Raw genomic sequence first — 48,280 nt, 5'->3', positions numbered from 1 at the left:
TGGCATGTTTGAACAAACCCTAATTGTTTAGTTAATCCACTAGTAAAAACCTGCCTTAATCCATGCGGATTTATGGCAAGGCGCGAAATTTTAGTCCTTTCGCTTGTTTAAGTAAAGCAAAGAATAGGTCCACTTGGTATTTTCTGTGCACCCGGTTGGTATGGAATGTATAATGCCGCCAGATATTCAGTTTTGGTGAGCAAGAAATGCGTGTACTTGGGATTGAGACCTCCTGTGATGAAACGGGCGTGGCAATATATGACAGTGAAAAAGGCTTATTAGGTGATGCCTTATACAGTCAGGTAAAGATGCACGCAGAGTATGGAGGCGTGGTACCTGAGCTGGCGTCTCGTGATCATGTTCGAAAGTTGTTGCCACTGCTGGATGAAACTTTTGCGAAAGCTGGCTTGGAAAAAGGTGATGTAGACGCTGTCGCTTATACATCCGGGCCTGGGTTAATCGGGGCGTTAATGGTTGGTGCTTCTACTGGGCGCTCAATGGCAATGGCCTGGGGTAAGCCCGCAATTGGAGTCCACCACATGGAAGGGCATCTGCTGGCACCCATGTTAGAAGAGAATCCTCCTGAGTTTCCGTTTGTTGCATTGTTGGTTTCGGGTGGTCACACCCAGTTAGTACAAGTTGACGGTATTGGGCATTATACCTTGTTGGGCGAATCCTTAGATGATGCCGCGGGCGAAGCGTTTGATAAAGCGGCTAAAATGATGGGGCTGGACTACCCCGGAGGGCCATTGATTGCTAAACATGCAGCGATGGGTGACCGGACCCGTTTCCGCTTCCCAAGGCCGATGACGGATCGCCCGGGTATGGATTTTAGCTTTTCAGGCCTAAAGACCTTTACTTTGAATACGGCTAACTCACACCGGGACGAAGCGGGCACGCTTGATAAGCAGACTATTTGTGATATAGCGGCAGCATTTGAAGAGGCTGTGGTTGATACGCTTGCCATTAAATGTCGAAGAGCGCTACAGCATACCGGGTTTAAACAGTTGGTGATCGCGGGTGGGGTGAGCGCCAATCAACGCCTTAGAGAGCGCCTGGATGTAATGGTGCAAAAAGAGCGAGCAGAGCTGTTTTATGCCAGGCCTGAATTTTGTACCGATAATGGAGCGATGATTGCCTTTGCTGGATGTCAGCGTTTAAAGGCTGGTTTACATGATGACCTGACGATTGTCACAAAGCCGCGCTGGCCACTTGATACTCTGGAGGCAATCTAAATCCTTGGCTCGGTTCCTGACAGGAGATTACTGATATTGCTCCTGTGACGGGTTATGAGCAGGAGAGAGATAACCAGCATAATGGCTATGTATTGAGGGGCGCTTAGCCAGATGAAAATGGGTGAAACTAGAGCTGTGCCAACGGAAGCGAGGGACGATCTTCTGCTTATCCCAGCCAGTATGCTCCAAACTAGTAACTGCACTATCGCCAGGGGCCAGAATAATCCGAAGCAGGCGCCAAAAGTCGTTGCAACCCCTTTGCCTCCTTTAAAAGAAGAGAAGATGGGCAGCATGTGGCCAGCTATTGCAGCGAAAGCACATAGTGCGCGGATTTCTGAACCAAGATCTAACAATACGCATGGCAGTAGCGCGAGATAGCCTTTGCCGGCATCGCCAAGCAGGGTGACGAGTGCTGCTTTTCTTGTTCCAATGCGTAGTACGTTTGTGGTGCCTGGATTGCCTGACCCTTTTTTCCGTGGGTCGGGAATATCGAATGCATGACAGACGAGTACGGCTGTGGGGATTGAGCCCCACAGATAAGCTAATAAAACCAGTCCGAAGGTTAATAAAGCCGGTTCGGTCATAGGCTATCCAAAGGTTGATTGATGGATATAGTGTACATACGTGAATTAGAGGTGGAAACGGTTATAGGCATCTATGACTGGGAAAGAGAGATTCGACAGCGAGTTAATCTTGATCTCGAAATGGGCACGGATATTCGTCAGGCGGCTAATACCGAGGATGTTGAGAATACCCTTAACTACAAAACTGTATCTGATCGATTGATCGATTTTATTAGTCAGAGCGAATTCTTACTCGTTGAAACCATGGCTGAGCAGATAGCGGAACTGGTTAAAGAGGAGTTTTCTGTTAAGTGGCTTCGTTTACGCTTGGGTAAACCAGGCGCTGTGCCTGCAGCTCAGGATGTGGGCGTAATCATTGAGCGTGGAGAACGCTGGTAATGGCGGTCGTATTTGTCAGTATCGGTAGCAATGTTGATCGGAACATCTATGTAGCTAATGCCATTGATGCGCTTCATAACTATTTTGGTAAAGTGGTTTTGTCATCGGTATTTGAAAGTGAAGCGGTTGGCTTTGACGGTGATAACTTCTACAACCTTGTGGCTAGATTCGATACTGAATTACCTTTAGCGGAACTTTCGTCAATCTTAAAAGGGATTGAAGATGAGAATGGTCGTTGTAGAAAGGGCCCTAAATTCAGTGGTCGAACGCTGGATATCGATATTCTGACCTATGATCAGCTTTCTGGTGTTATTGAAGGGATAGAGCTGCCACGAGGTGAGATTGAAACCAATGCATTTGTATTAAAGCCGCTCGCAGAAATTGCTCCTGTTGATAGTCACCCTGTAACAGGGCAGAGTTATTCAGCTATGTGGCAAGCGTATGACAAGACTAAGCAAAAACTTTGGGAGGTAGAGTTTGTCTGGAACGGGCATTCTTTGCCTTGTGTGGTTAGTGGCTAAATAGGGACTTTCCTCCATCAACAGCCAGAATTTGCCCGGTAATATATTCTGCTTGGCTCAAGTAAATCGCTGCTTGAGCCAAATCCTCTTCAACACCCAGTCGGCCTAGCAAAACTTTATCCAGAATATTGGCTTTTTCCGTACTTGATACTTCTTGTTCCGGCCAGAGAATAGCGCCTGGTGATATGCCATTGACTCGAACCTGAGGGGCCAGTTCTTTTGCCAGGCTTTTGGTCAGCATTTCTAATCCCGCTTTAGCGATAGAATAGATAGGATAACCGGGTAGGCCTCGTTGAGCGTGGATATCGATCATGTTGATAATGCAGCCATTACTTTCTCGTAGTGTTTTGCTTAGCGTGGCGCAGAGAAAGTAGGGTGCACGCAGGTTTGAGTTGATAAGTTCATCCCATTGATGAAGAGAGGTTTCCTCTATCGGGGTGGGATAAAACGTGGAGGCATTGTTTATTAGTAGGTTTAGCTGGCCAAAGTGCCTCAGAATATCCTCGGCCAGTTGGTTTAATTGCTCAAGGTTATTCAGATCTGCAGAGAATGTTTTGGCACTGTTTGGGCGTTTCTGATTGAGTCTGTCAGCAAGCTCTTGCGCTTCTGTAGCAGCGCTGCGGTAGTGGATTGCGACATCATAACCGGACTGATGTAAGGCCTCGGTTAATTTGGCGCCTATGCGCTTTGCTGCGCCTGTAATCAGTGCGGTTTTATTGTTAGATCCCATCGTGGCTACTCGAGCTGAATTTTTCACAGATGATCAATTTGCGCTGAGTTAATTCCTTGCCAAGGGCAGCCCCTTTATAGCCTTCTTTGATGAGTTGCTTGGGGTCTATCTTGCTAATTTCATCGAGAATGGGTTGCAGGCTTTGGGTGCTATGCTCTCTGTATAGTGCTTTAACGCAGCTAAGAATTTTCTCTAGCCTCTGCGGGCGCCTGAATAGATCCAGGCCTTGCAGTATTTCAAGTTTAGTTTCGGCCGGCTGAGAGTCAAAGGTGCTAAGTAAAGCGCTATGATCGGCGCATTGCATAGTTAGTTCTTTGGTGGCTTTCTGTGTTCTAAGTCTGTCACAAAAGGCTGGAACGTTTTTTAAGTCAGCCAGGGTGCTAAGGCAAGCAAAGCGAATGTCTGCCTCTTTGCTTACCTCGCAGCAGTTTCGAAAAATGGATTGCCAATTATCTGTATCGAGCCAACTTTCAAGTTCGGGTAATACTTTTTTCGACGCTTTGGTTTGATGGAGTATGCTGAGAAATACCCAGGGGGATTTTTCAGTTAAGGCCCTTTCAAACTCCTTCCAGACCCGTTCGGTAGTCAAATGCTCAAGCTCATCGGTTAGTGCTAGTTCTTGCATGAGGTTAAGCGTTTCTTGAGCAACTCGAAAGCCTAGATGGTTGTACCTTGATGCAAAACGGGCGACACGTAAGACGCGTAATGGGTCTTCGGAAAAGGCAGGGGATACATGACGTAGTATTCTATCTGCTAGATCCTTTTGGCCATCATAGGGATCAACGAGGCTGCCCTGCTCGTCCATAGCCATTGCATTAATGGTCAGGTCGCGTCGGACTAAATCCTCTTCCAGAGTGACATTTTTATCGGCAAAGTAATTAAATCCGGTATAACCCTTGCCTGATTTCATTTCTGTTCTTGCAAGCGCGTACTCTTCCCCTGTCTCTGGATGAATGAAGACAGGGAAGTCCTGGCCTACAGGCTGGTAGCCTGACTCGATCATCTCTTCTGGGCTAGAGCCGACCACGACCCAATCTTTGTCATAAACAGGGTAGTTCAGAAGTTTATCGCGGACTGCGCCGCCAACGAGGTAAATCTTCATGGTTTATGATTCGCAATGATCGGGCTGTTCAACTCGCCAGCCTTCAAAACCATTGTTGATGCTATAAACCTCGTCAAAGCCTTGCTCTATCAGAAATTGCCCTGCTGATTGGCTGCTGATGCCATGGTAGCAACAGACCAGCAAGGGCTTATCCATATCGGCTTCATTTAGAAAGGCGTGGATGTTTTCATTGCTAAGGTTGAACGCGCCTTTGATTCTGCCTTGGGCAAAGCTTTGAGGGTCACGGATGTCGACAATGGTTGCTCCGTTTTCTAGTAGCTCAACAGCTTGATTGGAATTGATGCATTGAAGTTGAGTCATAATATTACCTGTTAAAAATGTATCTACTAGTCGGTGGTGGAGCCGGTTTTGTGCCTAGCGCATCAACGCTAAAAACCTGCTGATCTTCGAGTCGTAAGGCGGTTAATTTGTTCCCCCAAACGCAACCTGTATCCAGGGCATAGACATGTTCTGCATCTGCTTCTCCTTCCAGTGCAGCCCAGTGACCGAACAGTATACGGGTTTCATTATCCTGTGGATCTTTACGCGGGAGCTTGAACCATGGCAGATAGCCCGGAGGCTGAGATTCCAGTGTGCCTTTGGCTGTGAAGTCCAGCTTCCCTTCCGGGTTGCAGAAGCGCATGCGGGTTAGATAGTTTGTGATAATTCTCAAGCGGTCCCAGCCTTCGTGCTTACCTGACCATATATCCGGTTTGTTGCCGTACATATGGTTGAAAAATTCGCGGGCCAGTGTGCTCTTCAGAACTTGTTCAACTTCCTTGGCGCGTTTGCGGGCTTTGTTGATTGTCCAGCAGGGAGGGATGCCTGCATGAACCATTGCATAATTCTGTTCTTTGTCGATATGGAGTAATTTCTGGCGACGCAGCCAGTTCATTAATTCGTAGCGGTCAGGTGCTTCCAGGATAGGGGTAAGTGTGTCGCTTCTCTTGCTGCTGACTGCCCCGTAATGCACTGCTAAAAGGTGGAGGTCATGGTTGCCCAGAATGCATATCGCTTGATCCCCAAGTTGTTTGAGGAATCGTAGGGTCTCTAAAGATTTGGGGCCACGGTTAACAAGGTCTCCAGCGATCCAGATGCGGTCATCATTGGAGAAATTAACTTTCTCCAAAAGGGCTGTTAGTTCATCAAAACAGCCCTGTATGTCGCCAATTGCATAGGTGGCCATGAAGCAAGGCCCTTAGTGAATTGCATTGGGTTGTGCAAGCGTGAAAGCTTGAATAGGGGCTTTAAACGTCTCGCCATCTTCAGTAGACATCTCATAATGGCCTTGCATGCTGCCTACGCTGGTCGCGAGTACAGCGCCGCTTGTGTAAGTATAGCTGTCCTGGGGTTTGATAACGGGCTGCTCTCCGACCACGCCTTCACCATTGACTTCCTGGATGTGCTGGTTGCCATCAGTAATTAGCCAATGACGATTAAGAAGCTGCACGGGTGTCTCGTTGTGGTTGGTAATCGTAATTCGATAAGAGAACACAAAGCGTTTACTCTCAGGATCGGACTGCTTAGCCTGATATGAGGTTTCCACATTGATATCTACATTGTTACCAAGCTGAAGGTTTTCCATTAAGTCTAGCTCTTCTTTTTCGATAGATAGTTGCTGATAGCGACAAAGTCAGAAATGGGTAGTTTTTCCGGGCGCAAGCCTGGGTCGATATTCAATGCTTCTATCTCTTCAGCGCTGAGTAGGGGCTTCAGATTATTGCGCAGGGTTTTGCGGCGCATATTGAATGCTGTTCTGACGACGGTTTGTAGTTGTTCTACCTCGTCTGCTACGTAAGGTAATTCGCGATAAGGGGTGAGGCGAATGATTGCCGAGTCTACCTTGGGAGCAGGGTTAAAAGCGCCAGGAGGTACGACAAACAGAGATTCAACCTTGCAGAAATACTGCGCCATGATACCAAGGCGGCCATAGTTATTCTCACCGGGGCCTGCTGCCATGCGGTCAACAACCTCTTTTTGCAGCATGAAGTGCATATCTTCGACATCATCCGCGTGACTGAGTAGATGGAAAATCAGCTGGGTTGAAATGTTGTAAGGCAGGTTGCCGACAATGCGCAGGCGTTTCTCTGAGCGACGCAACTGGGTGAAGTCGAATTTCATCGCATCTGCTTCATGGATGCGGAATTTATCGCCGTAACTGAAAAACTTAGTTCTCAAGATTGGCGGGAGATCTCTATCCAGTTCAATCGCATCGAGTTCGCCGGCTTCAGCAAGCAGTTCTTCCGTTAATGCGCCTAACCCGGGGCCAATTTCGACCATAGTGTCGGTTTCATGTGGCGCAATTGAGCGAATGATGCGACGAATGATTCCGTGATCATGCAGGAAATTTTGCCCGAAACGTTTGCGGGCTTTATGTGCAACAGGTTTTTTACTCATGAATTAGTTCGTCAGATTGCGGTGGTGAGCCATTGTGCCCGCGTATTCGATAGCAGTGATCAAGCTGCCGGCATCTGCTTGGCCGGTACCGGCCAGATCGAGGGCCGTGCCGTGATCTACAGAGGTGCGAACAATAGGCATGCCCAGTGTAATATTTACTGCATTTCCAAAGCCTTTATATTTTAGCACCGGAAGGCCTTGGTCGTGGTACATGGCAAGAACAGCGTCAGCATTTTCTAAATATTTTTGTGTGAAAAGCGTATCGGCCGGTAGGGGGCCTTTTAAGCAGACGCCTGAACCGCGAAGTTTTTGTAATGTAGGCTCGATGGTTTCAATCTCTTCCCGTCCCAGGTGGCCACCCTCGCCAGCATGAGGATTTAGGCCGGTAACCAGAATATTCGGCTGAGAAAGACCAAAGCTCTGTTTCAGTTCAGAATCTAATACCTGAATGACTTCCTCTAGAAGGTCGGGGGTAATGGCATCGGCAACGTCTTTGAGGGGGAGGTGGGTTGTTGCAAGAGCAACCCTCAGCCCTTCCGTGGCCAGCATCATGACTACTTTTGAGGTTTCAGTAAGTTCTTCAAGAAACTCAGTGTGGCCACTAAAAGGAATACCTGCATCATTAATCACCCCTTTGTGAACAGGGGCTGTGATCATTGCTGAGAAGGTGCCATTCAGGCAGCCTTCAGTCGCCACTTTGAGGGTTTCCAGAACATACTCAGCGTTGGCTGGGTTGAGTTCGCCTGGTATCGCTTCTGCTTTCAGAACAACCGGGAGGACCTTAAGAGTCCTTGCTGGTGTTGGGCTAGGCTCAATCTCAGGATCAAACTGTTCTATGGCAATAGGGAGCTGAAGTAACTCTGCTCGCTTGCGAAGCATCTCCGGATCAGCAACCACCACCAGTTCATTGCTATGCCCCTGTTGAGCAATTTGAATGCAAAGATCCGGGCCGATACCTGACGGTTCGCCAGAAGTTATTACCAGTCGGTTAATCCCCAAAGGATTACTCCTTGATATCTACGTATGCTTGAGAGCGGATTTCGCGCAGCCAGTTTGAAAGCTCTTCATTAAACTTACGCTTACGTATAGTGGCACGTGCACGGTTTTCCTGCATCGTTTCGCCCATATCTTCAGTACGTGTATCCAGTACAGTCAGGATATGCCAGCCAAAGCGAGATTCGAATGGCTCAGAAACCTGGCCTACAGCTGTGCTATTCATGACTTGCTCAAACTCAGGCACCATTTGGCCGTTCTGTGTCCAGCCAAGTGAGCCACCTTCTGAACCACTGGCCGGATCATCGCTGAATTCTTTCGCTAGAGCCGCAAAGTCTTCGCCGCTTGCAATGCGTTGGTACAGCTGGGAAATCTGTCGTTTCGCTTGCTCGTTTGTACGTATCTCAGTCGGTTTTAGTAAAATATGGCTGACTAGGCGCTGGTCGATCAGTTGGACAGCTCCTCCACGTTTGTCTTTGGCCAGCAGAATATGAAAACCGCTTGGTGAACGTACTGGTTTGGAGAATTCGCCGGGTGATAGTTTTCTGACCGCTTTGCTTAATGCTTCAGGAAGTTCGTTGGCTTTTCTCCAGCCCAGGTCGCCCCCTTTAAGAGCATTGGGAGCATTTGAAAATTCAACTGCTGTTTCAGCAAAGTCGGCACCGTTGTTCAGTTTGTCGAAAATCTCCTTCGCTTTGCTTTCTGCCTGTTGGATGATTTCAGGAGAAGCCTGCGAAGGGGTAGCTATCAAAATATGGCCCAACAAAAATTCGGCTGACGCCTGGCTTTTGCCATCTTCAGAATTTAGAAAGTTACTCAGCTCTTGCTCGGATACTCGGATTCTACGATTCACCAGATTTTGCTGAACGCTGTTGATTAGCATCTCATTACGAATCTGCTCACGCGCTTGGTTGTAGTCACGTCCTTCAGCAATCAACGCCTCGCGGAACTGATCGATAGACAAACCATTCTGAGCCGCAATATTGGCTATAGCGCCGTTCAGCTGACTGTCAGAAACGCGTACACCGTTTTGTTCAGCCATCTGTTTTTGAATGCTCTCGATAATAAGGCGGTTGAGAACCTGTTTTCTCAGGATGTGTTCAGGCGGAATCCTTGTGTTGCGTGACTGAAGCTGCTCTCGTGTGATTGACGTACGTTGCTCCAGCTCACTTTGTAGAATGATTCCTTCATTTACGACAGCAGCGATACGATCTAGCGGTATCTCGGCTGCATGGGAATGAGATACAGGAAGCAGTAGGGAAAGTGCTGCCGCAGAAATTAATTTGTGGAGCTTATTTTTCATAGTGCTCTTCACGCTCTTTGTAACCGATTATGTCATTCATAAAGTCGCTGCTGCCACTACCGAATGAGCCTAAACCTTTTAATGTGAAATTTAAAAATATGCCGGTATCGTATTGGTCGGTGTCATCCAACCAGCGTCTACCCGCAAAGTTTACTGTCCAGCAGCAGCTTTCGTATTCCAGGCCCAAGGATGTCTCAAGGCTTTCTTCATCTTGCAGATCATATAGCCAGCGTCCCATAGTCGTCCACTGTCGGGATACCGGCCAGATGAAAGAGAGGTCAGTTTGTTCTCTTGAGCTCTCCTCGTAACGGTAGCTGAAATCAAATCGATGGTTAAGATCGCTGTTGTAACGTAAACGTAGATTAGATTCTTTGCCGTCAAAGTCACTATGATCAAATACGGCATCCCATGAAATACGCATATCCGGAGATAAGTACCAGACTGCTTCGGTGGCTATATCGCTCTGGCTGTCTGTTTCCGCTGGTTTAGTACTATCCAACTGTACATTTCTGTCAGCGAAGTAGTAGGCCTGGCCTATACTGAAGCTTGCCTTTTCAACACCTTGTTGGCCAATAAAGCGCGTGCTTAGGCCCAGAGATAGCTGCTGTGTATCGCCGAGTCTATCTAAGCCACTGAAGCGATTGCGACGGAATAGCGAGGCATATGAGAAGTCCAATTCAGAAGCATCAAAGTCTGGAATTGCAGATTGGTCTTTATGTGGTACATGCAGAGCGAACAGTCTTGGTTCAAGGGTCTGGATGCCACCGTTATCAAGGTCTCGCTCGAAAATAAGGCCGCTATCAATGCTGAGTATATGGGCATTAACGCTTGGGCTCTCGGAAAAGCCGGCAACTTGATTTTCCAAAGAGTAAGAGCTGCTCCATAAAGACAATGTAGGTTTTATAAAGCTGCCTGGGGTCTGCCATAAATAGCTGAGTGAAGGCATTAAATGCCTTCTATCACCTATAACACGGTCGCTTCCGGTTAGGCCGGCCAGGTTACGATCAAATCGGGTAATGTCGGCGTTAAGGCTGAAATTGACATTTTCGGAAAGCGCTTCCTCGCCTTTTAGTGTTAGCTGGGGCAGGCGTTTGTAAGGTGCTTTACTGGATGAGTCAATAGTTTGGTAATCGTGTACCTTGATACGCGCTACCCAGTTATCTCGAAGATAAGAAATCTGTGCGCGCTTATCCAGGTGATCTTGTCTGGAGATTTCTAAATTTGTCCCCAAGTCATCAAAATAGTCTTCATCGCTTACTGCGGTATAGTCAATTTCGGAATGCCAGTGCTTGGCAAAAGTTCCTTTATGTTCAACCCCGAGTAACCATCTGTTATCGCCCAGGACATCGTCGTCAGGCATATAAGCTGTGTTTAGTATGTTGTCAGACCAAGGGTTCAGATAACGAAGTTCGTTTTCGAGAATCAGTCCGCGATCCGAAAGGTAACGCGTAGTTAAAGTATCATCCAGGTTAGGCGCAATGTTGAAGTAATACGGAACGCTTAAATCAACTCCGCTCTCCTTGCTGTATCCGGCGCTCGGGTATAGGAAGCCTGATCTGCGTGTATCGTCAATTGGGAACGTAAAGTATGGGGTATAGAGTACCGGAATTCCTGCAATCCTAAGAACGGCATCCTCTGCTTCGCCATAACCCTCTTCTTTATTCAGAACGATGTTGTCTGAACTTAACTGCCAAGCCTCGCTGTAAGGTGGGCAATAGGTGTAATCACCTTGTTCAAGGCGAAGGCGCTCATCTTCTAAGCGAATGATTCTTTGTGCGCGTCCTCGTAGCCCTTCTTCATGCAGTACATATTGAGCATTATTGAAAATTGCCTCAGAAGTGGATGTGTCTACTTGGGCTGTGTCACTGAGCATAAGTAGGCCTGGCTCCCTGAAGCTAACGTTCCCCTCAAGCCTGGCTTTATTGGTCACCTGATCAAGTTCCGCGGAGCTTGAGCTGAATCTTTTGCTGCCCTGCCTTACATTAACTCCCCCCTGAAGGGTTGTCAGGCCGCCAATGACTGTCGAGGATTGGCCTGCTTCAAGATACATAGGAGGGTTTTCTAGGTGCTCATCACCCATTACCGGGAACTCGGGTTCTAGATAACGCCCTGAACATTGTTGTGCTTGAGGGTTTTGGTAGTAAACCCAATCTAAATGGGAGTATGGGTTCTCAGTAATGTAAAGAGGCCCGCTTGCGCCAGAGCTTCCTGTTCGTCCGGGCATGGCAATGGCGTGAACATTAACTTTGTGACAATCCCAGTCGCCCGTTGCGCTTGTGCTACATTGCCATTCACTGCCAAGTACTTCGTTTGTGACGATAGGTGTGTTGGGTGAAACAGCGGCCGGTTGCGCAACCTGTTGATTAATTTCTGTTCCGCCCGAATTTTTGCTGGCTACGCTGGTTTGCTCGCCGTTACACAGCCATTCCCCATTGGGGCCTGCTACGCAGTCCCATACGCCGCTCTGATTACTGGTTACTTGAGAGCTTGTTGCGGGACGCCTGATAGCTGCAGACGTTGTAACCGTTGTATTAGGCGTGGTAGAAGGTCTGGTGGCGGTTGTCGCCTGTTGCTTTTGCTCAGGTTCAGCTGAGATAGCTTTAGAACTTACGCGTGTAGGCGGCGCAGGAACCGTCCGATTGGAGGGATTCGCCTCTGTCGCAACTTCTTCGACGGGAGATTGAGCAGTTTCCCCTGAAGGGGGTTGAGTACTGGATTCTACCTGGTTAACAAGGTCTTCATTGACAGAGCAGTCCCACTCACCGTCTTTGCTCATGCTGCAGCTCCACGCCATTTCGGCTTCTGATGGCGCTGTTTCTGCAGTGGCATATGAGGCCATAATAGCCGCACTTATTGCCAGAGTTAGTGTATAGGTTGATCGTTTGGTGAAGGGCATCTGATGAACCAAATCCGTTTCAGCTGTTTCCGGAGAATCCGGTTTTGGCCGAACCCCTGATAAATAAAAGTCAAAGGCCAGAATGATAAAGCATATTCCCAAGTGATTGTAGAGCTTTAATCTAATTGTTCTGGTGATCGCTAAGTCATACGCTTTGATGCTTTTAAAAAAAAGTTTGAATGTATCATTTTTATTTATTTGCGCCTTAGCAGTGTCATAATGCGTGTTTTCTTTATCTGTTATTAGGAAATAGCTGGATGGATCAGCGGTACACAGAACTTCGTACCTGGTTGAAGCAGGTGTTAACACAGTTTACTGAATTTTCGCCTGAGTCGTGGGAGCTGGCTAGTGTGTCAGGTGATGCCAGTTTTAGGCGCTATTTCCGCGCCGTTTCTAATGGGAAAAGCTGGATTGCTGTGGATGCGCCGCCGGATAAAGAAAATAGCCTTCCTTTTATTAATGTTGCGAGGGCGCTAGAGCAGCACTCTGTCGCAGTTCCGCATATTTACGAAGCAGATCTTGAATTAGGCTTTATGTTGTTGAGTGATTTAGGCGATGAATTGCTTTTATCTCAGCTTAATGACGACACGAGTGATGAGCTATACGGAAACGCATTGGCTACTTTGATCAACATACAAAGTTGCCCTCAGCCTTTATCCGGAGCGCTTCCTGAATATGATCTGCCTCTCTTGCAAAGGGAGGTGGATTTGTTTCCAGAGTGGTTCCTGGAAAAGCTGCTTGGTATAGAGCTCGATCAAACTGATCAGTTAATGCTGAAACTGCTCTTTGATTACTTATTAGATGCGGCGTTAGAACAGCCAAAAGTATTTGTACACAGGGATTATCACTCGCGTAACCTGATGTGCTGTGGTGATGGGTTAGGGGTTATCGATTTTCAGGATGCAGTCATCGGGCCTGTTACTTATGATCTGGTTTCTCTACTGCGTGATTGTTATATCGATTGGCCTGAGGAAAAAGTATACGGGTGGGTTGAGGGGTACCGGCAAGCCTTGATCCAGCGCGGTCAAGTGATGCCGGATCAATTCCATTTTAACCGGTGGTTTGATCTTATGGGCGCGCAGCGTCATCTGAAGGCGATCGGTATCTTTGCCCGCTTAAATATTCGCGACGGAAAGTTTGGTTACTTGGGGGATATCCCGCGAACGATGAATTACCTTATCGGCGTAGCAGCAAAGACTGAAGCGCTGAAGCCTGTTGCCGGATGGTTGGTAGTAAAGGTGCTTCCAGCTATGCGTAAGAGTGAGCATTTTGCGAATGATGTGCTAGATCATTGGGTGATGGAATGAACGCAATGATACTGGCCGCTGGGTTGGGTAAAAGGATGCGTCCGTTAACGCTGACAAAGCCTAAGCCTTTACTTGAAGTTGCGGGTGTTCCGCTCATTGAATACCACATTAGGCGGTTGGTTGATGCGGGTGTTAAACGAATTGTTATTAATCATGCCTGGTTGGGTGACCAGATAGAGGTCTATCTGGGGCGTGGCGAGCGTTTTGGAGTAGAGATTCTTTATTCCAGAGAGGGTGAGCCGCTGGAAACGGCAGGGGGTATAAGAAAGGCCTTAGATCTGCTCAAACGAGATGGTGTGGGCTCATTCTTGCTAGTGAACGGTGATGTGTTCACTGATTATCCCTTCGAAAAAGTCGCCGAAGATGAATCCGATCCATATTTAGTGCTGGTTAAAAATCCTTCCCATAACCCTGCTGGGGATTTCGCGATAGAGGGAGGGCTATTAGTGACTGAAGGGAACGCTCGTTATACGTTTAGTGGTATTAGTCGTTTACCGATCAAGTTGTTTGAAGAGCTGGAGTTAGATAAAGCCGCTCCTTTAGCGCCTTTGCTACGTGATGCGATTTCTCAAGGAGGCGTTTCGGGGGAAGTCTATAATGGGTTTTGGGCGGATATAGGTACCCCTCAGCGTCTTGAAGAAATAAATAAATTGGTAATGGAGAAGGGAATCGATGGCCTTTGATCCTCAAGAAAAGGGCGCCGAGATTGGCGAAACGATGAAGAAGTATTCAACATCGATTTTGTTGGGTGCTGCTGTGGGTTTGTTTTCGGGCGGTTTCTGGGGGCTTATCTTTGGCGGTTTTGTCGGTTTTCTTATTAGTCGAGCCATTAAAGGTGTGGTCAAAGCGGCGAACCCCCAGGAGGCATTTTTCAAAGCAACCTTTACCGTTATGGGTAAGTTGGCGAAAGCTGATGGACGTGTGACGGAGCATGAGATTCAGTTTGCCAGGGATGTGATGTCCCAAATGCGTCTGGATGAGGTAAGGAAGCGCCAGGCTATAGAATACTTTTCGCAAGGCAAAGATGCGGATTTCAATCTTGAATCTGTATTGAAGCCATTGGCGCTGATGTTACGCCACAGGCCTAGCGTCAAACTGATGTTTATAGAAATTCAGTTGCAGGCAGCAATGGCGGACGGTGAGGTTAGTGATCATGAAATATTGGTTATTGATCAGGTCTGTCGTTTGCTGGACTTTGGTGATGTCAGTGTTGAAGAGGTTATTGCACGTGTCAAAGCCCAGCGTGATTTCTATCAGCATGGCCAGGCTGGGGTAGACAGTGAGGTTTTGTTAAAAGATGCTTATGCTGTGCTTGGTGTGGATGAGAGTGCCAGTGATGCTGAGGTTAAAAAAGCATATCGTCGCCAGATGAGTCAGCATCATCCTGATAAGCTTGTATCCAAAGGATTGCCGGAAGAGATGATCGAGTTAGCCAAAGAGAAGTCTCAGGAGATTCAGGCAGCCTACGAGCGAATTAAAGCATCGAGAAAGCCCTAACCTGGAGCTTTCTCGCTGTCGGCTTGTTCATCATTGTTAAGCTTAATATTACGTTGTTCTTGTTCGGCTTTAATGATGTAGGTATTGATTAATCCGCGAGTGTGTTTGAGCAAGCGGGTATTACTGCTTTTCCAATTGACAGGTTGTGCGGGGAGCCTGCTCTGATGATAGGCGTTCATCCGTTTATGCCGGGCCAATCGTAGGCGCTGCCCGGGAAACTCCTGGGCAGCAGCGTCGCGGCTGTTGAATTGGGGGCTGTGATGGAGGTCGATTATCGTCACCGCCAGATTAGGTAGTATCTCAAGCAGGTCTGGGGCATCTGTGCTGATCGGCTGGCGAGCATCAATCATGACTAATCTAAGATCCTGCTCGGCCTGAAATTTTTCTACATATTTGGCAGCCCAGACAGCGCCTGTTCCTACGCCGAGTATAATAAGCCGGTCAACCCCTGCCTCTGAAGTAAGGTGGTTGGATGCGGTTGTTCCTAAACGGTAGATCTGTTCCTCATACTTCTCATCAGCCTTAGTTTCATCATTCGTTTGCTCAGAGGAAGTATCTGAATTATTTGATGACTGAGTTTCGGTTTTTTCAGTCGAGGCGGGCGCTTCAGTGGCAGTGTTTTCTGTCTGCGGTTCTTCAGCACCTTCTCCAGCTTCAGCGCTTTCAGCTTCACTAGGGGGTGCTTGGGGCTTTATGGAGGACAGAACCGGTAGTGTTCTTTCCGGAATCTCGGGGCGTTTTTCGGAGGGTAGGTATATTGAGAGTGTATACCAGCCGAAATCGGATAAACCTTTTCGTAATTCGCTTAAGCCATCGGGCCAATCGGTATGAGTTTCAGTATCTGGAAACAGAATGATGCCGCCTTGCTTAATCCCGCTGCCTTCGCTGCGGTAGAAGGCGAGGAGTTTTTCATCGTCTTTGCCGGTATCAAGGTGCAAAACCTCAGTAATCGGATCCTGGATCTTTAGCAGGTCGCTAATGCGAGCTATGTTGGGGTTTGGTTCAGTTCTGGGTTTTTCGCTCATAGAGGGAGCGGCGCCGCTTGAAGCGGGCTGAACCGTTTCGTTCTGTGCTTCTTCGGCGTAAACCGGTGAAGTGAGAAAGAGGTATGCGATCAGAAGGCAAAGGGTGCGAATATTCATATAAGCGATTATGGGTAAGATGCAGGCTGACAGCAAGACGCCGGCTCCGTTAAAATAGCTGCACATTAAAAAAACTCCGGACAAAGACAAGATGCCAGATTTTAAAATTGCGCCTTCAATACTTTCAGCTGATTTCGCCCGTCTGGGAGAAGAGGTTGAAAATGTTCTGTCTGCAGGAGCAGACATTGTTCACTTTGATGTTATGGATAACCACTATGTGCCAAACCTGACGATTGGGCCTATGGTATGTAGTGCTTTACGCAAGCATGGCATTCAAGCGCCGATTGATGTGCACCTGATGGTCAAGCCTGTTGATCGCCTGATTGGGGATTTCATCGAGGCCGGTGCCAGTTACATTACTTTCCATCCAGAAGGTTCTGAGCATATTGACCGTTCTTTACAAATGATTCGTGATGGTGGATGTAAGTCCGGTCTGGTATTCAACCCTGCTACGCCTCTGAGTCATCTGGAGTATGTGCTGGATAAGGTAGATATGGTGTTGTTGATGTCTGTTAATCCAGGTTTTGGCGGTCAGAAATTTATTCCAGGAACTTTGGATAAGCTGCGCCAGGCGCGCAAAATTATCGATGAAAGTGGCTATGATATCCGCCTGGAAATTGATGGCGGTGTAGGTGTAGGCAATATTAAGGAAATTGCCGAAGCCGGCGCTGATACCTTTGTTGCTGGGTCCGCAATCTTTAACACAGATGATTATGCCGATACGATCGCGCAAATGCGTGAGCAATTGGCTATGGCTGATCTGTAATGATGCGTGAGCTTTTTTCCGGCGATATGCCGCAGCTGGTCTTGTTTGATCTTGATGGGACGCTGGTGGATAGCGTTCCAGATCTGGCGCAGGCTGTGGATAAAATGCTCTGTGCCCTCGACCGGCCAGTGGCGGGTCTGGAAAAAGTGAGGACGTGGGTCGGCAACGGCGCAGCGATGCTGGTTAAGCGCGCTCTGGCAGATGATCTTTACCCCTCTGGCGAAGAGGATGATCAGTATCGGCGCGCGTATAATCTTTTCCTGGATTTTTATGCGCAGGCTACGGCTGATCAAAGTGAGCTGTACCCAGGAGTGCGTGAGTGTCTCGAGTCGCTTGCCGTCTCCGGCGTAAGGTTGGGGTTGGTTACGAATAAACCTATGCGGTTTACCCGATCCATGCTGGAAGGGTTGCAGCTCGATAGCTATTTTGGAGTTGTGTTTGGTGGTGATAGCTTTCCTGAGAAAAAGCCTCATCCCCGTCCTTTGCAGGAAGCCATGGTCGCATGTGGCGTGGAGCCTGACGTAACTTTGATGGTTGGGGATTCAGTTAGTGATGTCCGAGCCGCTCGTGCTGCGGGTTGCCCGGTTGTTTGTGTGCCTTATGGCTATAACCATGGTTCCCCTATATCGGAAAGCCAGCCTGATCTGATTGTTGAAACGCTGGATCAGATGATCTGAAAAGCTTTTGGCTTTTCTATTCCTCGAAAAAATCGATTTTATGGTTAATTAAAATCGATTTTTCTTATAAGTCCTCTTCGTCTATCTTAGTAAGCAGCTCACAGGTCATCCCCATTTTATGACTTGTACTGCGTGGCTTAACTAATTGAGACATAGCAGGTTCTTATCACAGCACTTGTATACCCCGCTTCGTCGGGGTTTTTTTTGCGCTTATTTCCGCAAATGACCTGATATCAGGCGCTGATGCCTCATCCCTTGCTTTTCGTTTATCCCCTATTTGATGTTACTTGATAGATAAAGAAGCTTTAGCTGTTAGTAATGGTTGGGGGAAGTTTGTCTGGGAAAGCATATCAAAAGGTCTGATTAATCTATGCCAGTGGTTGATTCGAATTGGCCGCTGCTATATGGTTTGGCTATCAATTATTTAATAACTGTTCTGCCGTGATGCCATTTGCTACAGCGAGTCTACTAAAAGATGCAGCAATAGATCGTTTCCCGTTTGTCGGTGAACGATGGCGATGGCGTGTCTGATTCAACCCCTGGCAGACACATATTCAGGCAGGTTGGAACTAGAGATTTGATTTCTGGTTAACTTCTGCCTTGTCTTAAGTAGAAAATTGCTACTGCTTATTTTAACTTCCTAAGTTGTGTCTGCTCAGAGCGCCTGACGTCCATTATTTACCGGCTTTGTGAGAGACAACATGACACCTGAACTTTTTGCTGAACTTGCAGCGCAAGATTACAATCGAATCCCCGTAACCCGTGAGGTGTTAGCGGATTTAGATACACCTTTATCCACCTATAAAAAACTCGCGAATCAGCCTTATAGTTATCTTTTGGAATCTGTTGAGGGCGGCGAAAAATGGGGGCGGTACTCCATTATCGGTTTGCCTTGCCGGACGATTCTGAAAGTTCATGGTGAGACCGTCACTGTCACCGATAACGGTGAAGAGCTGGAAAACTTCCAAATGGAAGATCCTCTGGATTTTGTGGAAACGTTTCAGCAGCGCTATCGGGTCCCTCAGTTAGAAGGTATGCCTCGTTTTAACGGAGGGCTGGTAGGTTATTTTGGCTATGACTGTGTTCGCTATGTAGAAAAGCGCCTGAAAGACAGCTGTCCAGAGGATACGCTGGGTACACCTGATATCCTGCTGATGGTGTCGGATGAAGTGGTGGTTTTCGACAATCTGGCAGGGAAGTTGATCCTGATCGCTCATGCAGACCCTGCTGAAGATAGTGCCTATGAAAAGGCGCAACGTCGCCTGGATCAATTGGTTGAAAAATTAAGGGTGGCGACCCCTTATGATGAAACCCCGGCCTCTCAACAGCGAGAGGTGGCTGAAGCGGAGTTTAAATCAAGCTTTGGTGAACAGGCATTTATGGGCTCTGTTGATAAGATCAAAGAGTATGTTCTCGACGGTGATATCATGCAGTGCGTGATATCCCAGCGGATGTCGATTCCATTTAACCGCAAACCGTTGGATCTCTACCGGGCACTTCGTTGTCTTAACCCATCACCTTATATGTATGTGTTAAATCTTGAAGATTTTCATGTGGTAGGCTCTTCACCAGAGATTTTAGCGCGGGTAGAAGATGGTCAGGTAAGTGTTCGTCCAATTGCGGGTACCCGAAAGCGCGGTCTTACACCTGAAGAAGATTTGGCAATGGAGAAAGAGCTGCTGGCTGATCCTAAAGAGATCGCTGAGCATCTTATGTTGATTGATCTGGGTCGGAATGATGTGGGTCGTGTCGCTGAAGTCGGTGGTGTAGAGCTAACGGATAAGATGGTAATAGAGCGCTATTCGCATGTGATGCATATCGTATCTAATGTGAACGGCAGGCTAAAACCTGATGTTTCAGCAATGGATGTTCTGCGTGCGACGTTACCTGCGGGAACATTAAGCGGTGCACCTAAAGTGCGTGCCATGGAAATCATTGATGAGATGGAACCGGTAAAACGCGGCGTCTATGGTGGTGCAGTGGGTTATCTATCCTGGAATGGGAACATGGATACAGCGATTGCGATCCGCACAGCGGTCATTAAAGATGATGTGCTGCATATCCAGGCGGGTGCGGGTGTTGTAGCGGATTCTGTGCCGCGTTTGGAGTGGAAAGAAACCATGAATAAAGGACGTGCTGTGTTTAGTGCGGTCGCAATGGTTGAAAAAGGGCTGGATAATCTGTGATCAAGAGTTCAGAAGGCATCAAAATGATTGTAATTAATCCCAGCTAAAGGAAAGAACAATGTTAGTAATGATCGACAATTATGACTCCTTTACCTACAACGTAGTGCAGTACTTAGGTGAGCTGGGAGCAGATGTGCATGTATACCGTAACGATGAGATCACGATTGAAGAGATCGAAGCGCTTAACCCTGACCATCTGGTGATCTCGCCAGGTCCATGTACGCCTAATGAAGCAGGCGTATCAGTTGCTGCGATTAAGCATTTTGCAGGTAAGCTGCCGATTCTGGGTATCTGTTTAGGACATCAGAGTATCGGGCAGGCGTTTGGTGGGGATATTGTCCGTGCTAAGCAGGTTATGCATGGTAAAACCTCTCCGGTATACCACCATGATGATGGTGTGTTCACGGCACTTAATAACCCGGTTGAAGTGACTCGATATCATTCTTTGGTTATTGATCAGGCAACGATTCCAGATTGCCTGGAGATTACCTCATGGACTCAGAATGAAGACGGCTCTATCGATGAAATTATGGGTGTTCGGCATAAAGAGCTGGATATCGAAGGTGTGCAGTTTCATCCAGAGTCAATTTTGACAGAGCAGGGGCATGACCTGCTGGCTAACTTTTTAAAACGAAGCAAATAAGTACAAGGATCAGCAGATGGATATCAAACAGGCGCTGGCTTTAGTAGTAGATAAGCAAGATCTTTCTCAAGATGATATGCGTGCCGTGATGGAGCAAATCATGACAGGCAATGCCACGGATGCGCAGATAGGTGGTTTGTTGATCGCTTTACGTATGAAAGGTGAAACGGTTGATGAGATTACGGGTGCTGCGGACGCGATGCGAGCGCTGGCGACACCTGTTGATATTGATGTCGCTAATGCTGTGGATATTGTAGGTACGGGCGGTGATGGTGCGAACCTTTTTAATGTGTCCAGTGCGTGCTCATTTGTAGTGGCGGCGGCGGGTGGTCACGTGGCTAAACATGGCAATCGCTCGGTTTCATCCAGTTCTGGTTCAGCTGATCTTCTGGAAACGGCTGGCATTAACCTGTCGTTGACGCCTGAGCAGGTTGGGGCCTGCATCGAGAAGGTGGGACTAGGCTTTATGTTTGCTCCGCAGCATCATAGTGCGATGAAGTATGCGATTGGGCCTCGTAAAGAGATGGCGCTTCGTACCTTGTTCAATATCTTGGGCCCGCTAACTAATCCAGCCGGTGCAAAGCATTATCTTCTGGGTGTATTTGATAGCAAATTATGCAAACCGATGGCTGAGGCGTTGAAAGCACTGGGAGCCGTGCATGCATTGGTTGTTCATGCTGCTGAAGGGCTGGATGAAATTAGCTTGGCGGGTGATACTTTTGTCGCTGAACTTAAAGAGGGTGAGGTAGCAGAATATACCCTGACAGCTGAAGATGCGGGGCTTTCAAAACAATCGTTGGAAGGGTTGCAGGTTCATAGTTCGGATGAAAGTCTGGCGCTGATTCAGGCGGCGTTTGCCGGTAAAAATGCTAAAGCGGTCGATATGATTGCGCTTAATGCGGGCGCGGCGCTTTACGCAGCTGATGCGACTTCGACCTTACGTGAAGGTGTTGCATTGGCAAAAGAAACGATTTTAAGTGGCGCTGCTGCAAACAAGGTTAAAGAGCTTGCTGAATTCAGTCAGGCGTTTAAGGGTTAAGACATGTCAGATACACCAACAATTTTGAAAAAAATTCTGGCGCGTAAAGCTGAAGAAGTTGCAGAGCGTCAACCGAATGTTTCAATTGCCGATCTGAAAGCAAAAATTGCTGATCAGCAAGGTACGGATTTTGATCCTCGTGGTTTTGTAGCCAATATGGCGAAGGCTATCGATGAAGGTCGTTCTGCAGTCATTGCTGAGGCAAAAAAAGCGAGCCCGTCTAAAGGGTTGTTACGTGAGCCGTTTGTGCCTTCCGAAATAGCCGCTTCCTATGAGCTTGGCGGCGCCAGCTGTTTGTCGGTGTTGACCGATCGGGATTATTTTCAGGGAAGTGAAGAGTTTCTTATGCAGGCAAGAGCTGCATGCTCCCTACCTGTTATTCGTAAAGATTTTATTGTTGATCCATACCAGGTTTATGAGGCTCGGGCGATTGGCGCGGACTGTATTCTTCTCATTGTCTCCGCCCTGGAAGACCAGCAAATGGCTGATCTGAATGGTTTGGCGGTTGAGTTAGGGATGGATGTATTGATTGAAGTGCATGGTGCAGATGAGTTAGAGCGAGCATTGCCGCTTAATAATCGTTTAGTCGGTATTAATAATCGTAATCTGCATACCTTCGAAGTGACCCTGAACAATACCTATGACCTTTTGGGGATGATTCCGGATGATCGCATTGTTGTGACGGAAAGCGGCATTCATTCGCAGGCAGATGTGAAGGCAATGCGTGAGCATAATGTTCACAGTTTCCTTGTTGGCGAAGCATTTATGCGCGCAGAAAACCCGGGTCAGAAACTAAAAGAACTTTTTGAATAAGGCTGTAGCGCTATGAGTATGAGTGCAAAAGTTAAATGGGATGGGGATGTGCGCTTTCAGGCCACAACCGGATCCGGCTTTGATTTAATGATCGATGGTGAGCTGAAGCAAGGTCCTCGACCAATGGAGTTAATGCTGCTTGGTTTGGGTGGCTGTACTAGCTATGACGTGGTGGGTATTTTGAAGAAAACCCGTCAGGATGTTGTTGATTGCGTTGCTGAAATTGAATCTGAGCGCGCGGATGAAGTACCTGCGGTATTCACTAAGATCCATATCAAGTTTGTCGTGAGTGGTCGCGGGCTCAATGAGAAAAAGGTTGGGAGGGCCGTTAAACTCTCTGCTGAGCAGTATTGTTCAGCATCCTTGATGCTTGAGCGTGGCGGTGTAGAGATTACACATAGCTACGAAATAGTGGAAGTTGAATAAAGACCTTATCATCGAACTTGAGAAAAGCTGCCAAAGGCAGCTTTTTTTTATGCTGGTATTGCCCGGAAATTGGTCTATAGTAGGCGATTAAATTCTGACTACTTATTGTTTTATATGGTTTTTTGGGAGTCAGGGGCAGTCGCATAAGAAAGATGCAGAAAAACGGCAGAGGCAAGTATGCGTTTATCAATATCAAAAACACTGGCGTTAGGTATTGTTGCACTACAGGTGGTGACCGTCTGTGTCATCATGGCTTCCTCTTACCTGAGTACTGAGCAGGTGTTGATTGGGCATGCCCAACAGCTGATGCGCAACCTGTCCCGTGAAGTTATCCATCGTTCAGAAGAGTTCCTCTCACCCGCTAAATCAGCAGTAAGCCTGACTCGAAGCCTGGCTCGTAATGAGGTGGTCAGTGAAGAAAAACCTGAGGAGATGGAGCAGTATTTCTTTGATCAGCTGATTCTTTATCCGCACATTGCTGGTATTTACTATGGCAATTTAGAAGGGGACTTTTATTTTGTTCGCCGCAGTGCTGAGGTTAGCGATTTTCAGGTCAAGAGAATACTCAACAGTCCTGAAGAAAGGACAGTGTACAACCGCTGGTACAGTAAAGAACATGAACTAGTTGATAGCGCTTTTGATCCCGATGACCTTTACGATCCGCGGATGCGTCCCTGGTTCATGAAGGCAACCAATGAAAGAAAGCAAATCTGGACCGATCCTTATCTGTTTTTCACCTCAAAAACGCCAGGGATTACTGTGGCTAGTCCTGTTTTTTCCAAAGCGGGTGAATTGGTTGGTGTTGTCGGCGTAGATATTGACCTGTCCGCTTTGTCGGATTTTCTGGGTTACCTTGAGTTAAGTGAGCATGCTTCAGCGCTAATCCTAAACAATAATGGCGATGTGATAGCACACAGGAATCTGCAAGGCAGTTATGCGGATGATCTGAATACAGGGCAAAGGCGCTTGCTTAAAATTAATGAGTTAGCGAGTGAGTCAACGCAGACAGCGGTTGCTTCTTTAGGGAAACAGCCCGGCTGGTATGTGTTAAATACTGCGGTGAATACTAATTTCTCGTATGAGGGTAAGCAGTATCATGCGGTTTTTACCCCTTTTTCGGATAACTGGCCGTGGTTGCTAGGTATTTATGTACCTGAAGACGATTTCCTGACCGAAATCAAAGAGAACCGTAAGCTGAATCTGGTTCTTGCGGGGCTCATTACTCTCATTAGTGTCATTATCGGTTTAGTGTTTGCTCGTTCTTTGTCGCGTCCCATCCATGGTATTCAGAAAAGCATTCAGTCGGTGAAAGCGGGCGTGATGGAAGTGAATATCGATACGCGGGGGAGTATTTTTCACGATATCGACGAGACCACAGAGGCTTTTGCAAGCATGGTGACTTTTCTTCAGGAAAATCAAAAGAAAAGTGAGAAGCTGAAAAAACAGCTAACGCATCAGGCAACGATTATGCAGGCGGTATTATCAAATATCGAAAGCGGTGTGGTGGTTTGTGATAATGAAGGTCGCTTTGTCTATTCAAATCGCGTTGTTAATAAGCTGCGCGGCCTGCCAGAAGATGCACATCTTGAACGCTTTGATGATGCGCCGTTTAAGTTGTTTGAGCCTGAGTCCGGGCGCGAACTAAAGCAATTTGAATGGCCAATCTTTAGGGCACTGGAGGGAGAGGTAATCTCTCATCTTGAAGTGGAAGTGGCTTCTGCCCTGGGTGAGCGCAAGCGTGTAGCTGTTCATGGGCAGCCCCTGATTGACAGTGCGGGGGAAAAGCTTGGCGCTTATGTATCAATGCGTATTCTGAAGTAGCTATTCTTCGGCTGTCTATATTTCGCGCAAAACTTGCAACACCTCTCTTAGGTGCGTAGAATTACGCGTCCTTTGGAGAACTATTTCCAATCTCCTTGCTGCCTGCCACATGGTGTGGTCAGGGGGCTATTAACCCGAAAGGAGCTAAAATGCGTCATTATGAAATCGTATTTCTGGTTCACCCGAACCAGAGTGAGCAGGTTTCTGCGATGGTTGAGCGTTACACTTCTCTAATCGAGAGTGCTGAAGGCACAATCCACCGTTTGGAAGACTGGGGTCGTCGTCAGTTGGCTTACCCAATCAACAATGCTCACAAAGCACACTATGTCCTGATGAACATCGAATGTGGTCAGGAAACTCTGGACGAACTGGAAAACCTGTTCCGTTACAACGATGCTGTTCTGCGTAACATGGTTATCCGTCGTAAAGAAGCGATCACTGAGATCTCTCCAATTAAAGCTGCTGAATCTCGCGAAGAGCGTAAGCCACGTCGTGAAGAAAAGCCTGCTGAAAAACCAGCTGAAGAAGCGGCTCCTGCTGCTGAAGCTTCTGAAGAAGCTGCTGCTGAATAATCTAAATTCTGAGGAGAGATACAATGGCTCGTTTTTTCCGCCGTCGTAAGTTCTGCCGTTTTACGGCTGAAGGTGTTCAGGAGATCGATTACAAAGATCTGGACACTTTGAAAGGTTACATCACAGAAACTGGCAAGATCGTACCTAGTCGTATCACTGGTACTAAAGCGCGTTACCAGCGTCAGCTGGCGACTGCTATCAAGCGTGCTCGTTTCGTTGCACTGCTGCCTTACACTGATAGCCATCAGTAATAGGTAGAGGAGTCGCCTATGCGCGCCTTGGCCGAATTGGTCATGAAAGGCCGCAAACAAGCGGCTTTAGTGGCGATTATCGCCGCCTTGCTGCCAATGCTCTATTGGGCAAGTGCAGCAGCCGTTGCTCTGATTACCCTTCGTAAAGGGACAAGCGACGGAGCCGGAGTACTCGTGTGGGCATTATTGCCTGCAGGTGCTTGGGCATTCAGTGGGGATCCGACACCACTGGCAGTAATAACAGGTACATTTTTACTTGCTATTACTTTGCGAGAGACAGTCTCCTGGGCAAAGGTGCTTATGCTAGCACTGCCAATTGGAGCGCTGGCCGGAATAGGACTGGAAACAGTTCTTGATGGTCTTCTCGGTCAGGTGATTGAAGCAACAGAAAAGTTTCTTTCACAGTCGGCTCACCAATCCGGAGAGGTAAATCTCGACACAGAACGGCTGCGGCTGTTGCTGGTTGGAGGATTGGGATCAGTACATACCGCCTTTATGGTGTTGAGTTTGATACTGGCGAGGTCTTGGCAGTCTGGGTTATATAATCCAGGGGGCTTTAAGCAAGAGTTTCATGTTTTGAAACTGCCTCAGATGTATACAGCTATTTTGTTGGCTTCTTTGCTAACAATCTACCAGCTGGAACTCGATTTTATGCGCTGGTTACCGCTGTTGCTGCTACCTTGGATCTTTGCGGGAATCGCATTGATACATGGCAGTTTGGCTAAACGTGATTTAGGCAGGTCCTGGCTGATTGCTTTTTATTTAGCAATTGTCTTTATCGGACCGTATGTGATTACGCTGTTGGTGTTTGCAGCTATTCTCGACAGTTTCGTCGATTTTAGAGCGCGAATACCAGCCAAGAACTAGGACTGCAATTAGATTGCAGAACAAAAGAGGTTTACGAGATGGAAGTTATTCTGCTCGAGAAAATTGGTAAGCTGGGTAACCTCGGTGACAAAGTTTCCGTAAAAAGCGGTTTCGGTCGCAACTACCTGGTACCGCAGGGCAAAGCTGTTCCTGCAACTGAAGCAAACGTTGCTAAATTCGAAGAGCGTCGTGCTGAGCTAGAAGCTGCTGCTGCAGAAAAACTGGCTGGCGCAACTGCTCGTGCTGAAGGTCTGAACGACAAAGAAGTTACTATCACTGCTAAGTGTGGTGACGAAGGTAAGCTGTTCGGTTCTATCGGTACTCGCGACATTGCTGATGCTATCACTGCTGCTGGTGCAGAAGTATGCAAGAGCGAAGTTCGTCTGCCAGAGGGCGCGCTGCGTTCTATCGGTGAGTTCGATATCGCTGTTCAGCTTCACCCAGAAGTAACTGCAGTTGTTAAACTGGCTATCGTAGGCGAGTAATCGTCTTCAGCTAGACAGTTCAGTACTGTACTATAAAAGCACTGCGTGGTTTTCCCGCAGTGCTTTTTTTGTTTTTAGGTCGTAGGTTTTATGGAAACGAATGTTATTTCAGACGAAGATCTGGCCAAAATAAAAGTCCCTCCCCATTCTATGGAAGCTGAGCAATCGGTTTTGGGCGGGCTTATGCTGGATAATAATGCCTGGGATACTGTCTCGGAGATTGTTGTAGATGACAATTTCTATCGACAGGAGCACCGTCAGATATATCGCACAATGCGTAAGCTGGTGAACGATGGGAATCCGCTGGATGTGGTTACCTTATCAGAGGAGCTTGATCGTACTGCAGAGCTGGAAAGTGCAGGTGGCCTTGATTATCTGATTGAGTTGGCAAAGAACACGCCGAGTGCTTCCAATATTCGTGCTTATTCTGAAATTGTTCGTGATCGTGCCCTGTTAAGGCAGATGATTAGCGCGGCAAATGAGATCGCAGATGGTGCCTTTAACCCAGAGGGGCGCTCATCTGAAGAGCTTCTGAATTCGGCAGAACAGAAAATCTTTCAGATTGCTGAAAATCGCCCTAATCAGGGAGGCCCTGAGGGCGTAAATGAGCTGTTGAAAAAAGCGGTTGATCGTATTGATACGCTGTTTAACAGCGATGGTGATATGACAGGTGTCACCACTGGCTTTGACGATCTGGATCATAAGACGGCAGGCCTACAGCCTTCTGACTTGATCATTGTGGCCGCACGTCCTTCGATGGGTAAAACAACCTTTGCCATGAACCTGGTAGAGAATGCGCTAATGGCGACCAGTAAGCCCGTGCTTGTATTTAGTCTGGAGATGCCTGCAGAGCAGTTGATGACGCGTATGCTTTCCTCCCTGGGACGTATTGACCAGACGCGAATTCGTACAGGTAAATTAGAAGAAGAGGATTGGCCCAAACTGACAACCGCCGTCAATATGATGCGCGACAAGCCGTTATTCATTGATGATCAGGCGGGTATCAGTCCAAACGAGCTACGTACACGTGCACGAAGAATTGTCAGAGAGCATGGGCCCATTTCGATGATCATGATCGACTATCTGCAATTAATGCAGATGAAAACACCGGGCATCGAAAGTCGTACCCAGGAAATCTCTGAGATTTCTCGTTCTTTGAAAGCGATTGCTAAGGAGTTGGAATGTCCGGTAGTCGCTTTGTCACAGCTTAACCGTACATTGGAGCAGCGCCCAAACAAACGCCCCGTAAACTCAGATTTGCGTGAATCGGGAGCGATTGAGCAGGATGCCGACGTTATTATGTTTATCTATCGTGATGAAGTATATAACGAAGATTCAGAGCATAAGGGTGTTGCGGAAATTATTATCGGTAAGCAGCGTAATGGTCCAATCGGTACATCGCGGTTGGCCTTTATTGGTAAGTTCACCAAATTTGAGAATCTGGCGCCTGATGTTTATGCGCAATACGCAGGAATGGATGATTAACCCTCTTTACTTAACAAATACCGAGGTAATCAATTTGAAGGGGCTTCTAAAGAAGTATTCTGAGTCTGTTTGGTAGTTGTTACCCTGATTGTGGATTATCCATTCTGTCAAAATACGGCTGAGTTGTCGGTGTCACGCTGGGTTAGCTTAATGGGCTTGGTGAACAGGCAATAAGGGACATTACTTAATCTGGGAAATTATAGGTAACTGTTTGTTTCTTCAGAATATAGATAACCTGTACAAGAGATGAGTAGCAATGGACACTGTGAATAAAAACATAGAAAATTAGGGTGTTTTCATGCCCTGAAATGGCGGGTGTACTTAAGTTTTAGAAAGCGCATCTCTATCCCTGCTTGGTGATGGATCTAACCGGATTAAGACACGTATGAAATTGTTTGCGGTATTATTGTTACCTTTACTGGGCAGCCTTGTGCCATTATTTGCTGCCCGTTTTAATAGAACGGTCTGTGCTTGGTTAACGGCTATAGCGCCAGCTATCGCGTTAGGCATTGTTCTTTCGCTCAGCCCACAGCTGCTCAATGGTGAAGTCTTTGCTTATGCTGTTGATTGGGTTCCTGCAGCGGGACTGGAGCTATCCGTCAGATTAGATGGTTTGGCTTTCCTCTTCTTATTGCTCATATTGGGTATTGGTCTTCTGATCATTTTATATGCTCGATATTACTTATCTCAGAAAGATTCCATAGGACGTTTCTTTGCCTATCTGATGCTGTTTATGACCGCGATGGTGGGCATAGTCGCTTCAGGCAACCTTTTGCAGATGTGGTTCTTCTGGGAATTAACCAGTATCAGTTCTTTCCTGCTAATTAGTTTCTGGTCAGATCGTACTGAAGCGCGTAAAGGCGCGCGCATGGCCTTAACTGTTACCGGGGCGGGTGGTCTTGCACTACTGGCCGGGGTGATTCTGATTGGTCAGGTCGTTGGAAGCTATGATCTTCAAAAAGTGCTCAGTAGCGGGGATCTGATTCGGGAATCCCACCAGTATCCGTATATATTAGTACTGGTTCTGCTAGGTGCATTTACAAAGTCTGCTCAGTTCCCATTTCATTTCTGGTTGCCTAATGCGATGGCGGCCCCAACACCTGTCAGCGCTTATTTGCACTCTGCTACGATGGTAAAAGCGGGCATCTTCTTAATGGCTCGTTTCTATCCGGTTCTGTCCGGCACCGATATGTGGTTCATGATAGTGAGTATCACTGGCCTTTGTACCTTGTTAGTCGGTGCTTACATCGCTTTGTTTAAGCATGACTTAAAAGGACTGCTAGCTTACTCGACCATTAGTCACCTGGGTCTGATTACCTTGTTATTAGGTATGGATACCCGGATGGCTGCCGTTGCGGCGATTTTCCACATTATCAATCACGCGACGTTTAAGGCATCTCTGTTTATGGCGGCAGGGATTATTGACCATGAATCTGGCTCTCGTGATATGAGGCAGTTAAACGGTTTGTGGAAATATATGCCTTATACCGCGACTTTGGCCATTATCGCAGCCTCATCTATGGCAGGGGTGCCCTTGCTTAACGGCTTCTTATCTAAAGAGATGTTCTTTACTGAGACCCTTGATCAGGGAACCTTAGGCTCTCTATCTTGGGCAATTCCTGTATTGGCAACGATTGGGGCAGCCTTCTCGGTCGCTTACTCGTTGCGCTTTATGCATGATGTCTTCTTCAATGGTGAGCCGGTTAATCTGCCTAAAACACCTCATGAACCACCGCGTTACATGAAACTTCCTGTTGAGATACTGGTAGCTTGTTGTTTAGCGGTTGGTATGCTTCCGGGTCTTGTTGTTCTTGATCTGTTAAATGCTGCCTCTTCAGCAACACTACAAGGTAATGTACCTGAGTATAATCTGGCGATTTGGCATGGCTTTAATATTCCGTTGTTAATGAGTGCGCTTGCGATGGTAGGTGGTTTGATTATCTACTATAACCGTAAAAAGCTCTTTCATTTCCAAGGGCAGTTCCCAGAGCCTGACTCTAAATTGGTATTTGAGGCGTGGGTACAAGCCTTGGTTCGTGCCGCAAGTGCAGTGCATGGCTGGATTGAAAACGGCTCCCTGCAGCGTTACCTGGCTATCTTCTTGCTCATGACATTTGCGGTGTCGGTCGTGCCATTAATGCAGTTGCAAGAAACGGCAGGCCTGCGATCTCAGTTACCACTTGATTATGCTTCAGGTACGGCAGCGGTGCTGCTGATGCTGGCTGCATTCGCAACGATTATCTGGCATCGTCAGCGTTTGATTTCGCTTCTTATGCTGTCGGTTGTTGGTTTGATTGTATCGGTGGCGTTTACTCGCTTCTCCGCGCCGGATCTGGCACTGACTCAGTTAGCGGTAGAGGTAGTTACCGTTATCCTGCTTATGCTTGCTCTGTTCTTTTTACCGAAGCGAACGCCCAAAGAATCGGCTCCGCGACGCTTGGTGCGTGATATCAGTATCTCAGCACTGGTGGGCGGGATTGTAGGTACGGTGAACTATGCGTTGATGACGCGCCCACTGGAATCTATCTCTGACTTCTTTGTCGCCAATAGTAAGACCGGAGGGGGCGGTACTAACGTCGTCAATGTTATACTGGTCGATTTCCGCGGTTTCGATACTTTTGGCGAAATTACTGTTTTAGGCATTGCCGCGTTAGGTATCTATAAACTAATCGTGCGTATGCGACTGTATATGCCATCAGGCGATGAATTTGGACGACACTGGAGTACAGACTCCCATCCAATGGTCTTGTCGACTATTTCACAAATGCTGCTGCCTTTGGCCCTGCTAGTTTCTGTTTACATCTTCCTGCGAGGGCATAACGAACCTGGTGGGGGCTTTATAGCCGGCTTGATTACCGCTGTAGCCATTATCCAGCAATACATTGCTAATGGTGTGGAGTGGATGAAGGAGCGTATCAGTCTTAACTATCAGGCATTAATTGGTTCGGGGCTGTTAATAGCGTTTGTAACCGGCGCCGGTAGCTTTGTATTTGACCGCCCATTCTTAACGTCGTGGTTTGATTACTTCAAGTGGCCTTGGGTAGGTAAGTTTGAGCTGGCCAGTGCCATGATGTTTGATTTGGGTGTTTATCTCACGGTGGTAGGTGCAACCATGATGATATTGGCAAACCTGGGTAAACTAACAACCTCTGAGCGAGTAGATACTCGTGAGTTGGAGAATCTGTAATGGAACTAATCTATGCGCTTTGCGTGGGTGTGTTAACAACCTGCGGTATTTTTCTGACTCTTAGGGGGCGTACTTTTCCCGTGGTTATGGGTTTAACCATGCTTTCTTATGCGGTGAACCTGTTTCTTTTCTCTAGTGGTCGGCTTGTGGTTAATGGTGCTGCAATCCTTGGTACAACAGAGCAGTATGCTGACCCATTGCCGCAGGCCCTGGTGTTGACGGCTATCGTGATTGGCTTTGCGATGACGGCTTACGCAGTAATTCTGGCCATGAGGGCGCGTGCTGATCTGGGCAATGATCACGTTGATGGAAGTGAAAAGGCATTGGATATGCAGATGAAGGAGAAGTTGAAGTGATGCAACACCTTCCGATTCTTCCGGTTTTAATTCCGATGCTGGTTGCAGTGTTGATGTTGCTGCCGCCTTTTTCCACAACATTGAATCGCCAAAGGGCTATCAGCTTTGTCGGTGTGATTGCAACGCTGGCTGTTTCGATTCAACTGATTCTTATTGCAGATAGTGGAATCATCAATATTTATCAACTGGGCAATTGGCAGGCACCTTTTGGGATTGTCTTGATTGCTGATCGGTTGTCCAGCTTGATGATTTTGCTAACTATGGTGCTTGCGTTTGGCGCACTTTTATATGGTGTGGCTGCAGATGATCGAACGGGTATGTTCTTTTATCCGCTGTTTATGTTCCAGTTGATGGGGATAAACGGCGCTTTTCTAACAGGCGATATTTTCAATCTGTTCGTCTTTTTTGAGGTGCTGTTGCTCGCTTCCTATGCTTTGGTTGTCCACGGCGGGGGCAAGCAGAAAACTCTGGCCAGTGTTCATTATGTAACACTTAACCTTATTGGTTCTGCTTTATTCCTCTTTGCGCTTGGTATTATGTACGGAGTGCTTGGAACTCTGAATATAGCTGACATGGCGGTTAAGGTTCGTACGCTTTCTGGAGCGGATAAACTGCTTGCTCAGGTCGGTGGTATGATGCTGCTGCTGGTATTCGGCTTGAAATCGGCAATGTTTCCTTTGCACTTCTGGTTGTCTCGTACTTACTCAAGCGTAAGTGCGCCTGTAGCAGCTTTATTCGCTATTATGACGAAGGTCGGCATCTACAGTATTTTGCGTATATTCACCGTTGTTTTCGGCGATCATGCAGGTGAGCTTGCTAATTTAGCCGGTGCCTGGTTGTGGCCGATCGCGATACTTACAATAGCAATCGGTGCTATAGGTGCCCTCGCAAGCCAAACCTTACGTATGTTGGTTTCTAATCTTGTGATTGTGTCTGTTGGTACCATGTTGTGTGCTTTGGCTATCAATACACCCGAATCGGCCGCTGCAGCACTCTATTATTTGATTCATTCAACGCTTATTACCGGCGCAATGTTTCTATTGGCTGATGCGATTGCCGAGCAAAGAGGTAAAGTGTTAGATCGTTTTGCCCGTTCTCGCCGGATGTGCCAATCCTTGCCTTTGGGAATCGCGTTTTCTTTGGCTGCTGTTTCGATGATTGGTTTGCCGCCTTTCTCAGGCTTTTTAGGCAAGGTTATGATCTTGCAGACAGCGGTTGAGCCTTCCGAAATTGCCTGGGCATGGTCTGCGATATTAATTGCTAGCCTGATGGGGGTTATCGCGATGTCACGGGGTGGCTCTACAATGTTCTGGCGAGTTGGCGGAGAGCCGAATTTCTGTGAAATGCTTCCTACCGTGAAGTTAGTTGCTGTTTTCTTCTTGCTGGCGATGTCGCCTTTGTTGGTTATATTCGGTGGCCAAATCACTGAATTTACAACACAGACAGCTACACAAATTTACCAGCAAGCAGAGAATCCGCATATGCTGCTGCCTTCGTTAAACACAAAAGGAGGTTAAGATGATGCATATTCTTTTCCCGATGCCCTGGCAAAGCATTGTTCTATTTACAGTCTGGTTACTGTTGAATGAGTCGATTGCTCCGGGCCATCTTGTGTTGGCTGCTTTTTTAGCGATTGGTATCCCTCAGCTTCTTAGGGGGACGCAGGATCATCCCTTCAGGATTCAAAAGCCCATGCTCGCTGTCATGTATGCGCTCAAAGTTTTGGGAGATATTGTATCAGCGAATTTTGAGGTTGCGGTTCAGGTACTGGGGCCGTCTAAACGCTTACAACCAGGGTTTCTGGCAATCCCTTTAGATATTACCGGAGACTTTCCGATCACCTTACTGGCAAGCACAATTTCTCTGACCCCTGGTACAGTGAGTGCTGAAGTATCGAGTGATCAGAAGTGGCTATATGTCCATGCGCTTCATCTTGTGGATGAAACAGCATCGATCAGAGAGATTAAAAAGCGCTATGAACAGCCATTGAAGGAGATTTTCGGATGTTAATGATCTGCCTTATTGCTGCAACGGCTATGGTTATCATTGCGATGACGCTTAACTTGATAACTATGTTTGTCGGCCCTGATCAACCTGATCGCATTCTGGCACTGGATACTATGTATATAAATAGTATTGCTTTGATTCTTTTGTTTGGCTTGATTATGGGTACATCGCTCTATTTTGAAGCTGCTTTGCTAATTGCAATGTTGGGCTTTGTGAGTACGGCTGCATTGTGTAAATACTTGTTGCGCGGCGATATCATTGAGTAAGGGTTAAGCATGGATTTTTTTATTGAACTTGTTGTATCCGCGTTACTACTGATGGGCGGTATTTTTGTCCTATTAGGCTCCATTGGTCTGTTAAAAATGCCGGATTTCTATATGAGACTTCACACGCCAACTAAAGCCACGACGTTAGGCATGGGGGCGATTCTAGTCGCTTGTATGCTGCTCACTTCCTACCGAAGTGGTGGCGTGAGTGCGCATGAACTACTTATTACCATTTTTCTTTTTATAACGGCGCCTGTGAGTGCAATGATGCTAGCGAAAACTGCGCTGCATCTTAAAGTGAAGATTAAAAAAGGTAGCCGTAACAGGGACCTTGCTGAGACTGCAAAACACCGAGAACCTCCAAGCCATGCGGAATAGCCAACAGCTTCCATAACAAGAACGTTGTGGTGTTGGTAAAATGAAATAGTTTTTTTGTGGGTCTGAGCGAATAGAAAGAAAGGGGAATATTCCCCTTTCTTTTTAGCTTATCTATCTGGATGCATTGAGGGGGCTCTATAGCCTCAATTTGTATATCCCCGCTTAGGCTTCCTTAAGTACCTTATTTGCAAAGGCTTCCGGAATACCTGTCACCTTACGTTGTTCATAATCGAAAAATACGACCCCTGTTTTCGCATGCGCTACTTCGACGGCGGTCTTCTTATTGGTAATCAGATAAAAAATATCACAGCCATATTTGTTGAAGTCGCCAAGCGCGATATCGATCTGAAGCAGATCCCCATGGAAGCCTTCCGCTTTATATACAATTGCTGAGTCTGTCATGATCAGACCTAGACCCTCAATATCCAGCTCTGCATAGTGATAATGGTTTAGAAAGCGGATGCGTGCTTCATGCACAATGGATAGCATGGCATCGTTGCTGAGGTGGCCCCCATAGTTGATGTCGCTAATTCGGATTGGCATCTCTGTGGAAAAGATGTAGTTATCCGGCATATCAATTTTTATTCTTGCCATTGTTCTTCCTTAATACTGATAGGCTGCTACAGATTCGACCATACCTGAGGTCAGTGTGGCAAGATCTTCATCCTGCATAATAAAGGGAGGCATTACATAAACAAGCTTACCGAATGGACGTATCCATAAGCCTCGTTCAATAAATAGCTTCTGAATCTCGCTAGTATTGACCGCCTCTTTCATCTCTATCACACCAATAGCGCCTAAGACTCTAACATCGGCTACCTTAGCAAGGTTTTTGGCTTCTAAAAGTCCAGCTTTGAGTCCGTTTTCAATTCTTTGGACATTGCTTTGCCAGTCGTTGTTAACAAGCAGTTCGAGGCTTTTGTTTGCTACAGCGCAGGCCAACGGATTACCCATAAATGTTGGTCCGTGCATGAAGCATCCGGCGCCGCCAGCAGAGATTGTCTCACCAATATGGCTGCTGGTCAGCGTCGCTGCCAACGTCATATAACCCCCGGTTATCGCTTTTCCGAGGCATAATATATCGGGTTCGATTCCTGCATGCTCACAGGCAAAAAGGCGGCCGCTTCGTCCAAAGCCTGTCGCAATTTCATCAGCGATGAGCAGTACATCATATTCGTCGCAGAGCGTGCGCGCCTGGCGAAGATATTCGGCAGAATAAAAACGCATACCTCCAGCGCCCTGAACTATTGGTTCAAGAATCAGAGCTGCTATCTGGTCATGGTTTTGCGCCAGTAGGCTTTGAAGAGGGGTTATGTCGTTTTCATCCCAGGCTTGTTCAAACCTTGTTTGTGGGGCAGGAGCAAAGAACTGTTTAGGTAGTGTGCCGGAAAAAATTTCGTGCATACCTGTAACCGGATCGCAAACTGCCATCGCCCCAAAAGTGTCACCATGATATCCATTACGTATGGTGATCAGTTTGTGTTTTTCAGGTTTGCCACGGGCATGTTGGTATTGAATGGCCATTTTTAAGGCAACTTCGACCGCAACTGAACCTGAATCAGCAAGGAATACTTTATCGAGACTCGATGGAGTCATTTCTACGAGTTTCTTGCACAGCTCAATAGCAGGTTCATGGGTCAGGCCGCCAAACATCACATGTGACATTTTATCAATCTGCTGATGGGCTGCCTGATTAAGCTCTGGATGATTGTAGCCGTGTATTACTGACCACCAGGAGGCCATGCCATCAATGAGTTCGCGCCCATCTGCCAGCTTTATTCTCACACCTCTTGCGGATTCCACAGGGTAGGTTGGCGGTGGATTGATCATCGAAGAGTAGGGATGCCAAATATGCTGTTGGTCAAAAGATACCTGCTCAGTAGAGATCATAAATGTGCCTTGTATAGATAGAAAATATAAACAATTAGAGCTTGCCTAGGCTCTTCAATCAAGAAGAGTTATTAAAGCCGACTAAAGTTTTAGGGAACAAATCTGCAATATAAGGCTCTATGTATCAGTGAGCGCTGCAATACAGAAAAAATTTACAAAACTTTACAATTTGTGAAACTTTCTTGAAAGCGCAGGGTCACAAACGCAAGAGCTAGTGACAGGCTCTAGTTGAATTAAAAACTATCGCAAGATGATAAAAAACTGATAATTGGGGTGAAACCAAAATGGCTAAGAATTCTTCTGTAAAACCTATGGTAGCTGCTGTTGGTGCGGCGTTTATTGCTGGTATGGCTACTGCACCTGTTGCAACAGCTGCGGAGAATCCTTTTGCAGCAACTGACCTGTCTTCTGGCTACAGCCAGCAAGTTGCAATGAACGAAGGTAAGTGCGGCGAAGGTAAATGCGGCGGTAAAAAAACTAAAAGCGAAGGCAAATGCGGCGAAGGTAAGTGCGGCGGTAAGAAAGCTGAAGGCGAAGGCAAGTGCGGCGAAGGTAAGTGCGGCGGTAAGAAAGCTGAAGGCGAAGGCAAGTGTGGCGAAGGTAAGTGCGGCGGTAAAAAAGCTGAAGGCGAAGGCAAATGCGGTGAAGGCAAATGCGGTGGCGACAAAAAGCCAGCAGAAGGTAAATGTGGCGAAGGTAAATGTGGTGGTTCTAAGTAATCACAGTCTTACTTTGTAGTCGACGTGAGGCCCTGCACAGCGGGGCCTTTTGATCTCTGGTGAGCGGAGCGATAAATGAGCAATAAAGCGTATCCTGTGTCAGGTGCAGGTTTTGGTTTTCGTCGTTGCATGACGGAAACTTTAAAAGAAGTCGATGCCGATTCAATCGATTTTCTGGAAATTGCACCAGAAAACTGGATGGGCTTGGGAGGGCGATTCGGTAAAGCGTTTCGTCGATACACCGAACAGTATCCGTTTATGGCTCATGGCTTGTCGTTGTCGATTGGTGGGCCAACGCCACTTGATATGGAGTTTCTTAAGAACTTAAAAGTTTTTCTTAAGGACCATAATATCCGCGCGTATTCCGAACATCTGAGCTACTGCTCTGATGATGGGCATATGTATGATCTGATGCCAATTCCGTTTACCGAAGAAGCTGTTAAGTACGTTGCTGGTCGGATTCGACAGGTTCAGGATGTACTCGAACAGAAAATCGCGATGGAAAACGTTTCTTACTATGGCGTTGCCGGTTCCGAAATGACCGAGCAGGAGTTTCTGCTTGCTGTGCTTGAGGAAGCCGATTGCGAATTGCTTCTCGATGTGAACAACATCTACGTGAACAGTGTGAATCATGGCTACGATGCCAATACTTTCCTGAATGCGATGCCTGCAGAACGGATAATGTATCTACATATTGCAGGTCATTATGATGAGGCCGAAGACCTGATTGTTGATACGCATGGAGCACCGGTTATTGACCCTGTCTGGTCTCTGCTGCAAAAAACCTATGATCGTTTTGGTTTGATTCCGACTTTGCTCGAGCGTGATTTCAATATTCCGCCGATGGCAGAGCTACTTGAAGAAGTAGACCAGGTTCGTTTTTACCAGAATCAATGGAAGATGAGTCATGAACAAACAGTTGCCTGAATTTCAGGAGCATCAATACGCTTTTGCGGCTCATATTCGTAATCCTGACAAAAATGCTAAACCCGACGGGATCGAAGATCGTCGTATGGCCATTTATCGGGATCTCTTCTTCAACAATGTTGAAGGCTTTCTGGCGGGTAACTTTCCGGTTCTGAAACGCATTAGTTCGGAAGCTTATTGGTTAGGGTTGGCGCGCGAGTTCTTTGAGTATCACCATTGCCATACGCCCTATTTTTTGGAGATAGGGCAGGAATTTATTCAGTTTGTGAACGAGGAAAGAGAGCCTCAGGAAAGTGATCCTGCGTTTCTCAATGAGTTGATTCACTATGAGTGGGTCGAGTTGGCACTGGATTCTTCACAGTTAGAGCTGCCTTTGGATGATGTAAAACCAAACGGCGACCTTTTGACTGAGCATCCGGTACAGTCTCCGTTAGCCTGGTCATTATCGTATCAATTCCCGGTGCATTGTATCAGGCCTGATTTTTTGCCTGAGCAACCTGCCGAACAGCCGACGTTCTTGATCGCGTACCGTAACCGTGAAGACGAAGTGAACTTTATGGAAGTTAATGCAGTGACCGCGCGTTTGCTTTATCTCCTTTCAGAAGATGATGAGCTTTCTGGTGAAGCTGCGCTGTTGCAAATTGCTGAAGAGATGCAGCACCCCGAGCCAAGTCAAGTGGTGGCTGGGGGCGGACAGACCCTGGAGCACTTACGTTCTAAAGGGATCATTCTAGGAACAAAACTATAATTACTGGCGCTTACGAGCGTGCCTATGATAGATGGGTGGAAATATGGCGAATGCTGTTGTGAACCTAATAAATCGCTTTCAAGATATTCTTGATAGTACCCGTGTTGCAGATGGCCTTGCGCCACTGTTGTTACGTTTATATCTCGCCCCTGTATTTCTACAGGCAGGCTGGAATAAACTTTCTCATTTCGAAGATACAGCTGCGTGGTTTGGCAACCCCGATTGGGGATTGGGATTACCTATGCCCGAAGTGATGGCTGCTTTGGCGGCAGGCACTGAATTTTTAGGAGGCATTCTTCTAATTGTTGGTTTCGCTGTCCGCTGGATTAGCATTCCTTTGATGGTAACCATGTTAGTGGCTGCATTTGCTGTGCATTGGGAGAATGGCTGGTTAGCGATTTCTGATGGCAGTAGTTGGCTAGCGGGCGAGCGTGTGATGGAAGCGCAGGAGCGATTAGCGGCTGCTAAGAGCATTCTGGAGCAACATGGTAATTACAGCTGGTTAACAGGCCGGGGCTCTGTGGTTATTTTGAATAATGGTATTGAATTTGCGATTACCTACTTTGTGATGTTATTGAGTCTCTTCTTCACCGGAGCGGGGCGCTGGGTGAGTGTGGATCACTTTATTACTAAGTGCTTTAGACAGAAGGGCTAACCAGTAGATTATAAAAAAGGCCGCATTAGCGGCCTTTTTTATGGATGATTTAGCGCTGAGGAGGAAAGGTCATCAAATTAAAAATGGCATCGGTATACCAGTGAGATGCACTGATCAGGTCGGTTACTGATTCAGACTCAAAAACACGCTCAACATAACACTCAAATAGCGCGTTGGACTCTTCGAACAGGGTTTCTACATTGGTTACTGAGAAGTTCATTTAGACCTCGGAAAGTTTTTTAAATGCTCCTTATCAACAGCAGTTGAAATCGCTTTTAAATATCATCCATGTAATTCCGAGTATTTTACTTGGGTTTTAGACTTTGGTCAAATGTGCGGGTGCAGCATTGCTAGAGGCTTTCTTCCAGTATTTTGCGCTTTTGATCCTGGCTTAAAGATTCGATGGCTTGGCCAGATAGCTCTTCAAGCATCTCGTTTAGAAGAGGTGTGCAAGTACCTGAAGCATCTAACGCATTGTCGATAACCTGGCCTACTGTAGGCTTTTCCTGACTATTCAACGCTTGCTCATCGTCCATGCACTGTAAGTAATTTTCAATGTAAATCGTGCCCGTATCCGTTTGCTCCTGAAACAGTTGAGGCAGAAGTTGCATCCAGCGCTCCAAATCGCTCAGCGTTGTTTCTGCATGCGAATGCATAGGCAGAAAGGTTAGCGCGAGAAGCAAGTAGATCGGTCTAAGCATAAGAAACTTCCTGAGTTTTATCCCATTATAAATCGATGATGATTAAGCGTAGGTGAACACTTTTTAGTCGACTTGCTCAATTTGTAAAACACGAATATCAGTTGCAGAGATACTGAACCGAATATTCATATCATACAGACGTACTCCATAAATTTTTTCTTCATCGTCCTTTTTATAGGCAGGGCGAGGATCGCAATTGAGAAGCTCGTTGATCTGCTGCCTTACGGGTTGGTTGAACTTTTCTTCGGACCTGGCGATCGCTTGCAGGGCTTGTTCTGAATAGAAAACGTCCCGATCCAAGGTGGTTATTTCGGTAGCTAACTCAAATACAGCCTCTGGTATCTGGTCCGAATAGGGTAGGTACGGCTTAATATCGACGATAGGTGTTCCGTCAAGTAAATCCGCACCTGATATGACGAGCTCAAGTTTCCCATTGCCTGATTCAATGCTGATAAGTTCAACGGGTGAAAGCCCTATGGGGTTGGGCCGGAAAGGTGAACGTGTAGAGAAAACCCCCATACGCTTATTACCTCCGAGCCGGGGAGGTCTTACTGTTGGGGTCCAGCCTTTATCAATGCATTCACTAAAAATAAACAACACCCATATATGGCTACAACCTTCCAGACCTCTGACAATTTCTGGTCGTGTGTATTCTGGTAGGAAAACTATCCGGGAGTTCAGGCTTTTAGCCAGGCCTGGTTGCCGGGGAATACCAAATTTTTCTTTATAAGGGCTTTGAATAGTGGCAATTGCATTAAATTGGAACGAGTTGTTCATCAAAAATTCGCTTATTCATGTGTGTCAGGTAAAGGATCACGAGTCTGCATGGGTGTAATGCTACTCCAGTAGCGGCCCGCTTTTTCAACTTGTTCCGCAAGCCGGTGAATATGGCTGAGGGCATCTAAAAGCGCAATACTGTCTTTGGGTTTAATCTGTCCTTCGATGCTCGTTTCCATTACTTTTGCCTTAAGGTGCTGATACTTCTTTTCCAGGCGTTTAATCAGTTTCCGGCTCTCTTGCCCCGATAGATAGGACTCCTGTGTAATTTCACAGCTATCAATGAGTTCGACAATATCGCTTTGATAATCGTAAATTAGCTCGCTTAATGAGCGATTAGACAAGTTATTGAAGGCTTCATAATAATTAGGCATGAGCGCCGAAAGGCGGGCAATTTCGCTATAGTAGCGGGTAATTCGCATAGCCGAGGGTAGAATAGAGCTGATCTCTTCGGTGAGATTCTCTTGAGCAATCTTTTGGTTATAACTGCCTATTTTGCTGCTGAGTTTATGCAGGTTATTCATTTGAGCGGTGAGTTTATGTGTCTCAGATATATCGGCGCTGATTGCAGCGCGCGCCATTGCTGAGGTTAATCCGCTTACTCTGCAGAGTTCGTTGCTCATCGCCTCAATTGCAAGCACAGGGGATTCGAGTACATTCTTATCAAGAAATTGAGGTTCTCCTAATTGATCTTCCTGTGTACGGAACCTGTGTCGCAGGAATTCGACAAGCTTTTCAGTCAGTGGCCACATCACTGCAACCCCTGCAACATTGAAAAGTGTGTGAAATGCGGCCAACAGAATAACCAGATTAATATTGGTCAGATCCTGATTAATTAAGCTTGAGAAGAGAACCAGTAATAGAATACCTATGGCGCCTGTGATTGCGTTAAAAATAACGTGTGCTGAAGCAATTCTTTTAGCGTTTGAGGTGGCGCCAATCACCGAAAGAATTGCAGTTGAAGTCGTACCAAGGTTTGCTCCAATCACAAGGGCTCCAGCGGAAGCGAGTGGGATTGATCCAGCTGCAGTTAAGGAGAGTGTAATGGCCATAGCTGCGGAGGAGGACTGCATTAGGAACGTGAGCACAAAACCAGCCAGGACGAATAAAAGAAGCCCTGCACTGGAATGAGAGATCTGAGCAATAGGTAGGCTGGAGTCTAGTCCTTCGAATGCACTTTTAAGGAAATCCAGCCCAATAAAAAAAAGGCCGAATCCGGCAAGGGCCATGCCTATATGGCTGATTCTTCGTTCGTCTCCTAGCAGCTTCAAAAGCATACCTAAGCCTATAAGGGGAAGAGCAAACGCGCTGATTTTAATTTTGAAACCGATGAGTGCAACCAGCCAACCGGTCATGGTCGTCCCAATGTTGCAACCATAGATAACGTTGATGGATTGCCTCAGTTTCATCAAGCCTGCATTGACGAAGCCGATGGTTGCGACGGTTACGGCGCTTGAAGATTGGACTAATGCGGTAATGATGATACCCGCGCTGAGCCCCTTAAGTGGAGAGTTGGTTGCACTTTCGAGTGCTTGCTTTAATCCCTGCCCTGCAGCCTGTTTCATCCCATTTGTCATAAGATGCATACCTAGGAGGAAAAGGCCGATGCCACCAAATAGTGTGCTCAGTGAATCTAAACTCATCTCTTTGTTCTTTAATCGCTTTTTGTCTTAATGATTGTTGAGCGATATCGGAAAATAATCAAATCAATGCTATTTATCGGTTCTTGCGATGACCAAACAGGTTACCTTTTCTACACCGGATGCTTTGATGGTTCTGCTAAGCTCCTCTAATGTCGTACCTGTAGTCATAACATCATCGATCAAGGCAATATGTTTATAGTTATTCGGCCTGCAGAAAAAAGCGTCTTTTAGGTTCTTTTTTCTTTGCTCTTTGGGAAGCCCCATTTGATGCTCGGTTTCTCTGACCTTCGTTACTAATTTGCAGTCGATAGGTATCTTACGGCTCTTGCTTAGTTTTCGGGCTAACAGTTCGGTTTGATTAAATCCTCTATCTCTAAAACTACTTTTGCTTAAGGGTACGGGAATTATTGCTTCCACGCCGTTCAGCTCTGGTAGGGAAGTATTTAACAGCTGAGAAAGCACATCAACAAACTGGGTTTTATGCTCATACTTGAGTTGACTGATGACCGGATCTATCGGGAATTTATAGTGAAATAAAGCGTGCACTTTATCGAATGTTGGCTGTTTCTTCAGGCACTGCCCACATTGGGTGGTGGCAGGGACCTCTGAGCTGAAAGGTAGTGCACAGGTTGAGCAGCAGTGCTGGATCCGGGGCAGGTCTTTGTAACAATCTGGGCAAATGCTTGTGGGTTGATGGGCATTGAGTGAGTAGTGAATATGACAAAGAAAGCATTGGTTGAATAGTGATCTAAGGTTTACCTGCAATGTATTCATGAGTTGACAGCTCCTTCTGTCAGGATAGAATTGTCTGTTCTATTAGGTGAGCAATTATTTGCTGATAAGCTTCCATGCTTATTGGGCTATTTTCCGGGAGATTTTTACAGATGCAACAGTTGGGTGAAATCCGTCACGACTGGAGTGAAGCAGAGGTTAAAGCGCTTTTTGAGCTACCGTTTAATGACCTGATGTTTCATGCGCATAGCGTACACCGTCAGAACTTTGATCCCAATGAGGTTCAGGTCAGTACGCTGCTATCCATCAAAACTGGCTCCTGCCCGGAAGATTGTAAATATTGTCCACAGAGTGCGCACTACAGCACAGGCCTGGAAAAAGAACGTTTGATGGAAGTTGAGCGTGTAGTTGAGAAAGCAAAGCAGGCTAAGGCGACTGGATCCACTCGTTTCTGTATGGGGGCTGCCTGGAAGCATCCTCATGAAAGAGATATGCCATATGTATTGGATATGGTGCGACAGGTTAAAGAGCTAGGCCTTGAGACCTGTATGACGCTAGGTATGTTGGATCAGGATAAAGCTGATCGTCTGTCTGACGCTGGACTTGATTATTACAATCACAATCTGGACACCTCACCTGAGTTTTACGACAAAATTATCACAACTCGTAGCTATCAGGATCGACTTGATACCCTACAGAATGTTCGCGATTCCGGAATGAAAATCTGTAGTGGCGGTATTCTGGGTATGGGTGAAACGGCTAAAGATCGTTATGGTCTTCTGATGCAGCTGGCCAATATGCCTGTGCAGCCTGAGAGTGTTCCAATCAACATGCTGGTTAAGGTCGAAGGCACACCACTAGAGAATGTTGATGATCTCGATCATCTGGAGTTCATTCGTACGATTGCGGTCGCGCGTATCATGATGCCAAAATCTCATGTGCGTTTGTCGGCAGGGCGCGAGAAAATGAGTGACGAAATGCAGGCCATGACTTTCTTTGCCGGCGCGAACTCAATCTTCTACGGTGAGTGTCTGTTGACGACACCAAACCCTGAAACCCATCGTGACCTTCAGCTGTTTAAGAAATTGGGTATCAATATGGAACAGCGTATTTCTGATTCTGATGAGACTCAGGAAGCGGCACTGATGAATGATCTGCAAAAACAGCAGGACAGCTCACACTTCTACGAAGCTTAATCTTTCCCGATACCGGAGCACGGCTCCGGTATCTTTTTAAGAGCAGTACTATGTCTTTTGACGATCTTGCCTCCGAACTTGCTGTGCGAAAGCAGCAGTCTCTATACCGTCACAGAAGAACGCTTGAAACGCCTCAAGATCCTATAGTGCAGGTTGATGGTCGTGAATATCTGGCGTTTTGTTCCAACGATTATCTAGGCCTGGCGAATCATCCTGATGTCATTCGTAGTTTCCAAAAAGCCGCAAACCAATATGGTGTCGGCGGCGGAGCATCCCATCTGGTCAATGGCCATAGCAAAGCCCACCATGATCTTGAGGAGGCTTTGGCTGAATTTACCGGGCGTCCAAGAGCGCTTCTGTTCTCTACGGGCTATATGGCTAATCTGGGGGCGGTAAATGCGTTACTGGATAAACGAGATGCCGTGTTTGAAGACCGCTTGAATCATGCTTCATTATTAGATGCCGGGTTATTGTCTGGAGCGCGCTTTCAGCGTTACTTGCACAATGATGCAGAAAGTCTGGAGTCTCGTCTTTGCAAAACTGAGGCTCGTCGCAAGTTAGTTGTCACCGACGGTGTTTTTAGTATGGATGGCGATGTTGCAGATCTACTTTCGATTTCTGCCGAGTGTGCTAAACATGACGCCTGGTTGATGGTTGATGATGCCCATGGGTTCGGTTGCCTTGGCCATCAAGGTGGCGGCTGTGCTGAGCACTTCGCCATGAAAGAAGATCAGATTCAGGTGCTAATAGGCACACTGGGTAAAGGGTTTGGCACTGCTGGTGCATTCGTAGCGGGGACTGAAGAGCTGATTGAAACCCTGATTCAGCATGCCAGAACTTACATATATACGACCAGTATGCCCCCGGCTGTTGCAGCGGCAACCCTGACCAGTTTGAAACTTCTGCGAGAAGAAACCTGGCGTCGTGACAAACTTGAAGCGTTGATTAATCAATTCAGAAAAGGCTGTGAGTCCTTAGGGCTTGAACTGATGGATTCCCCAACGCCTATACAACCTATTATGGTGGGTGAGTCCGATAAAGCTATCCAGATAAGTAAAGGGCTTGAAAAGGAAGGTATCTTCATAAGCGCGATACGTCCGCCAACGGTTCCTAAAGGCAGTGCCCGTTTACGTGTGACGCTAAGTGCAGCGCATTCCGAGGCTCAAGTTGAGCGATTATTATCCGCTTTGGAAAAGGTGGCTTGTTAATTATGGGTCTGCATGTTGAAAGAGTAGGGGGAGAAGGTAAGCCTGAGTTGGTAATGCTGCATGGCTGGGGAATGAATAGTTCCATCTGGTCAGGGGTTGTGGAAAACCTTGCAAGCAATTACTCAATAACACTTATCGACCTTCCCGGGCTAGGGCGTTCAGTCTCCTATCCCGAGCCTTACACCAGTGATGGGGTTATCCAGATGCTGGCTGATGCCGCGCCTGAAAAAGCCTCCTGGATCGGATGGTCTATGGGTGGACAGTTAGCGATACAGTTTGCTGATCGTTACCCCGAGCGTGTTGAAAGGTTAGTGACCATTGCTTCTAATCCATGCTTCGTTCAAAAGCCTGACTGGAGATCAGCAATGGATGAGGAAACTCATAACGCTTTTGAAATCTCCCTGTCTGAAAATGTCGCTAAGACCTTATCTCGATTTGCGATGTTACAAACACAAGGGGCGGAAGCTGCCCGTGATACATTGAAGCAGCTGAAAGCAGCGTTAAAGGTTGCTGAACCTAGTGCTCCCGTTGAAAGTTTAGGGCTGCTTCGTGAAGATGTGCGCTCACAATTGTCTGCGTTGAAAATGCCATTACTACAGATGTTTGGTGAGAAGGACTTGTTGGTTCCTGTGTCAGCGGCACTTGAGTGTGATGCGCTGACCTCTCGGGCTTCAATCGTTTATCCGGGAGCAGGGCATTTACCGTTTATATCCCATCAAGCTGAATTAGTTTCCGATCTGACTCGCTTTCTGCAGGAGCCTTTAGCTTAGTGGAAAAACTTATTGATAAGCAGCGTGTTGCCGATTCATTTAGTAAGGCCGCAACCAGCTATGATTCTGTTGCGGAATTGCAAAGAGAGATTGGTAGTGAGCTGATCAATCGCCTGCCGCATAAGACTGTGGATCGAGTATTGGATCTGGGGTGTGGTACGGGTTACTTTACGCCGCTATTAAGAGACAAATATCCACATGCAGTGCTGATTAATCTGGATCTAGCTGAGGGTATGCTTAGCTATGCTCGCAACAACCGCTATGATGCAAACGCACACTGGTTGTGTGCAGATGCAGAGTCTTTGCCCATCGCAGATAACAGTGTTGACCTGATTTTCTCCTCGTTAGCCATTCAATGGTGTGAAAATACTAAACAGTTATTTGCTGAGCTCTTACGTGTACTTCGCCCTGGTGGGCAGTTTGTTGTAGCAACTTTGGGCCCCGAGACCCTATTTGAACTGAAAAATGCCTGGCAGGCTGTGGATAGTTTTACTCATGTGAATAAATTCCTTTCCCGAGAGCTTTTCCTTGAGGCCTGCCCAAATGGGCTATCACTTGAGAGCTTCCACGAGGCTTATAAGGTTCTTAGGTATAATCAGCTCAAGGAGCTGACCGATGAGTTGAAGCGATTAGGTGCCCATAATATGAACGCAGGTCAGCAAACCGGTTTAACAGGAAGGGAACGAATACGTCGTTTTAAGAGCGCTTATGAAGCGCAGCGCGACGCACAAGGTTTTCTTCCTGCGACTTACCAGGTCTTCTACGTAGTATTTCAGAAACAGACACAGGATTAATCATGGCAAAAAGAACTTTTTTTATCGCTGGAACCGATACTGATGCGGGAAAAACAGTCGTTTCTGCAGGGTTGTTGGCTGCTGCGAATAAAAAAGGCTGGTCTAGCATGGGGTTAAAACCCATTGCCGCAGGCTGTGAGAGAACGGATGAAGGGCTTCGAAATAGTGATGCGCTGATTTTACAAGAAGCAGCCTCGATAAAGCTTCACTATGATCAGGTTAATCCGGTGACTTTTGAGCCACCAATTGCACCCCATATTGCTGCTATTCATGAAAAACGTATGCTCAGCGCTGATCGTATTGCGGCGCTTTGTAAAGGTGCATTAATGCAGCCTGCTGATTTTGCCGTGGTTGAAGGAGCGGGAGGCTGGCGTGTGCCTTTGAACCAACGGGAAACGGTGGCGCATATTCCAAAACAGCTAAATATTCCTGTGATTATGGTTGTGGGCATGAAGCTTGGCTGTATTAATCACGCCCTGCTGACAGCTGAGGCGATTGCTCGGGATGGGTTGCAGGTAGCTGGTTGGGTAGCCAATCGAGTTGATCCGCAAATGGATTGTTATGATGAGAATGTAGATACCATCAATTCAATGCTACGTGCGCCACTTTTGGGTGAAATTCCGTTTCTTGAGGAACCAACGGCTGAAAATGCTGCCCAATATATAAATTTAGATCAATTAAGTATGTAATAGGACTGGTTAAAAAATGAACATTTTTATATAAATGTTCTATAATTAACGTTGCCGTAGGTGTATCTTAAATTTATGAGGTGTCTGCATGAATGTTACCAATGCATTGCAGACAGGCCTGGTTGGGGTGAATCGCGGTCTAGATAATGCGCCGCGTGCTGCAAGCGATGTTACTGGTTCAGGAAAGCCGGAACAGCCAGAAGAGGCGACAGGCCGTCAGCAAAATGAAGCCGTTGTAGAATCCGCCGCAGGGACGTCAGTTTTAGCTGCGGATACAAAAGTTGTAAATCAGGTTCAGGAACTCGGAGAACCTGGTGCAATTATTGATATCAGAGTTTAGATATCAGATTCATGGAAAGAGTCAGTGAGTGGTTTACTTACTAATATGATGGGAGGAGGGCGATAAGATGCAGATCTTTAACGCGACCAGCTCTCAGGCACTCAATGCCAGTGCCATCCCTCAGGAGCTTCGTTCCCGCGACGCTCTAAAACTCTTTTCGTCCGCAGAAAGTGTTTCCTCT

At 46.9% G+C, this 48,280-nt stretch carries 54 protein-coding genes (1 of these 54 cut by a window edge); 36 read left to right on the top strand and 18 right to left on the bottom strand.

Annotation, left to right across the window (positions count from 1 at the left end; translation table 11 throughout):
• Positions 1-206: 206 nt before the first annotated feature.
• Entirely contained in the window at positions 207-1,235 is a 1,029-nt protein-coding gene (gene tsaD, locus MED92_RS07815) for a tRNA (adenosine(37)-N6)-threonylcarbamoyltransferase complex transferase subunit TsaD (protein ID WP_007020986.1), read from the top strand.
• Here the strand turns inward: tsaD and plsY are convergent.
• Positions 1,232-1,819: a glycerol-3-phosphate 1-O-acyltransferase PlsY gene (plsY, locus tag MED92_RS07810; RefSeq protein ID WP_007020985.1), complete on the bottom strand. Its 588-nt coding sequence runs from the start codon at positions 1,817-1,819 to the stop codon at positions 1,232-1,234. The genes tsaD and plsY overlap by 4 nt on opposite strands.
• 21 nt (positions 1,820-1,840) lie before the next feature.
• On the opposite strand from plsY, the gene folB reads away from it, so the two are divergent.
• Positions 1,841-2,197, top strand: a complete 357-nt coding sequence (folB, locus tag MED92_RS07805) for a dihydroneopterin aldolase (RefSeq protein WP_007020984.1) — start codon at positions 1,841-1,843, stop codon at positions 2,195-2,197.
• Positions 2,197-2,718, top strand: coding sequence for a 2-amino-4-hydroxy-6-hydroxymethyldihydropteridine diphosphokinase (folK, locus tag MED92_RS07800; RefSeq protein ID WP_007020983.1), 522 nt, complete (start codon positions 2,197-2,199; stop codon positions 2,716-2,718). The genes folB and folK overlap by 1 nt, the downstream gene beginning before the upstream one ends.
• On the opposite strand, the gene MED92_RS07795 is transcribed toward folK, so the two are convergent.
• From MED92_RS07795 to MED92_RS07755, 9 genes are read right to left on the bottom strand one after another with little or no spacing between them, the layout of a single operon-like run.
• A complete protein-coding gene (locus MED92_RS07795; RefSeq protein WP_007020982.1) occupies positions 2,708-3,448 on the bottom strand; it encodes a pteridine reductase in 741 nt (246 codons plus the stop codon). The two genes, folK and MED92_RS07795, sit on opposite strands and share 11 nt — an antisense overlap.
• Complete coding sequence (locus tag MED92_RS07790; protein WP_007020981.1) at positions 3,438-4,550, bottom strand: tRNA nucleotidyltransferase/poly(A) polymerase-related protein; 1,113 nt, start codon at positions 4,548-4,550, stop codon at positions 3,438-3,440. Before MED92_RS07790 ends, MED92_RS07795 begins: the two co-directional genes overlap by 11 nt.
• Before the next feature lie 3 nt (positions 4,551-4,553).
• Positions 4,554-4,871, bottom strand: a complete 318-nt coding sequence (gene glpE, locus MED92_RS07785; protein ID WP_007020980.1) for a thiosulfate sulfurtransferase GlpE — start codon at positions 4,869-4,871, stop codon at positions 4,554-4,556.
• A gap of 4 nt (positions 4,872-4,875) precedes the next feature.
• Positions 4,876-5,736 carry a symmetrical bis(5'-nucleosyl)-tetraphosphatase gene (locus MED92_RS07780; protein ID WP_007020979.1) on the bottom strand — a complete coding sequence of 287 codons (861 nt, stop codon included), beginning with the start codon at positions 5,734-5,736 and terminating at the stop codon, positions 4,876-4,878.
• Positions 5,737-5,748: 12 nt separating this feature from the next.
• Positions 5,749-6,135 carry a Co2+/Mg2+ efflux protein ApaG gene (apaG, locus tag MED92_RS07775; RefSeq protein ID WP_007020978.1) on the bottom strand — a complete coding sequence of 129 codons (387 nt, stop codon included), beginning with the start codon at positions 6,133-6,135 and terminating at the stop codon, positions 5,749-5,751.
• 5 nt (positions 6,136-6,140) lie between these two features.
• Positions 6,141-6,947: a 16S rRNA (adenine(1518)-N(6)/adenine(1519)-N(6))-dimethyltransferase RsmA gene (gene rsmA / locus MED92_RS07770; RefSeq protein ID WP_007020977.1), complete on the bottom strand. Its 807-nt coding sequence runs from the start codon at positions 6,945-6,947 to the stop codon at positions 6,141-6,143.
• Between the two features lie 3 nt (positions 6,948-6,950).
• Entirely contained in the window at positions 6,951-7,946 is a 996-nt protein-coding gene (gene pdxA, locus MED92_RS07765) for a 4-hydroxythreonine-4-phosphate dehydrogenase PdxA (RefSeq protein ID WP_007020976.1), read from the bottom strand.
• Positions 7,947-7,950: 4 nt separating this feature from the next.
• A complete protein-coding gene (locus MED92_RS07760) occupies positions 7,951-9,243 on the bottom strand; it encodes a peptidylprolyl isomerase (protein WP_007020975.1) in 1,293 nt (430 codons plus the stop codon).
• A complete protein-coding gene (locus MED92_RS07755; protein ID WP_162010860.1) occupies positions 9,233-12,019 on the bottom strand; it encodes an LPS-assembly protein LptD in 2,787 nt (928 codons plus the stop codon). The genes MED92_RS07760 and MED92_RS07755 overlap by 11 nt, the downstream gene beginning before the upstream one ends.
• A 377-nt stretch (positions 12,020-12,396) precedes the next feature.
• Here MED92_RS07755 and MED92_RS07750 point away from each other — a divergent pair, with 377 nt between their 5' ends.
• From MED92_RS07750 to djlA, 3 genes are read left to right on the top strand one after another with little or no spacing between them, the layout of a single operon-like run.
• Entirely contained in the window at positions 12,397-13,446 is a 1,050-nt protein-coding gene (locus MED92_RS07750) for an aminoglycoside phosphotransferase family protein (RefSeq protein WP_007020973.1), read from the top strand.
• Positions 13,443-14,129, top strand: a complete 687-nt coding sequence (murU, locus tag MED92_RS07745) for an N-acetylmuramate alpha-1-phosphate uridylyltransferase MurU (protein ID WP_040661656.1) — start codon at positions 13,443-13,445, stop codon at positions 14,127-14,129. Before MED92_RS07750 ends, murU begins: the two co-directional genes overlap by 4 nt.
• Positions 14,119-14,943 carry a co-chaperone DjlA gene (djlA, locus tag MED92_RS07740; RefSeq protein WP_007020971.1) on the top strand — a complete coding sequence of 275 codons (825 nt, stop codon included), beginning with the start codon at positions 14,119-14,121 and terminating at the stop codon, positions 14,941-14,943. The genes murU and djlA overlap by 11 nt, the downstream gene beginning before the upstream one ends.
• Here djlA and MED92_RS07735 read toward each other — a convergent pair.
• The gene (locus tag MED92_RS07735) at positions 14,940-16,151 is read right to left on the bottom strand and encodes a DUF3530 family protein (RefSeq protein WP_007020970.1); all 1,212 of its coding nucleotides are present in this window, start codon (positions 16,149-16,151) and stop codon (positions 14,940-14,942) included. The genes djlA and MED92_RS07735 overlap by 4 nt on opposite strands.
• A 25-nt stretch (positions 16,152-16,176) precedes the next feature.
• On the opposite strand from MED92_RS07735, the gene rpe reads away from it, so the two are divergent.
• The 19 genes from rpe (at position 16,177) to MED92_RS07640 (ending at position 34,310) form a co-directional block, all read left to right on the top strand.
• Positions 16,177-16,851, top strand: coding sequence for a ribulose-phosphate 3-epimerase (gene rpe / locus MED92_RS07730; RefSeq protein WP_007020969.1), 675 nt, complete (start codon positions 16,177-16,179; stop codon positions 16,849-16,851).
• Complete coding sequence (locus tag MED92_RS07725) at positions 16,851-17,528, top strand: phosphoglycolate phosphatase (protein ID WP_007020968.1); 678 nt, start codon at positions 16,851-16,853, stop codon at positions 17,526-17,528. Before rpe ends, MED92_RS07725 begins: the two co-directional genes overlap by 1 nt.
• Positions 17,529-18,229: 701 nt before the next feature.
• Complete coding sequence (gene trpE, locus MED92_RS07720; RefSeq protein ID WP_007020967.1) at positions 18,230-19,714, top strand: anthranilate synthase component I; 1,485 nt, start codon at positions 18,230-18,232, stop codon at positions 19,712-19,714.
• Positions 19,715-19,772: 58 nt separating this feature from the next.
• Positions 19,773-20,357: an aminodeoxychorismate/anthranilate synthase component II gene (locus MED92_RS07715; RefSeq protein ID WP_007020966.1), complete on the top strand. Its 585-nt coding sequence runs from the start codon at positions 19,773-19,775 to the stop codon at positions 20,355-20,357.
• Between the two features lie 16 nt (positions 20,358-20,373).
• The gene (gene trpD / locus MED92_RS07710; RefSeq protein ID WP_007020965.1) at positions 20,374-21,396 is read left to right on the top strand and encodes an anthranilate phosphoribosyltransferase; all 1,023 of its coding nucleotides are present in this window, start codon (positions 20,374-20,376) and stop codon (positions 21,394-21,396) included.
• A gap of 3 nt (positions 21,397-21,399) precedes the next feature.
• On the top strand, positions 21,400-22,209 hold the full coding sequence (trpC, locus tag MED92_RS07705) for an indole-3-glycerol phosphate synthase TrpC (protein ID WP_007020964.1): 810 nt from the start codon (positions 21,400-21,402) through the stop codon (positions 22,207-22,209).
• A gap of 18 nt (positions 22,210-22,227) precedes the next feature.
• Positions 22,228-22,635 (top strand): OsmC family protein, encoded by a 408-nt coding sequence (locus MED92_RS07700; RefSeq protein WP_040662394.1) that lies wholly within the window; start codon positions 22,228-22,230, stop codon positions 22,633-22,635.
• 177 nt (positions 22,636-22,812) lie between these two features.
• Positions 22,813-24,456: a cache domain-containing protein gene (locus MED92_RS07695; protein ID WP_007020962.1), complete on the top strand. Its 1,644-nt coding sequence runs from the start codon at positions 22,813-22,815 to the stop codon at positions 24,454-24,456.
• Between the two features lie 149 nt (positions 24,457-24,605).
• A complete protein-coding gene (gene rpsF / locus MED92_RS07690; protein WP_007020961.1) occupies positions 24,606-25,028 on the top strand; it encodes a 30S ribosomal protein S6 in 423 nt (140 codons plus the stop codon).
• A gap of 23 nt (positions 25,029-25,051) precedes the next feature.
• Entirely contained in the window at positions 25,052-25,279 is a 228-nt protein-coding gene (gene rpsR / locus MED92_RS07685; RefSeq protein ID WP_007020960.1) for a 30S ribosomal protein S18, read from the top strand.
• 18 nt (positions 25,280-25,297) lie between these two features.
• Entirely contained in the window at positions 25,298-26,146 is an 849-nt protein-coding gene (locus tag MED92_RS07680) for a hypothetical protein (RefSeq protein WP_007020959.1), read from the top strand.
• A gap of 38 nt (positions 26,147-26,184) precedes the next feature.
• Positions 26,185-26,631 carry a 50S ribosomal protein L9 gene (gene rplI, locus MED92_RS07675; protein WP_007020958.1) on the top strand — a complete coding sequence of 149 codons (447 nt, stop codon included), beginning with the start codon at positions 26,185-26,187 and terminating at the stop codon, positions 26,629-26,631.
• A gap of 90 nt (positions 26,632-26,721) precedes the next feature.
• Positions 26,722-28,116 carry a replicative DNA helicase gene (gene dnaB, locus MED92_RS07670; protein ID WP_007020957.1) on the top strand — a complete coding sequence of 465 codons (1,395 nt, stop codon included), beginning with the start codon at positions 26,722-26,724 and terminating at the stop codon, positions 28,114-28,116.
• Positions 28,117-28,501: 385 nt separating this feature from the next.
• Positions 28,502-31,303: a monovalent cation/H+ antiporter subunit A gene (locus tag MED92_RS07665; protein WP_007020956.1), complete on the top strand. Its 2,802-nt coding sequence runs from the start codon at positions 28,502-28,504 to the stop codon at positions 31,301-31,303.
• Positions 31,303-31,659, top strand: a complete 357-nt coding sequence (locus MED92_RS07660; protein ID WP_007020955.1) for a Na+/H+ antiporter subunit C — start codon at positions 31,303-31,305, stop codon at positions 31,657-31,659. The genes MED92_RS07665 and MED92_RS07660 overlap by 1 nt, the downstream gene beginning before the upstream one ends.
• Complete coding sequence (locus MED92_RS07655; protein ID WP_007020954.1) at positions 31,659-33,176, top strand: monovalent cation/H+ antiporter subunit D; 1,518 nt, start codon at positions 31,659-31,661, stop codon at positions 33,174-33,176. Before MED92_RS07660 ends, MED92_RS07655 begins: the two co-directional genes overlap by 1 nt.
• A gap of 1 nt (position 33,177) precedes the next feature.
• Complete coding sequence (locus tag MED92_RS07650) at positions 33,178-33,669, top strand: Na+/H+ antiporter subunit E (RefSeq protein ID WP_007020953.1); 492 nt, start codon at positions 33,178-33,180, stop codon at positions 33,667-33,669.
• Positions 33,663-33,932, top strand: coding sequence for a K+/H+ antiporter subunit F (locus MED92_RS07645; RefSeq protein WP_007020952.1), 270 nt, complete (start codon positions 33,663-33,665; stop codon positions 33,930-33,932). Before MED92_RS07650 ends, MED92_RS07645 begins: the two co-directional genes overlap by 7 nt.
• Positions 33,933-33,941: 9 nt before the next feature.
• Positions 33,942-34,310, top strand: a complete 369-nt coding sequence (locus tag MED92_RS07640) for a Na+/H+ antiporter subunit G (RefSeq protein ID WP_007020951.1) — start codon at positions 33,942-33,944, stop codon at positions 34,308-34,310.
• A 162-nt stretch (positions 34,311-34,472) separates the two neighbouring features.
• Here the strand turns inward: MED92_RS07640 and MED92_RS07635 are convergent, their stop codons facing one another.
• Positions 34,473-34,904 carry an acyl-CoA thioesterase gene (locus tag MED92_RS07635; RefSeq protein ID WP_007020950.1) on the bottom strand — a complete coding sequence of 144 codons (432 nt, stop codon included), beginning with the start codon at positions 34,902-34,904 and terminating at the stop codon, positions 34,473-34,475.
• A gap of 9 nt (positions 34,905-34,913) precedes the next feature.
• Positions 34,914-36,200, bottom strand: a complete 1,287-nt coding sequence (gene bioA / locus MED92_RS07630) for an adenosylmethionine--8-amino-7-oxononanoate transaminase (RefSeq protein WP_007020949.1) — start codon at positions 36,198-36,200, stop codon at positions 34,914-34,916.
• Positions 36,201-36,484: 284 nt separating this feature from the next.
• On the opposite strand from bioA, the gene MED92_RS07625 reads away from it, so the two are divergent.
• The 4 genes from MED92_RS07625 (at position 36,485) to MED92_RS07610 (ending at position 39,249) form a co-directional block, all read left to right on the top strand.
• The gene (locus tag MED92_RS07625) at positions 36,485-36,919 is read left to right on the top strand and encodes an HvfA family oxazolone/thioamide-modified RiPP metallophore (RefSeq protein ID WP_007020948.1); all 435 of its coding nucleotides are present in this window, start codon (positions 36,485-36,487) and stop codon (positions 36,917-36,919) included.
• 75 nt (positions 36,920-36,994) lie between these two features.
• The gene (locus MED92_RS07620) at positions 36,995-37,846 is read left to right on the top strand and encodes an HvfB family MNIO-type RiPP peptide maturase (RefSeq protein ID WP_007020947.1); all 852 of its coding nucleotides are present in this window, start codon (positions 36,995-36,997) and stop codon (positions 37,844-37,846) included.
• Positions 37,827-38,594, top strand: a complete 768-nt coding sequence (locus MED92_RS07615) for an HvfC family RiPP maturation protein (RefSeq protein ID WP_007020946.1) — start codon at positions 37,827-37,829, stop codon at positions 38,592-38,594. The genes MED92_RS07620 and MED92_RS07615 overlap by 20 nt, the downstream gene beginning before the upstream one ends.
• A 43-nt stretch (positions 38,595-38,637) precedes the next feature.
• The gene (locus MED92_RS07610; protein ID WP_202899533.1) at positions 38,638-39,249 is read left to right on the top strand and encodes an HvfX family Cu-binding RiPP maturation protein; all 612 of its coding nucleotides are present in this window, start codon (positions 38,638-38,640) and stop codon (positions 39,247-39,249) included.
• 49 nt (positions 39,250-39,298) lie between these two features.
• Here the strand turns inward: MED92_RS07610 and MED92_RS18965 are convergent, their stop codons facing one another.
• From MED92_RS18965 to MED92_RS07590, 5 genes are all read right to left on the bottom strand, one after another.
• Complete coding sequence (locus tag MED92_RS18965) at positions 39,299-39,469, bottom strand: hypothetical protein (protein ID WP_007020944.1); 171 nt, start codon at positions 39,467-39,469, stop codon at positions 39,299-39,301.
• A gap of 130 nt (positions 39,470-39,599) precedes the next feature.
• Positions 39,600-39,950, bottom strand: coding sequence for a hypothetical protein (locus tag MED92_RS07605; protein WP_007020943.1), 351 nt, complete (start codon positions 39,948-39,950; stop codon positions 39,600-39,602).
• Positions 39,951-40,013: 63 nt separating this feature from the next.
• A complete protein-coding gene (gene tsaA / locus MED92_RS07600) occupies positions 40,014-40,727 on the bottom strand; it encodes a tRNA (N6-threonylcarbamoyladenosine(37)-N6)-methyltransferase TrmO (RefSeq protein WP_007020942.1) in 714 nt (237 codons plus the stop codon).
• Positions 40,728-40,738: 11 nt separating this feature from the next.
• The gene (locus tag MED92_RS07595; RefSeq protein ID WP_007020941.1) at positions 40,739-42,370 is read right to left on the bottom strand and encodes a Na/Pi cotransporter family protein; all 1,632 of its coding nucleotides are present in this window, start codon (positions 42,368-42,370) and stop codon (positions 40,739-40,741) included.
• Positions 42,371-42,439: 69 nt separating this feature from the next.
• On the bottom strand, positions 42,440-43,144 hold the full coding sequence (locus MED92_RS07590) for a ComF family protein (protein ID WP_007020940.1): 705 nt from the start codon (positions 43,142-43,144) through the stop codon (positions 42,440-42,442).
• A gap of 110 nt (positions 43,145-43,254) precedes the next feature.
• Here MED92_RS07590 and bioB point away from each other — a divergent pair, with 110 nt between their 5' ends.
• The 7 genes from bioB to MED92_RS07555 form a co-directional block, all read left to right on the top strand.
• Complete coding sequence (gene bioB / locus MED92_RS07585) at positions 43,255-44,298, top strand: biotin synthase BioB (RefSeq protein WP_007020939.1); 1,044 nt, start codon at positions 43,255-43,257, stop codon at positions 44,296-44,298.
• Positions 44,299-44,348: 50 nt separating this feature from the next.
• Positions 44,349-45,506: an 8-amino-7-oxononanoate synthase gene (gene bioF, locus MED92_RS07580; RefSeq protein WP_007020938.1), complete on the top strand. Its 1,158-nt coding sequence runs from the start codon at positions 44,349-44,351 to the stop codon at positions 45,504-45,506.
• Between the two features lie 2 nt (positions 45,507-45,508).
• A complete protein-coding gene (locus tag MED92_RS07575; RefSeq protein WP_007020937.1) occupies positions 45,509-46,276 on the top strand; it encodes an alpha/beta fold hydrolase in 768 nt (255 codons plus the stop codon).
• A complete protein-coding gene (bioC, locus tag MED92_RS07570; protein WP_007020936.1) occupies positions 46,276-47,070 on the top strand; it encodes a malonyl-ACP O-methyltransferase BioC in 795 nt (264 codons plus the stop codon). Before MED92_RS07575 ends, bioC begins: the two co-directional genes overlap by 1 nt.
• A 2-nt stretch (positions 47,071-47,072) precedes the next feature.
• On the top strand, positions 47,073-47,759 hold the full coding sequence (gene bioD, locus MED92_RS07565; protein WP_007020935.1) for a dethiobiotin synthase: 687 nt from the start codon (positions 47,073-47,075) through the stop codon (positions 47,757-47,759).
• 88 nt (positions 47,760-47,847) lie between these two features.
• Positions 47,848-48,099, top strand: a complete 252-nt coding sequence (locus MED92_RS07560; protein WP_007020934.1) for a hypothetical protein — start codon at positions 47,848-47,850, stop codon at positions 48,097-48,099.
• Positions 48,100-48,166: 67 nt separating this feature from the next.
• Positions 48,167-48,280, top strand: partial view of a putative metalloprotease CJM1_0395 family protein gene (locus MED92_RS07555; protein WP_007020933.1) — the beginning only. 816 nt of this gene lie beyond the right edge of the window; only the first 114 of its 930 coding nucleotides appear in the window; its start codon is at positions 48,167-48,169; its stop codon lies off the right edge, out of view.

This window comes from Neptuniibacter caesariensis, assembly GCF_000153345.1.
GTDB classification, from domain to species: domain Bacteria; phylum Pseudomonadota; class Gammaproteobacteria; order Pseudomonadales; family Balneatricaceae; genus Neptuniibacter; species Neptuniibacter caesariensis.
The sequence above is the reverse complement of the archived record's forward strand: the minus strand, read 5'-3'. Positions and strand labels throughout refer to the sequence as shown.

What these genes read in the sequence shown, in the direction of transcription:
- tsaD (WP_007020986.1), top strand. Translation starts at nt 207, where the DNA reads ATGCGTGTACTTGGGATTGAGACCTCCTGTGATGAAACGGGCGTGGCA.
- plsY (WP_007020985.1), bottom strand. Translation starts at nt 1,819, where the DNA reads ATGACCGAACCGGCTTTATTAACCTTCGGACTGGTTTTATTAGCTTAT.
- folB (WP_007020984.1), top strand. Translation starts at nt 1,841, where the DNA reads ATGGATATAGTGTACATACGTGAATTAGAGGTGGAAACGGTTATAGGC.
- folK (WP_007020983.1), top strand. Translation starts at nt 2,197, where the DNA reads ATGGCGGTCGTATTTGTCAGTATCGGTAGCAATGTTGATCGGAACATC.
- MED92_RS07795 (WP_007020982.1), bottom strand. Translation starts at nt 3,448, where the DNA reads ATGGGATCTAACAATAAAACCGCACTGATTACAGGCGCAGCAAAGCGC.
- MED92_RS07790 (WP_007020981.1), bottom strand. Translation starts at nt 4,550, where the DNA reads ATGAAGATTTACCTCGTTGGCGGCGCAGTCCGCGATAAACTTCTGAAC.
- glpE (WP_007020980.1), bottom strand. Translation starts at nt 4,871, where the DNA reads ATGACTCAACTTCAATGCATCAATTCCAATCAAGCTGTTGAGCTACTA.
- MED92_RS07780 (WP_007020979.1), bottom strand. Translation starts at nt 5,736, where the DNA reads ATGGCCACCTATGCAATTGGCGACATACAGGGCTGTTTTGATGAACTA.
- apaG (WP_007020978.1), bottom strand. Translation starts at nt 6,135, where the DNA reads ATGGAAAACCTTCAGCTTGGTAACAATGTAGATATCAATGTGGAAACC.
- rsmA (WP_007020977.1), bottom strand. Translation starts at nt 6,947, where the DNA reads ATGAGTAAAAAACCTGTTGCACATAAAGCCCGCAAACGTTTCGGGCAA.
- MED92_RS07760 (WP_007020975.1), bottom strand. Translation starts at nt 9,243, where the DNA reads ATGAAAAATAAGCTCCACAAATTAATTTCTGCGGCAGCACTTTCCCTA.
- MED92_RS07755 (WP_162010860.1), bottom strand. Translation starts at nt 12,019, where the DNA reads ATGAGCAAAGACGGTGAGTGGGACTGCTCTGTCAATGAAGACCTTGTT.
- MED92_RS07750 (WP_007020973.1), top strand. Translation starts at nt 12,397, where the DNA reads ATGGATCAGCGGTACACAGAACTTCGTACCTGGTTGAAGCAGGTGTTA.
- murU (WP_040661656.1), top strand. Translation starts at nt 13,443, where the DNA reads ATGAACGCAATGATACTGGCCGCTGGGTTGGGTAAAAGGATGCGTCCG.
- djlA (WP_007020971.1), top strand. Translation starts at nt 14,119, where the DNA reads ATGGCCTTTGATCCTCAAGAAAAGGGCGCCGAGATTGGCGAAACGATG.
- MED92_RS07735 (WP_007020970.1), bottom strand. Translation starts at nt 16,151, where the DNA reads ATGTGCAGCTATTTTAACGGAGCCGGCGTCTTGCTGTCAGCCTGCATC.
- rpe (WP_007020969.1), top strand. Translation starts at nt 16,177, where the DNA reads ATGCCAGATTTTAAAATTGCGCCTTCAATACTTTCAGCTGATTTCGCC.
- MED92_RS07725 (WP_007020968.1), top strand. Translation starts at nt 16,851, where the DNA reads ATGATGCGTGAGCTTTTTTCCGGCGATATGCCGCAGCTGGTCTTGTTT.
- trpE (WP_007020967.1), top strand. Translation starts at nt 18,230, where the DNA reads ATGACACCTGAACTTTTTGCTGAACTTGCAGCGCAAGATTACAATCGA.
- MED92_RS07715 (WP_007020966.1), top strand. Translation starts at nt 19,773, where the DNA reads ATGTTAGTAATGATCGACAATTATGACTCCTTTACCTACAACGTAGTG.
- trpD (WP_007020965.1), top strand. Translation starts at nt 20,374, where the DNA reads ATGGATATCAAACAGGCGCTGGCTTTAGTAGTAGATAAGCAAGATCTT.
- trpC (WP_007020964.1), top strand. Translation starts at nt 21,400, where the DNA reads ATGTCAGATACACCAACAATTTTGAAAAAAATTCTGGCGCGTAAAGCT.
- MED92_RS07700 (WP_040662394.1), top strand. Translation starts at nt 22,228, where the DNA reads ATGAGTGCAAAAGTTAAATGGGATGGGGATGTGCGCTTTCAGGCCACA.
- MED92_RS07695 (WP_007020962.1), top strand. Translation starts at nt 22,813, where the DNA reads ATGCGTTTATCAATATCAAAAACACTGGCGTTAGGTATTGTTGCACTA.
- rpsF (WP_007020961.1), top strand. Translation starts at nt 24,606, where the DNA reads ATGCGTCATTATGAAATCGTATTTCTGGTTCACCCGAACCAGAGTGAG.
- rpsR (WP_007020960.1), top strand. Translation starts at nt 25,052, where the DNA reads ATGGCTCGTTTTTTCCGCCGTCGTAAGTTCTGCCGTTTTACGGCTGAA.
- MED92_RS07680 (WP_007020959.1), top strand. Translation starts at nt 25,298, where the DNA reads ATGCGCGCCTTGGCCGAATTGGTCATGAAAGGCCGCAAACAAGCGGCT.
- rplI (WP_007020958.1), top strand. Translation starts at nt 26,185, where the DNA reads ATGGAAGTTATTCTGCTCGAGAAAATTGGTAAGCTGGGTAACCTCGGT.
- dnaB (WP_007020957.1), top strand. Translation starts at nt 26,722, where the DNA reads ATGGAAACGAATGTTATTTCAGACGAAGATCTGGCCAAAATAAAAGTC.
- MED92_RS07665 (WP_007020956.1), top strand. Translation starts at nt 28,502, where the DNA reads ATGAAATTGTTTGCGGTATTATTGTTACCTTTACTGGGCAGCCTTGTG.
- MED92_RS07660 (WP_007020955.1), top strand. Translation starts at nt 31,303, where the DNA reads ATGGAACTAATCTATGCGCTTTGCGTGGGTGTGTTAACAACCTGCGGT.
- MED92_RS07655 (WP_007020954.1), top strand. Translation starts at nt 31,659, where the DNA reads ATGCAACACCTTCCGATTCTTCCGGTTTTAATTCCGATGCTGGTTGCA.
- MED92_RS07650 (WP_007020953.1), top strand. Translation starts at nt 33,178, where the DNA reads ATGATGCATATTCTTTTCCCGATGCCCTGGCAAAGCATTGTTCTATTT.
- MED92_RS07645 (WP_007020952.1), top strand. Translation starts at nt 33,663, where the DNA reads ATGTTAATGATCTGCCTTATTGCTGCAACGGCTATGGTTATCATTGCG.
- MED92_RS07640 (WP_007020951.1), top strand. Translation starts at nt 33,942, where the DNA reads ATGGATTTTTTTATTGAACTTGTTGTATCCGCGTTACTACTGATGGGC.
- MED92_RS07635 (WP_007020950.1), bottom strand. Translation starts at nt 34,904, where the DNA reads ATGGCAAGAATAAAAATTGATATGCCGGATAACTACATCTTTTCCACA.
- bioA (WP_007020949.1), bottom strand. Translation starts at nt 36,200, where the DNA reads ATGATCTCTACTGAGCAGGTATCTTTTGACCAACAGCATATTTGGCAT.
- MED92_RS07625 (WP_007020948.1), top strand. Translation starts at nt 36,485, where the DNA reads ATGGCTAAGAATTCTTCTGTAAAACCTATGGTAGCTGCTGTTGGTGCG.
- MED92_RS07620 (WP_007020947.1), top strand. Translation starts at nt 36,995, where the DNA reads ATGAGCAATAAAGCGTATCCTGTGTCAGGTGCAGGTTTTGGTTTTCGT.
- MED92_RS07615 (WP_007020946.1), top strand. Translation starts at nt 37,827, where the DNA reads ATGAACAAACAGTTGCCTGAATTTCAGGAGCATCAATACGCTTTTGCG.
- MED92_RS07610 (WP_202899533.1), top strand. Translation starts at nt 38,638, where the DNA reads ATGGCGAATGCTGTTGTGAACCTAATAAATCGCTTTCAAGATATTCTT.
- MED92_RS18965 (WP_007020944.1), bottom strand. Translation starts at nt 39,469, where the DNA reads ATGAACTTCTCAGTAACCAATGTAGAAACCCTGTTCGAAGAGTCCAAC.
- MED92_RS07605 (WP_007020943.1), bottom strand. Translation starts at nt 39,950, where the DNA reads ATGCTTAGACCGATCTACTTGCTTCTCGCGCTAACCTTTCTGCCTATG.
- tsaA (WP_007020942.1), bottom strand. Translation starts at nt 40,727, where the DNA reads ATGAACAACTCGTTCCAATTTAATGCAATTGCCACTATTCAAAGCCCT.
- MED92_RS07595 (WP_007020941.1), bottom strand. Translation starts at nt 42,370, where the DNA reads ATGAGTTTAGATTCACTGAGCACACTATTTGGTGGCATCGGCCTTTTC.
- MED92_RS07590 (WP_007020940.1), bottom strand. Translation starts at nt 43,144, where the DNA reads ATGAATACATTGCAGGTAAACCTTAGATCACTATTCAACCAATGCTTT.
- bioB (WP_007020939.1), top strand. Translation starts at nt 43,255, where the DNA reads ATGCAACAGTTGGGTGAAATCCGTCACGACTGGAGTGAAGCAGAGGTT.
- bioF (WP_007020938.1), top strand. Translation starts at nt 44,349, where the DNA reads ATGTCTTTTGACGATCTTGCCTCCGAACTTGCTGTGCGAAAGCAGCAG.
- MED92_RS07575 (WP_007020937.1), top strand. Translation starts at nt 45,509, where the DNA reads ATGGGTCTGCATGTTGAAAGAGTAGGGGGAGAAGGTAAGCCTGAGTTG.
- bioD (WP_007020935.1), top strand. Translation starts at nt 47,073, where the DNA reads ATGGCAAAAAGAACTTTTTTTATCGCTGGAACCGATACTGATGCGGGA.
- MED92_RS07560 (WP_007020934.1), top strand. Translation starts at nt 47,848, where the DNA reads ATGAATGTTACCAATGCATTGCAGACAGGCCTGGTTGGGGTGAATCGC.